The sequence below is a fragment of the Bacillus thuringiensis genome (assembly GCF_001182785.1).
Classification (GTDB): domain Bacteria; phylum Bacillota; class Bacilli; order Bacillales; family Bacillaceae_G; genus Bacillus_A; species Bacillus_A thuringiensis_S.
In genome coordinates, this window is record NZ_CP012099.1 from 4,777,309 (window position 1) to 4,834,979 (window position 57,671).

Below are 57,671 nucleotides of genomic sequence, written 5' to 3' on the forward strand. Positions count from 1 at the left end.
ATTTCATGCTTCGAAAAATTTCTCTTTTGCTTTCTATTTGTTTTCTTCTCCACCAAAACATCGCTTACGGTGAAGATAATCAGCAAAGCATATATGAAAAGCGCATGGCACTATATAAAGAAACCGAGCAGTCTTCAGGCATTCCATGGTATTACTTAGCTGCAATGGATCAATATGAAAGAAATATACGGAGCGTAAGAAAAGATATTCCAAAAAAACCAGATGCCATCATTTCCCTTTATTTCAAACCAGAAATATGGGCTGGACCTATTAATAGCAACGATACTCTCCCCCATACAATTTCTCTATTTGGCGGAATAGGTTTAGATGGTGACAAAGATGGATTTGCAAATGCAAATAGCGACCGTGATCTTCTGCATACCGCAGCGACTATTTTAAGGAAACAAGGAACTTCAGAAGACCGTATTAAAATTATGCTCTGGGAATATTATAGACGTGCAAAAACAGTTGATTTAATTAGCGAATACGCCCAAATTTATAAACATTATGGACGTATTAATTTAGAAGGAAATGCTTTTCCTCTTCCGATCCGTAGTGACCATAGCTACCGTAGTACTTTCGGTGCTGGAAGAAGTTTTGGCGGCAGACGAGTTCATGAAGGAACCGATATTTTCGCCGGATATGGCGTGCCAGTAAGATCGACTTGCTATGGCATTATTGAAACAAAAGGCTGGAACCGCCTTGGTGGATGGCGCATCGGTATTCGAGACCTTCATAACAATTACCATTATTACGCTCATTTAGGCGGGTTCTCAAAAGAAATACAGCTTGGACAAATTGTCGAGCCCGGAAAAGTAATCGGATTTGTTGGTAGCACCGGTTACGGCCCTCCTGGTACAGCCGGAAAATTCCCACCCCACTTACATTTTGGCATATATAAAGACAATGGCTATACAGAATGGGCCTTCGATCCATACATGCATTTAAGCCTTTGGGAACGCAAAGAACGAGCAAATACAAAAAGATAACCGTAGCTGCATTGCTACGGTTATTTTTTATCCAGTAAAAGCCAGGCTGAGCTGAGTTTCACTTTATATGCAACTAACTATCTGTTTTCTTTTTATCAGGTACAGCAACACTTCCGCTTCCATAATACGTAGGCACTTCCCCTTGAACGATGCGCGTCGCAATCGGAACATTTTGTTTCACCGTTATCTCTTTCGTATGAAATGGAATAATTACTTGCAGCGTTACTTCCATTTCCATAACAATTTGAATCGCTGTAGTATTAATCCCATGCGGCTCAATTTTTTGTTTAATATCTGTATTCACATGCCCAATTGGCGTGAAATGAATCGGAATATCTGGTCCTATATTACCAAGAAGCGCATTATCAGTTACACGCCCAAAAGGCACTGCCATAGTCGCCCCGTTTTTTTCTGAAATACCTAGCTCCTTCAAATTCCCTTGTTCTACTTGCTGCAAATATTTTTCTATGTACGTGGTCGTTGACGTTACGATTTCATTTACTTGCTTTGTATTTAAATTAATTGTGGATACTTTCCCGTTTTTATCATTCTGTACTTTCATTAATGAATCGACATCGAATCCTTCATTAATTCTATCCTTTACCGCCTTCGTCATAATTGCTGTCGCCATTTTATGTGTCTCTACTTCCCCATATTTAATTAAGGTCGGCTGAATACTATTATTCACAATCCACAACCCTTGCGTAAGTAATATAACAAAAAGAATAAACGACATAAGCAGTATATACCGAAAGGCAATAGGTCCCCTTCGAAACCGCGAATTTTTCGAGCGAAATATACTCATAAAAAAACCTCCTTCTTATATCATTTCTATGCAAGAAGGAGGGACGATATATGCTTATCTCATTTTTAATAATGCTTCTTTTCCAATCGTTCCTGCTGGAATGCCTAATGCTTCAGCTCCAGTCGTTACCGATTCTAGTGGCGCTTCAAGAAGTTGTTCAATCGTTCTTACACCAACCGCACGACCAGCAATAATTCCCCGATCACCTAACTTCTCATTTAAAAGACCTACATCTAATGCACCACACATAATATATCCTTTATCGCTCATTACAGCTAGCAAATTCGTCTTTGGAAGTTTGACGCTAACCGCAATAAACGTATAATTATCAATTATAATTGGCTCCACATTAACCATAGTTCACACTCCTCTCTTTCTTATCTGTATGACAAGAGAAAAATGAGTGTTACAAGTTAACTAGCCTATAGTTTAACGGAAGATGTATGAGTTATTAACATATCTGTTAACACATCTCTAAGTAGTTCTGGCATATAATATTGTTTGCCAGAAAGTGTGGATAGCTCTGGGTATAAGTATCCAAACGTAAACATATCAATTGTTCCTACTGTATATATACGATCTAACTCCAGCGATTCGCCGTTAATCAATACATCTTCTAATAAAATTTTATTGCCAGGAATCGTATCTGGAATGACTTCTACACCAGCGTAAATCATTTTCCCCATCACTTTTCCCCGAAATCCGAATCCTTTCACCTCAAGATTCTCCATATTCGGCTTACGTGCTTTCAAAATAACTTCTCTTAATATCTTTCCTGGAACTTTCAAAGCACACGGATTAATTGGATGTGGACAAATTCTGTGAATATCTCCGCGCGTTACAACACCCTCTTCTAATCCTTCAAGAAGTACACCGGCATTCACCATTCCAATTTCTGCACCGCACCATGTTTTCAGTGCACTTGCTAACATATGAGAAAACGGCGTCTCATGAAACCAATCAACCGGTAATGACTCTTTTAAATGAACGACAGGCTCTGCCATTATATGCTTACTTTCTTCCTGCAGTATTTCAATTGTGGATAACGGTTCGCTATAAGCACCTAACCGTTCCGTCTTAATCGCTCTACCGTCTTTTTTCAACAGCTTCTTCGTCTCTATATCCACATTAAGCTGCACGTGACCAACGTAGCGCCCCCACTTTTCACAACAACAAAGTAAAGTATTGTTCAGTAGAACACCACGCTCAAATAAATGATGCGTATGCGCACCTAAAATAACATCTATATCATAATGCTCCGCCATATACTCATCCATACTTTTCCCAAGGTGAGATAGGACAACTGTAATATGCGCCTCATCTTTCACTTCTTCTAAAATAGACTCTAAATGGATAAGCGGATCTTCAATATGCCAATCGAGCATATGATAAAACTCTGGATAAGCTACCGTTAATCCGATAAAGGCAATCGTAATCCCATCTGTCGTCGTATGTAATTTATAAGGCTTCGCCCACGCTGGACGTACCCCTTCTTTTTCAAATAAATTCGCAACGAGCACCTCAAATCCAGCATCATCATATAGACGATTCAAATGCTCCTTCGCTAACGTAATGCCTTCATTATTTCCGATTGTTACATAATCATATAACGCCTCATTTAAAAGCTTCGTATTCCCAAGCCCATTTGTCGCTTCCGAAATACTATGAAAACGATCCACATGATCGCCGATATCAACCGTCAAAACAGTCTCTCCCGCTTCCTGTCTTCGCTTTTTCTCCCCTAGAACAAACCGAGAAATTTGCGGCCAATTTTCAAAATGACTATGTATATCGTTTGTATGATAAAGGTGGATGATTGTTTCTTTATTTGTATTCAGAGAAAAAACCTCCTCTCAGTTCCTTACTGCCATTTACGCTATGCGCACACAATAATCCTGTAAATACTTTTCGTCTTTTCTTGCTATTTTACATTGTACTCGCATTGTGAGAAAAAGCAAAAGATTGTCCTTTTTTATATGAGAAAATTTTGCTAATGCAGGAAATAATTCCAGATAGTGGAGGGAGGGGGGATTTGTCAAAAAGTTTAATAGAGAATTCAGTGGGTGGTTGTTCAAGTGGATTTGTCAGTATCTTTGTCTTAAACCTAGTCGTTCTCTGTTCTTATAAAATGTTTGGGGTATGTGAGGATTTTCTTTTGTCTTATCTTGTCGACAAATCGATATTCCTTGTCGAAACGTTGATATATTGAAATAATCGTTGATATATTCCCGTTTATGATCGATATATTTGAAAAATCGTTGATATATTTAGCTGAACACCCACCCGGGTATCCTCTCCCAAGCCAAGACAAATCCGCAAAACAAAAAAGCGCCCTGCACAGCAGGGCGCTTCTACTTTATCTATTAACCAATAGAACCTTCCATCTCAAACTTGATTAGACGGTTCATTTCAACTGCGTATTCCATTGGAAGTTCGCGAGTGAATGGCTCGATGAAGCCCATTACGATCATTTCTGTAGCTTCTTGCTCAGAAATACCACGGCTCATTAAGTAGAATAATTGTTCTTCTGATACTTTCGATACTTTCGCTTCGTGCTCAAGTGAAACGTAATCGTTTTTGATTTCGTTGTAAGGAATTGTATCAGATGTAGATTGGTTATCCATGATTAACGTGTCACACTCGATGTTAGAGCGAGAGTTTTTCGCTTTTGGTCCGAAGTGTACGATACCACGGTAAGTTACTTTACCACCATGCTTCGCAATCGATTTAGAAACGATTGTTGAAGACGTGTTTGGTGCTAAGTGAATCATTTTCGCACCAGCATCTTGGTGTTGGCCTTTACCAGCAATCGCGATTGATAATGTTAAACCACGAGCGCCTTCGCCTTTTAAGATAACTGCTGGGTATTTCATCGTTAATTTAGATCCGATGTTACCGTCAATCCATTCCATCGTTGCGTTTTCTTCACAAACCGCACGTTTTGTAACTAGGTTGTATACGTTGTTCGCCCAGTTTTGGATTGTTGTATAACGGCAATACGCATCTTTTTTAATGATGATTTCTACTACCGCACTGTGAAGTGAGTTAGTAGTGTAAACAGGTGCTGTACAACCTTCTACGTAGTGTACGTGTGCGCCTTCGTCTACGATGATAAGCGTACGCTCGAATTGTCCCATATTTTCAGAGTTAATACGGAAATACGCTTGAAGTGGTGTATCAACTTTAATACCTTTTGGAACGTAGATGAATGATCCACCAGACCAAACTGCAGAGTTTAATGCAGAGAATTTGTTGTCTGTTGGTGGGATTACTTTTCCGAAATGCTCACGGAAAATATCTTCGTTCTCTTTTAATGCGCTATCTGTATCTTTGAAGACGATTCCTAGAGCTTCTAGGTCTTCTTTCATGTTGTGGTATACAACTTCAGATTCGTACTGTGCAGATACACCAGCTAAATATTTTTGCTCAGCTTCTGGAATACCTAATTTATCAAATGTTGCTTTAATTTCATCAGGTACTTCATCCCAAGACTTCTCAGATTTCTCAGATGGTTTTACGTAGTACGTAATTTCATCGAAATCTAAGTCGTTTAAGTCGCCGCCCCATTGTGGCATTGGCATTTCATAGAACTTATCCAGTGATTTTAAACGGAAGTCTAACATCCACTGTGGTTCTTCTTTCATACGTGAAATCTCTTCAACGATCTCTTTTGTTAAACCGCGTCCAGCACGGAAAATCGAAACGTCTTTGTCTTTGAAACCATATTTGTAATCGCCGATATCTGGCAGTTGCTTCGCCATGTTGGTGTGTCCCTCCTTAGATAACCTCATTTTTAGGAACCTTTAACATTACTTATCTTCGTTTAAGCCCTTTTCTAACGCTTTCCACGCTAATGTTGCACATTTAATACGTGCAGGGAACTTGCATACGCCTTGTAATGCTTCAATATCTCCTAAATCGATGCTGTCATCGTACTCTTTTCCTAGCATCATGTCAGAGAAAATTTTCGAAAGCTGAAGTGCTTCTTCAATTTTCTTACCTTTTACTGCTTGTGTCATCATTGAAGCTGAAGACATTGAGATTGAACATCCTTCGCCTTCAAACTTCGCCTCTTGCACAATACCTTCTTCTACTTTCATCGTAAGTTGAATACGATCGCCGCAAGTTGGATTGTTCAAGTTAACGGTAACACTATCTTCTAACACGCCATGGTTACGAGGATTTTTGTAATGATCCATAATAACTTGACGATATAACGTATCTAAATTATTAAATGACATTTGTGAAATACTCCTTTGTCTTGATTAGCGATTCAACAAATGTATCAATTTCTTCTTTTGTATTATATAAATAGAAGCTCGCACGTGCTGTTGAAGAAGCTTTTAGCCACTTCATAAGCGGTTGTGCACAATGATGTCCTGCGCGAACTGCAATGCCTTCTACATCTAATACAGTCGCTACATCGTGAGGATGTACGTCTTCAATATTAAATGTAACAAGACCAGCGCGATGCTTTGGACCATAAATTGTAACGCCATCTACTTCTGATAGTCTTTCTAAAGCGTATTGCGCTAATTCATGCTCATGCTTTTCAATATTTTCAAGACCGATTTCTTCTAGGAAATCAATTGCCGCACCAAGTCCGATTGCATTACCGATAATCGGTGTACCCGCTTCAAACTTCCACGGAAGCTCTTTCCAAGTAGATTCTTGTAAATCTACGAAATCAATCATTTCACCACCAAATTCAATTGGCTCCATATTGTTTAGCAATTCTTTCTTACCATATAATACGCCGATACCTGTAGGTCCGCACATCTTATGAGCAGATAATGCGTAGAAATCACAGTTTAAATCTTGTACATCCACTTTCATGTGAGGTGTACTTTGTGCACCATCAACGACCATAATTGCTCCGTTTTCGTGTGCGATTGCTCCGATTTCTTTTACAGGGTTAATCGTTCCAAGTACGTTTGATACTTGCATGATAGAAACGATTTTTGTATTCGGTGTAACAGTTTGACGAACATCTTCTAAAGAAATTGTACCGTCTGGTTGAAGCGGAAGGTATTTCAAAGTTGCGCCAGTTTTCTTCGCAACTTGTTGCCACGGAATGATGTTACTATGGTGTTCCATGTAAGAAATAACGATTTCATCGCCTTCTTTTACATTTTCAAGGCCATAGCTAGCCGCTACTGTATTTAATGCAGTTGTCGTTCCGCGCGTGAAAATAATCTCTTCCATTGATTTCGCGTTAATAAACTTGCGAACTTTCTCACGTGCACCTTCATACGCGTCGGTAGCTTTCGTACCGAGCGTATGAACACCGCGATGCACGTTAGAATTATATTCTTTATAGTAACGTTCTAACGTTTCAATGACTTGAATTGGTTTTTGAGAAGTTGCTGCACTATCGAAATAAACAAGTTGTTTGCCGTTCACTTTTTGATCAAGAATTGGAAACTGTTTGCGTATTTCATGAATATTCATTAGCGAACTTTCCTTTCAATTACCTCAACAAGCTGTGCTTTTACTCCTTCAATTGGAAGCTCATTAACTACAGGTGCTAAGAATCCATGGATGACTAAACGTTCTGCTTCGCGTTTTGGAATACCACGGCTCATCAAGTAGTATAATTGGTACGGATCTACGCGGCCTACTGAAGCTGCGTGACCTGCCATTACATCATCTTCGTCAATTAAAAGAATTGGGTTCGCATCACCGCGAGCTTTCTCGTCTAACATAAGAACGCGAGAAGATTGTTGTGCATTTGATTTAGATGCACCGTGTTCAATCTTACCAATTCCATTAAAGATAGATGTTGCACTATCTTTTTGTACACCGTGTTTTAAAATCCAACCTTCAGAGTGTTTACCGAAGTGAACAACTTTAGTTGTAAAGTTTTGTGTTTGGTTACCACGGCCAATTGTTACTGTTTTCGTATCAGCATATGAACCGTCGCCCATTAAGTTCGTAACGTTCTCTGAAATTGTGTTTCCGTCATTCATAAGGCCTAGAGCCCAATCAATACGGCCGTCGCGTCCAACAACACCGCGGCGGTTAACGTAAGTTGTTACGTCTTTTGCTAATAGATCAACCGCACCGAATTTCACTTGTGCGCCTTGTTCCACGATTACTTCTGCTACGATATTTGCAATACCTTTAGCATTTTCATTTGCAACATAGTTTTCTACATAAGTTGCAGTACTGTTCGCATCAGCTACGAATAATACGTGGTTATATACGTTAGCTTCTTCGCCGTCTACTAAGAATACAGCTTGAAGTGGAGTTTCAAGAACAACGTTTTTCGGAACATATACGAATGCACCGCCGTTGATTAATGCAGCATGAAGTGCAGTTAGACGATGCTCGTCTACTTTCACGCCGTCTTTCATTAAATACTTTTGTAGTAGTTCAGCATGCTCTGTTGCAGCTGTTACGATATCTGTGAAAATAACACCTTTGTCTTTTGCTTCGTCTGCTAAAGAAACGAACGCAGTTGTACCAGTACGTTGCACTAATACGCTGTTATTTTCATCGATTAAGTTTTTCACTGCTTCTGGAAGCTCTGTTAAAGAACTTACAGGCTCTTGCTTAGCAGCGTCGCCTTTTCCGATAAAGTCCCATTTTTCAATTTTCGTTTTATCAGGCGTTGGCATTGGAAGTTCTGTTGCTTGTGCAAGAGCTTGTAAGCGGAACTCAGTCAACCAAGCAGCTTCGTTTACTTCGCTTGCGCGTTGACGGATTGTTTCTTGATCGAAAGGTAATGTACCGATTGTCATGTTTATGCTCCTCTCTTACGCTTCTTGCTCTGTTGTTTCGTCTTCAATACCTAATTCTTTTTTAATCCAGTCGTAACCTTCAGCTTCTAGACGTTGTGCAAGCTCAGGGCCACCAGATTTAACGATACGACCGTTCATCATAACGTGAACGAAGTCTGGAGTGATGTAGTTTAATAAACGTTGGTAATGCGTAATCATTAGGCAACCGAACTCTTCGCCGCGCATTTGGTTAATACCTTTAGATACAACTTTTAATGCATCGATATCAAGACCTGAGTCGATTTCATCTAAGATTGCGATTTTTGGCTCAATCATCATTAATTGAAGAATTTCGTTACGTTTTTTCTCTCCACCAGAGAAACCTTCGTTTAAGTAACGTTGTGCCATTTCTGGATCCATTTCTAGGAATTCCATGTTTTTATCTAATGTACGGATAAATTTCATAAGAGAAATTTCATCGCCTTCTTCACGACGTGCGTTAATTGCAGAACGTAAGAAGTCAGCGTTTGTTACTCCGCTAATTTCACTTGGATATTGCATTGCTAGGAATAGACCTGCTTGTGCGCGCTCGTCTACTTCCATTTCTAATACATCTTCACCGTCGATGATGATGCTACCTTCTGTTACTTCATACTTTGGGTGACCCATAATCGCAGAAGATAAAGTTGATTTACCTGTTCCGTTAGGTCCCATAATTGCGTGGATTTCTCCACCTTTTACTTCAAGGTTTACACCTTTTAAAATTTCTTTGCCATCAATTGATACGTGTAAGTCTTTAACCGTTAATGTAGAACCAGCCATCTCAATACCTCCATTAATCCTATATATACATTTTAAAAATTCCTAAAACGTTCATATTCTCATTTTATTCTCATTCTAATCTTATATCAAATAAAATGATATCGCAAACGACGAAAAAAAGTAACAATTTTTTCACAAATGTATATAAGTATTTCCCTTGCATCCTTATATGATACACCTTTCTTCTTATTTATATAAAGAAAAAAGGACTGGTAATTTTCCAGTCCTTTCCTCATATTTATTCACTTACCGGAAGTACAGCACCTTTATATTCTTTATTAATAAAGTCTTGAATTTCTTTTGAATGCAGTACTTCTACTAATTCTTTAATTTCTTTTTTCTTCTCGTCACCTTTACGAACTGCAATAATATTTGCGTACGGAGAGTCTGATCCTTCAATCGCAATTGCATCCTTTGTTGGATTTAACTTCGCATCAATTGCATAGTTCGAATTAATGAATAAAGCATCTCCCTCATTATTTTCATACAACTTCGGTGAAAGTCCAGGTTCAACATCTGTTTTAAATTTTAAGTTTTTCGGATTTTCGACTACATCTTTTACTGTCGCCTTAACCACATCTACACCATCTTTAAGCTTAATCACGCCGCCTTTTTGTAACAATGCTAACATACGGCCACGCTCCGCTACGTTATTACTCATAATCACTGTCCCGCCATCTGGTAAGTCTTTTAAGCTTTTATATTTCTTAGAATAAATGCCCATTGGCTCTAAATGGATTTTTCCTGCGTTTACAATTTTATATCCTTTTTCTTGGATTTCTTTATCTAAGTAAGGAATGTGTTGGAAGTAGTTCGCATCAATTTCCTTATCCGCTAACGCTTTATTCGGCAACACATAATCTTGGAATTTTTTAATTTCTAATTTAATACCCTTTTTCTCTAATATCGGCTGTGCCTTTTCTAAAATAACAGCGTGCGGCACGTTAGAAGCTCCAACAACAAGCTTATTCTCCTCTTTCCCTCCGCAAGCAGCTAATGTAAATACAGACAGCGCTGTAACAACTGACAATAGAATCTTTTTCATATGATGTCCCCTTCTCCCCAATAGTTATGTAGTTATGAAAAAGAGCTGGCATCAGACCAGCCCTTTTCAGCAATTATTCTTTTACAGGAACAACTGCCCCTTTATATTCTTTATTAATGAAGTCTTCAATCTCTTTAGAATGTAATACTTCCACAAGAGCTTTAATCTCTTTCTTATCTTTATCGCCTTTACGAACAGCTACTATGTTTGCGTACGGTGAATCATTTCCTTCAATTGCAATTGCATCTTTTTCCGGATTTAACTTTGCATCAATTGCATAGTTAGAGTTAATTAAAACAGCATCGCCTTCTTTATTGTTATACACTTGTGGCAATAAACCAGGCTCGATATCCGTTTTGAATTTTAGATTTTTCGGATTATCTGCAATATCTTTTGGAGTTGCTTTAACTGGATCTACTCCGTCTTTAATTTTTAAAATGCCTTCTTTTTGTAAAATCGCTAAACCACGTCCATGGTCAGCAACTGAATTACTCATAATAATTGTTGCACCGTCTGGAAGCTCTTTTAAGCTCTTATATTTTTGAGAATATACACCAATCGGTTCTAAATGAATTTTTCCTGCTATTTCAAAATCATATTTTTTATCTTTAATTTCTTTTTCTAAATACGGAATGTGCTGGAAGTAGTTTGCATCTAAATCTTTATCCGCTAACGATTTATTTGGTAATACGTAGTCTTGGAATTTTTTAATTTCTAACTCGATTCCTTTTTTCTCAAGTAACGGTTTTGCCTTTTCTAAAATAACAGCGTGAGGTACGTTAGAAGCACCAACAACAAGTTTCTTTTCATCTTTATCTTTCCCGCCACAAGCAGCTAAACCAAAAATTGAAGTTGAAATAAGTGCCGTAAGTAATAATTTTTTCATTTGAAACATCCTCCCGTTTTTTATTATCGTTTATCTATTCGAGTCGTTAAACTATCACCAATCCACTGAATTAAAAATACAACTAGTAATACACAAATTGTCGCAACAATTGTTACATCGTTATTCCCTCTCTGGAATCCTTCTAAGTAAGCAAGTGTCCCAAGGCCACCAGCACCAACAACTCCCGCCATTGCTGTATAGCCTACTAAAGCAATTGTCGTAACCGTAATACCAGATACTAATGCTGGTAACGATTCTGGAATCAATACTTTTAAAATAATTGTGCTTGTTTTTGCTCCCATTGCTTTTGAAGCTTCAATTACACCTTTATCAATTTCGCGAAGTGCGATTTCAACCATTCTCGCGTAGAATGGTGCCGCTCCAATAATTAAAGCCGGCAGCGCTGCACTTGCTCCAAGAATTGTTCCAAGAAGAATCTTTGTGAATGGGATTAATAAAATAATTAAAATGATGAACGGTATAGAACGGAATATATTTACGAATGCTCCAATCACCGTATTAATTGATTTGTTTTCCCATAAATTATCTTTTGCTGTCATGAAAAGTAACAATCCTAAAATTAGTCCTAAAACAAATGTCGCAAGAGCTGCGATTGCCGTCATATATAACGTTTCACCAGTTGCTTCTAACATTTGATTCCAATCAACATTTGCGAGTAACTTATCCATGTGCAATCACCTCCAGCTCTACTTGATTTTGATGAATTCCTTCTATTGCTTGCTGGATCGCTGTTTCCTCACCATTTAAATGAACAACTAAACTACCGTAAGAACCGTTATTCGTTTGTGCGATATTTCCTTGCAAAATGCTAACTTCTATATCACTACGTTGCATTAATCGTTGAAGCACCGGTCTTTCTACAGCCTCACCGATAAACTGCAAACGAATCACTTTTCCATCTGGATATTTTTCAATTAAACTTTCAATCGTTTCATTTGTATCTTCAGAATCTGTTAACTGCTGTACAAATCGTTTCGTAATATCTTGCTTCGGATTACGGAATACATCAAGTACTGGACCCGTTTCTACAATCTTTCCTCTCTCCATTACCGCCACTCGATTACAAATCTTTCGAATTACGTGCATCTCATGTGTAATGAGTACAATTGTTAAACCAAGGCGCTTATTAATGTCTAATAGTAAATCCAAAATTTGATCTGTCGTTTCTGGATCAAGAGCCGACGTTGCTTCATCACATAAAAGTACTTGTGGGTTGTTAGCTAATGCTCTTGCAATCCCAACGCGTTGTTTTTGTCCCCCGCTCAGCTGAGATGGGTACGCGTCTCCTCTTCCTTCTAATCCAACAAGATGAATTAATTCATCAACACGTTTTCTTCTCTTCGTTTTATCAACACCTGCAATTTCAAGTGGAAACTCTATATTTTCACGTACAGTTCGTGACCAAAGTAAGTTAAAGTGCTGAAAAATCATTCCGATTTCTTGCCTTGCCTTACGAAGTTCACTTCCTGTAATTGCTGATATAACACGATTCGCAATTGTAATTTGGCCAGAAGTCGGTTTCTCTAACTGATTAAACAATCTGATTAAAGAACTTTTCCCAGCGCCGCTATATCCGATAACACCAAATATTTCGCCTTTTTCTATTTTTAAATTGGCGTTATCTACAGCAGTGACATCACCGCTTTTCGCCTTATATATTTTCCTTACATTCTCTAATAGAATCATGATGTTCACCCCTTTTTTGTTTAGATAGACTCCGCATTTTTTTATTTTTGATGCGTGTAGTCCACCGCTATCACTACTTTTATTATTTGAATGTCCTCCACATTCAAACAATAAAAAAACCTTTCCGCTTTAGAGAAGCAGAAAGGTTTATATGCGTATATAACAACATTATCCCTCTCTCTCATCTCTCAAAGCATTCGCTTTGCAGGAATTGGCACCATTTCAACATAAGTTGACGGTTGCCGGGCTTCACAGGGCACAGTCCCTCCACCTCTCTTGATAAGAGAAATCAGATTCAATTTTCGTCTGATTTGAAATTTATGAAATTGTCTATATTTTATGACTTGAATTGTATCAATATACACTTACCATGTCAACAGAAATTTTCGTAAAAAATGAAACTTCAGAATTTTAAGCACCTACTGACATCGGTTTACATATATGAAACATTGATTCAACTAATAACATCGTTCGGTACGTTCCCGAATATTGTACACGCCCATCGTTCATTAACATTTGCAATCGTACATTTCCATTCACCAATTGCTCTATATCTTTTTCATCTAAGCAAATGATTTGTTCCGTTCCTCTTTCCTCATGTAGCAGCTCTATATAATCTCTTGAAATTTGTAACGAACAACTTTCATCTCTAAAACGGAAATTAACAGTTTTTTCCTCTCGTCTTAAAAGCGGTTCTAAATGATATTGACCATTAGCGTAATTTACAAATGATTGAAGCAAAGAATATAATCTCACCCTAAATCACATCCTTCATATCACTTTCTATTACATACCATTCCCTCTCACTAAAGAGCAATCCTGTTATTTTCGCTCGACAAATACTGTATCCATCCTGCATCTCGACATATTTCCCAAGAAATATGTCGAGGCGGCAAAAATTTTGCCGCCTACTTTAATTCCGTATATAAATATTCAACCGAATGAAATGCATATATCTTCTTCATCAGTGTCCCATTTTCAAAAACAAGTAAACAAGGTACACTTTCAATCCCATACTCTTTCGCTAAATATGGAGCATAATTTAAATCTAACATCCCAATTTTGAAGCCTTCAATTGTCATCTCAACGACTGTTAACATCTTTTTTGCTAATTGGCATGTTCCACACATTGGAGTATATACATATAACACTGTTTTTTCTTCGTTCTCTATTAGGGCTGTAGCTTCGGCTCCTGTCCAATCAATCACTTCTATCATTCCTTACCGTAAATATTCTGTATAAACGTCAATGTCGGCTCCCCATAATACATTTGCTAAGTGTGTAGATGGCGCAGTTGCCACTTCTCGGTACGAGCGATCAATATAGATATGCTCGGCTTGCGGAAATTCTTTTCGAAATTGTTTCCTTAACTTTTCTCCAGCATCATCAGCATCCACTAGCACATACACTTCCTTATCAAAAAACTGATCAACGAGCTCATCCATTTTCGACAAACCAATTGTACCATTTGTACAAACAATTTCCACTGGTTCACGAATAATAGATTCAATCTTTCTTCTATCTGATGTACCTTCTACAATAATGACTTTTTCTACATAAATCATATGTCATCACCCGATCACCATATACTATATAACCTTGAACTTAGTATATAGTATATTCGTTATTTTCATGTTGTTTCCTGTTTATTTTTGCAAAAGAAAAGCGGAAGCGACTGTTTAGCCCTGTTGGCTAAGGTTCTTCCGTACAGAAGACGCTTTTTTTCTTCCCGTGCGGAAGGTTCTTAGACATGAAGGGCTAGGAGGTGGAGCTAGACAATGAAAAGCGGAAGCGGCTCGTTTAGAACAAGAATGTACCCGAACTCCTTCACTCAAGGCTCTTTTCGCCTCAAGTGAAGGAGTGAAATGCCCAACTTTTTATTCCTTTTGGCTAAAGTTCTTTCGCACAGAAAACGCTTTTTTGTCTTCTTGTGCAGAAGATTCTTAGACGTGAAAAGCTAGACAACGAAAAACAAAAGCGGCTAGACCTGCATAAAGATTAAACAAAAAAGTTTTTTCAAAAAACGTTCTCCTACACGATAATTAGTATATGATTCTACATTCATTATTTTACACAAAATAAAAAAGGACAGCACAAAGGCTGTCCTTTAGTCGACTATAATTAGTCTTGGTTTGTCATTTCTGCATATTTTTCTGCAGTTAATAACTTCTCAACTTGGCTTGCATCAGAAAGTTCAACTTTAACCATCCATGCACCCTCGTATGGAGATTCGTTAACAAGTTCTGGTTGGTCACTTAATTCTTCGTTTACTGCTACAACTTTACCGCTTACAGGTGCGTATAACTCAGAAACTGTTTTAACAGATTCTACGCTTCCGAATGGCTCGTCAGCTTCGATTGTTGCACCTACTTCAGGAAGTTCAACGAATACGATATCGCCTAGCTCACCTTGTGCAAAGTGAGTAATACCGATAACAACTTCATTACCTTCAGTTTTTACCCATTCGTGTTCTTCAGAGTAACGTAAATTATTTGGAATGCTCATGACTGTACCTCCAGTGAATGTATTAATTATGTAAAAATACCTTATTGGTACTTTTTCCACACACTTTCAAACTGCTCTTCGTTAAAACCAAGTGTTACATTCGTTCCATCTGTTACAATTGGACGTTTGATCAACATGCCATCAGATGCTAAAAGCTCATACATTTCGTCTTCGCTTGCATCTTTCAACTTATCTTTTAGACCAAGTTCACGGTAACGCATTCCACTTGTATTAAAGAATTTTTTTAATGGTAATTCACTTTTTTCATGTAAATTACGTAAATCTTCTTTTGATGGTGGATTTTCAACAATATGAATCATCTCATATGCTACATCGTTTGCCTCAAACCATTTCTTTGCCTTTTGACATGTGCCACACTTTGGATATGAATAAAATGTTACTGTCATAAATTCACCTACTTTTTTACTAACCTTTACCTTTATCATATAGAAAACGTTTTATTATTTCAAACCATTATTCGCTAAACTTTTACTTATTTCGTGATAATTTTTAATAATCCTGCGAATTTTTCTTATTTTTCCGCCATTTGTTAAGAAAAAAATAAATATATAAATTTTTTAAAATTCTGCACCAAACATATATCTTAAACAAGCGTTTGATTAATTTCTTATTTTTCTTTCTTAACCTTTGAACTACATGAGTTTCTTTCTACCGAACATACAGCTTAAACAAACGTTTGATTAATTCTCCATTTTTCTTTGTTAACCCTTGAGCTGCATCGGTTTCTTCCTACCGAGCATACAGCTTAAACAAACGTTTGATTAATTTCTTATTTTTCTTTCTTAACCTTTGAACTACATGAGTTTCTTTCTACCGAACATACAGCTTAAACAAACGTTTATTTTAAAAAAATAAGAAGCCTTTTTTACAGGCCCCTTCATCATCGACTTAAGTAATCCGAAATGGTTTGAAATACTACTATATACATATTATGAATATTTCGATCGGAAACAGTATCATTATATAATCCCATACCCCAATATTGACCTTCAGGGTTCCCCATATTTACAAACCCTTGCGTATACGTCATCGTTTTATCCTTTGGGGTATTATCATAATCTAAATCCTTGTTAGTAAAAATTAAATACGGTCTATCTTGCAAACCAATAAAAAATACCGGCTTCTTTAACGATAAAAATAAGTCCGTATACTGCTCCTTTGATGCCTCTTTAAAGTATTCTTTCATAACGAAAAAACCATCAACTTTTGCTGATTTCTCCTGCATTTCTTCTAACTTTATACTTTCAAACTTTACATTCCTAAACGTATCTTTCGGCTTTTCTCCAACAACTCCAATTACGAGTGCTCTTCCGTTATATTCTAATTTTTCTCCTTCGTTATTCTTTGCACACCCAGCACCTACTAGGCATAACAATATAAAAACTAAAAAATATGATAAACGCTTCATTTAGCACCCTCCCCCTTCTTTTTAGTCAAGTGACAAAAACGTAAGGTTAATTCAAGAAAATGTAAGTAAAATCGATAGCCCAATTCACGTTTCTATATTATAATCAATTGAATTTACTTACATTACTAAACATAGGAGATCAACATGAAGAAATTTAAACTTTCATCTTTTCTTCCGTTAAGTTATATACTTCTACTCGTACTCGTAAGTCCCCTTTACGATGTATTAAATAAAACAACTGTTCACGCAGTAGACGTTACAACTGTAGTAGATGATTGGATTCCATTTGTAAAAGCATTTATTATTCCTTATTTACTTTGGTTTCCATACTTATACGGCGCACTTATTTATTACTGCTTTGCTGACCGAAAGCAATATTATGTCACTTTAAGTAGTGTTATTTTTGGAAAGCTTGCTTGTTTTTCTATTTATTATTTTTGGCAAACAACTGTACCGCGTCCGACTGTCGTTGGAACAGATGTATTTTCTGAACTAGTTCGCTATATTTATAGTATCGACCAGCCAGTAAACTGTTTCCCTAGCATTCACGTTCTTACTACATTTGTAATTATGTTAGCTGCCTTTAAGCGTAGAGAACAACATGCTTTTGAATATTACATCCTTACTTTCTTCGGTACACTTATTATTTTATCAACGCTATTTACGAAGCAACATGCCTTTGTAGATGCCGTTTCTGGAATGACACTTGCAAGCATACTTTACTTCGGTGTTCAACTTTTATTAGCAAAAGAAACAGTACGTGTTCCAGTAAAACAAAATCATAAAATGTAACATAAAAAAGCAGACTGTGGCTTCTCAGTCTGCTTTTATCTATTATTAAGGAGATTTTCAATTTAAGATTGCGGTACAGTCATATCACCAGAATGAATACGACCTGCTTTTTTAAGAGCAATGTAAAGTATATAAGAAACAGCTACTGGAATGACGATATAAGTAATTACCATCGCCGGGACAACTTCCCATCCTTCGCTGGAAATTAAATTAATTGGTGCGATAAGAGAACTTAATCCAAGACCTGCAATTTCTTTTCCTGCTTCCAGTTGGAAAATTAATGCGGATACCGGACCGACTATAGCACTGGCGACGACAGTTGGGACGAGAATCATTGGATTTTTAGTGATATTTGGCAACTGTACTTTCGGAGTACAAAGAGCTTGAGCTAATATGCCACCTAAATTGTTTTCTTTCGCTGATATGACAGAGAATCCGATAAACTGAGCGACGCATCCGGCAAGAGCTGCACCACCTGCAACACCGTCTAAGCTAAGTGCGATCGCTAACGCAGCTGATGAAGCTGGAGAGATAAGTAATAGTCCCCAAACTACTGCAATGACGATAGAAGCGATGAATGGGCTACCAGCTGAGCTATCTTTAATGAACGCTCCAACTGCATTTAAAACAGGAGTAATATTATGAGATAACCAAATACCAACTAAACCAGAACCTAATATGGCCGCAAATGGAACGAGCATCATATCTAAAGCAGTTTTTCCGCTTAAACGTTTACCAATATATACAGCTAAAGTTGCTGTTAATAAAGCACCGATTGGCTCACCTGTTTTAATAATTAGACCAGCTTCAGTAATTGAAATGGATCCGGCACCAATTGCTCCAGCCACCATAGCCGAGAAGATTACAAGACCATTTGCACCGAGCATAAAAGCAATTCCTGCACCAATCGCTGGTGCCATTAGTGATTTTGCAACAACTCCAATTGTAATAAGCAACGGAATATCAACAATTCTTCCTATATTTTCGATTAGTAAACCAATTCCGAGGGATACGAAAATACCTTGTGCGATACCAGCAGATGCTTTAAATACACGAGACATTATATATTCCTTCATTTGTTTCACCTTCTCCTATAAGTTAGTAACCAATTGTTTTCATATAATCACGTAAAATATCGTTTGATTTTGCGAATCGAGATTCTTCATCCTCTGTTAAATTGAGTTCTACAATTTCTCTTATACCGTCTCTAGTAATAATAGCTGGTACTCCTGTACAAATATCATATTCACCGTACTCACCATCTAAAATAGCTGATACAGCAATGACACGGTGATCATCATTAAAGATTGAGCTTGCAATATATGCTAGAGAATTTCCGATTCCGTAATAAGTAGTTCCTTTACGTTTATAAATTTCCCATCCGGCTTTTGCAGTCTTCTCAACGATTTCATCTAAATCTATTTCACCAAATCGTTCTTTTTGTTCTTCTAAAATTTGCAGAATTGGCTTTCCACCAACAGTTACATGAGACCAAGCAACCATTTGAGAATCACCATGTTCTCCTAATGAATACCCATGAATACTACGAGGATCTACATGTAACATTTCAGATAAAATTGTTCTTAGGCGAGAAGAATCTAATGATGTTCCTGTACCGATTACGCGATTTCTAGGTAATCCAGATAATTTCCATACTTCATATGTGATAATATCAACTGGGTTCGATGCGAGTAAGAAAATACCATCAAATCCACTTGCCATTACGCCGCCAACAACACTTTCCATAATCTTCGCACTCGCTCCTAAAGTATCTAAGCGACTTTGTCCAGGTTTTGGTGCTGGTCCTGCAGTAATAATGACAATGTCCATATCTTTGCAGTCTTCATAGCTTCCTGCATATACTTTTGTTCTTGTATTTGTAAAGTTAATGCAATGTGATAAATCCATTGCTTCCCCAACTGCACGTTCATGATTTATATCAATTAATAATAGTTCTTCGCAAATTCCTTGATTTACAATGGAATACGCACAACTTGATCCAACTAATCCAGTACCGATAATTGCAATTTTTCTTGTATGTCTTTTCATAGCAATCTCTCCTAAGTGATCATATAATCTATTTCTTTTGTTCTTTACACTCTTAATTATAGAGGTTCTCACGATAGAAACCATGGATACTTTGTGAAATATTGAGCAAAGTATTTGTCCTTTTTGTGAATTGTTATATTACATTTTCGTCATATTTGTTACAACTGGAAAAATATTTATTATGTATTTATTGACATACAAAAAAATAAAACGAGCGAATCTATTTTCGCCCGTTTTTTCATCCTATTATTCTGCACTTAACTGACTTTTTAATTGCTGCACGATCATCGGATTCGCAGGTGCTGCCGGTTTGTAATAACTCTTTTGCTTTGCGTACTCATACATATTACGTTGACGCATTTCATCTTGATTACGAATTTGGATTAACGTTTGATGTAACTGTTCATTATCAGACTGAGAAATATAATTTGCATAACTTGTTAAACTTGCATTTAATCCTGCTAAATAATCATTTACCATATCTTTTTCATTCATCTTTCTCTTCCTCCTATCCTAGGAAAGTCATTAATTGCTGTTTCGTATTTCTTGCATCTTGCGCATCTTTTTGTAGCATTTGTTTCAGTTGTGGATCTGTACACGTCTGTGCATACTGCTCCAACTTGTTAATAATCGTTGCGTGTCCACCAATTAAATGACGTAAGTTTTCTACTTCAAGCTCTGTTAAATTTTGCATGGAATACTCCTACCTTTCTTCTTTCATTCTTCCTTAGTATTCTGTTCTTTTTAAATCGTATTCATTAAAAAGTCTGCTAAATAATCATTTAACTAAAAAGAGCCTCTAAACGATTAGAGGCTCTTTCTACTTAAATTCCTTTCCGCTTCTTCAATCGCCCGTTGCATTTGTATTAACGGATTTTCAATCATTTTCCCATGCCCTGTCGCCAATAAAGACGGCTTATACTCCAGCAATTTCTGAGCACTCGTTAATGAAACTTCTGCATCCCAAGTCCCAAACATAGGAAACGGGAAAAGCCACTTCAACTGTCCTGCTACCGCTAATCCTCCTCTCGTTTGAAATGCATCTCCAACAATGAGTGCATCATTTCTTGTGTCTAAAAATGCCATTGATCCTGGTGTATGACCTGGAGCTCCAATCGCTACAAGAGAACCAACTTTATCTCCCTCTTGAAGAAAAATATCTGGGATCGTATGTATCTGTTTTGACACTCCCACTTTTATTGGTGTATTTCGTTCTCCCTCTTGTAGTGCCTTATCTCCTTCAAGTAAACAAGCATCTCTTTTAGAAATATAGACTGGAACATCGGGCATCTCTTGCTTTATCGCATCAAGCGCTCCTACATGGTCATCATGCGCATGTGTAATAACGATATTCGTAATCGGTTTTCCTATTTTCCGAGCTGATTGTAAAATCTTCTTTGCACAAAACGGTAAGGCCGCATCAATTAAAGTTAATCCTGTTTCTTCTTCAACGAAGTAACAGTTAATTGGAAATAGACGCGGTAAAAATGCAATTTGATGCACTGTTTCTACGCTTATTACCTTCATCTTCTTTACCTCCATAAAAAAGAGCTGTTTACACATACATATGTAAAACAGCTTTATTCAAGAATTCAGCAATAAAAAAACCAGTAGCCAACTGGCTACTGGTTCTCTCTCATCTATTAAACTGTGTAACGCTCATCTTCTAAAATTTTCGCAGCGATTTCACGTTTCTTCGGAATTACATTAAGTGGTGTGTGGCGAGTTAATTTACGTAATGATGATAACATCATGCGCAGCATGTCGCCATTTTCAACTGCGATAAGTGTTTCTTTCGCATCTGCTTCGATTTCGTTAAATGCTTCTTGGCAGAATACTTCAGTGTATAACACTTTTTGTTTATTCTTTTCAAGACCAGTTGTTTTGATTGCTTTTTCTGTACGAAGAACAGCTGACTCCATTGCGTATAGGTTGCTTACGATGTCAGCGATATTCACAAGAATTTCTTGCTCTTTATCTAATGCTTTACCGTATTTTTGAGCAGCTAATCCAGCTACCATTAAGCCGATTTTCTTCGCATTAGTTACTAAATACTTTTGAAGTGCTAATGGCTCATCGCCTACTTCTTCTGGCATCATCATCATTAACTCTTCTTGTAATTTTTGTGCTTTTTGAAGAAGTGGTAATTCACCTTTCATCGCTTTACGTAAGAACGTACCTGGTACGATTAGGCGGTTAATTTCGTTCGTTCCTTCGAAAATACGGTTAATACGAGAATCGCGGTACATTCTTTCAATCTCGTATTCTGCCATAAATCCGTAACCACCGTGAATTTGAACACCTTCATCTACTGTATAGTCTAATACTTCAGAACCGAATACTTTGTTTAAAGAGCACTCGATTGCATATTCAGCGATAGAAGCTGCTACTGCTTTACCGTCTTTTACTTCTTCTTCAGATAATGTGCTCATGCGGCTTTCGAATAAACCTACTGTACGATATACAGAACTTTCAGCTGCATATGTTTTTGCTGCCATATTCGCAAGTTTCTCTTGAATTAATGGGAAGCGAGCGATTGGTTGCTTGAACTGTTGACGTTGGTTTGCATATTGTGCTGAAATTTCTACTGCACGTTTCGCAGATCCAACTGTACCAACACCTAATTTATAACGACCGATATTTAAAATGTTGAACGCGATAATATGACCTTTACCGATTTCACCAAGTAAGTTTTCTTTCGGCACTAACGCATCTTCTAAAATTAACGTACGAGTTGATGAACATTTAATCCCCATTTTCTTTTCTTCTGGGCTTGTAGATACACCAGCGTATTCTTTCTCTACGATAAATGCTGAGAAATGCTCTCCATCAATTTTTGCATATACAACGAATACGTCAGCGAATGCAGAGTTTGTAATCCACTGTTTCTCACCGTTTAATACATAATGTGTACCTTCTGCATTTAAACGTGCAGTTGTTTTTGCGCCTAATGCGTCAGATCCTGAACCTGGCTCAGTTAATGCGTATGCAGCTAATTTTTCACCAGTTGCAAGTAATGGTAAATACTTTTTCTTTTGCTCTTCGTTACCGAATAATACGATTGGTAAAGATCCGATACCTACGTGAGCACCGTGAGTGATTGCAAAACCACCAGCGCGAGAGAATTTCTCTGCGATTAACGCTGAACTTACTTTATCAAGACCAATTCCGCCGTACTCTTCTGGCACGTCAGCGCCTAATAAACCAAGCTCCCCAGCTTCTTTTAAAAGACGAACTGAACGATCAAATTCATGTTGCTCTAAATATTCAAGCTCTGGAAGAACTTCATTTACGATAAAGTCCTCTGTCGTTTTTGCAATCATTTTATGCTCAGATGAAAAATCTTCTGGCGTAAACACTTGATCAATCGTAATCTCATCAACTAAAAAGCTACCGCCTTTAACCGCATTTCCTACTGTTTTTTCCATGAAAATTTCCTCCTTCATATTTTCATGAGCAGCTTCTCTCTTTTTGAAAGAAGCTGGCTCTCCCGTTTATTTTTTATAAACCTTTGTTGCTTCCATTCTTTGCTTTAGCGTCGTCTCGTTCTGAGCAAGCCGCTTACACTTTTTTTATAATCCAGTTCCAGTGGCTAGAACAGTCGGTCGTTTCACCCCTTCCTGTGAGGCAAAAAGCGCCTCTTCGTCAGGGCTTCCAACGCCCTTCTGTTCTGAGCGAGCCACCTGCACTTTTTATCTAATCCAGTTCCAGCGGCTAGAATGTTCGGTGGCTTCGCTTCTTCCTGCGAGGCAAAAAGCGCCTCTACGTCTGAAGCTCCATCCCCCTCACATTCTGAACGAGCCGCTTCCACTTTTTATAGTAATTCAAATACTCCCGCTGCTCCCATTCCGCCGCCAATACACATTGTTACGATACCGAATTGTTCGTTGCGGCGTTTCATTTCGTGAATAAGAGATAGTGTTAGTTTTGCTCCTGTACAGCCAAGTGGATGTCCAAGTGCGATTGCACCACCGTTTACGTTTACTTTTTCTTCATCTAAACCAAGTTCACGAATAACTTGGATCGATTGAGAAGCGAATGCTTCATTTAGTTCGAATAAGCCAATATCAGATAGCTCTAAGCCAGCTAGTTTTAACGCTTTTGGAATTGCAGCGATTGGGCCGATTCCCATTACTTCTGGTGGTACGCCAGCTACTGCAAATGAACGGAATTTCGCAAGTGGCTTCATGCCATCGCTCACTGCTTTTTCACGATCCATTAATAGTACAGATGCTGCACCGTCACTCATTTGTGAAGAGTTACCAGCTGTTACAGAACCGCGAACGTTAAATGCTGGACGTAATTTACCTAAAATGTCTAGCGTCGTCTCTGCTCTTACACCTTCGTCTTGTGCGAAAATGATTGTTTCTTCTTGCAGTTTATTGTTTGAGCCAACCGAGCGTAATGTCACATCTACAGATACTGTTTCATCAGCAAAGTTTCCTGCCGCTAATGCTTTGGCAGCACGTTGATGACTTCTTACTGCAAATGCATCTTGCTCTTCACGAGAAATTCCATATTTCACAGCAACTTGCTCTGCTGTATGTCCCATACCCATATAATATTCTGGAGCCGCTTCTACAAGGCGACTGTTCGGACGAACAACGTGTCCCATCATTGGAACTAAACTCATTGATTCCGCTCCGCCTGATAATACAGCTTCAGAGTGACCAAGCATAATGCGCTCTGCTCCGTAAGCAATACTTTGTAAACCAGAAGAACAGTAACGGTTAATTGTAATAGCTGGAACATCGTAAGAAAGTCCTGCTAGTCCGCCGATATTACGAGCCATATTTAAACCTTGTTCTGCTTCTGGCATCGCACAACCGAAAATTAAATCATCGATTGGTCCTTCATAATTTGCACGCTTTAACGTTTCCTTTACTACTAACGCCCCTAGATCGTCAGGACGAACTGTTTTTAATGAACCCCTCTTTGCTTTTCCAATTGGTGTTCTTGCTCCCGCAACAATGACAGCTTCTCTCATGAACGATATCTCCCCTCGTTATTAGTTACGTAATGGCTTTCCTTTTACAAGCATGTGCTGCATTCTTGCTTGTGATTTCATCTCACTTACTAAGCTAATAAATGCTTCACGTTCTACATCTAATAAATACTGCTCATCAACTTCTGTTCCGTACGGCACTTTTCCGCCCGCAATGACATATGCAAGTTTCTTCGCAATGTGAAGATCATGTTCAGAAATGTAACCTGATAAATGCATTGCTTCTGCACCAAGTACAAGAGTTGCATATCCTGTTTCACCAACAACTGGTATCTTTTTACGAATCGGTGCTTTATAGCCAGCTTCATATAAAGCAAGTGCTTTCTGTTTCGCATCATATAGTAAGTGATCACCATTCACACTAATACCGTCTTTATCGCCTAAGAAGTTGTTCGATACAGCTTCTTGTGCTGATGTAGAAACTTTCGCCATCGCTACAGATTCGAACACTTTATTCGCAACTTTTTGCAGATCAAACTCTACACCGTTTGGCATTTTATTTAAGTGTTTAATGTATAACTCTTTATTACCGCCTCCGCCAGGGATTAAGCCAACACCAACTTCTACTAAGCCCATATACGTTTCACTAGAAGCTTGAATGCTAGCTGCTGGTAAGCAAACTTCTGTACCTCCGCCAAGCGTCATACCATATGGTGCTGCTACAACTGGCTTAGAAGAGTACTTAATTTTCGTCATTGCATCTTGGAAGTTTTTCACAACCCACTCAATTTCAAAGTAGTTGTCATCTTGCGCTTCCATTAAGATCATCGCTAGGTTCGCACCAACGCAGAAGTTCTTCGATTGGTTACCGATAACAAGACCTTTATAATTCTTTTCTACTTCATCAACAGCGTAGTTAATCATTTGCGTAATATCCATACCGATTGCATTGCTCTTCGAATGGAACTCTAAGCAAAGGATGCCGTCGCCTAAATCAATTAAGCTCGCTCCGCTATTTTTCTTTAATACACCATTTTTCGCTTTTAATTGCTTAAGAGAAATTGCTTTTTTATTACGCTCGATTAGCTTATATTCGCCATTATCGTAATAGTAGCTATCGCCGTTATCATGTTTATAGAAAGTAGTGAAACCTTTCTCTAACATTTCTTTCACCCAAGTAGGAACGACTACGCCGTTTTCTTCCATCTTTTGAGCAGATTTTTCAACGCCGATTGCATCCCAAACTTCAAACGGTCCTTGCTCCCAGCCGAAGCCCCACTTCATCGCTTGGTCAATTGCAACGATATCGTCAGCAATTTCTTTATGAAGTTTTGCAGAGTATAAAAGAGTTGGTGTAATGATGTTCCATAACAACTCTCCTGCACGGTCTTTCGCGTATACAAGCGCTTTCAATTTATTCGCTAATCCTTTTTCTTGTTTACTTAACTCTACGGATGCAGCTTTTAATTTTTTACGCGCTTCGTATTCCATCGTTTCAGGATTTAATTCTAAAATTTCTTTTCCTTGTTTTAAGAAGAAGCCTTGACCCGTTTTACTTCCAAGCCATTTTTTCTCAAGCATGTCATGCATGAAAGCTGGTACTTTAAATACATCACGCTCTTCTTCTTGTACGTTTTCATATACGTTATTTGCAACGTGTACGAATGTATCTAAACCGACAACATCTAATGTACGGAACGTTGCGCTCTTTGGACGACCAATAAGTGGGCCTGTTACAGAATCAACTTCCCCAATGCTGTAGCCGCGTTTTATCATCTCTTGAAGAGTTACTAATAAACCGTACGTACCGATGCGGTTTCCAATAAAGTTTGGTGTGTCTTTTGCGATAACAACGCCTTTTCCAAGAACGTCTTCGCCAAATAGTTTCATGAAGCTTAATACTTGTGGATCTGTTTCTTTCGTCGGTATTACTTCTAGAAGTTTTAAATATCGTGGTGGGTTAAAAAAGTGTGTGCCTAAGAAGTGTTTCTGGAAGTCGTCTGAACGACCTTCTGCCATTTTTTCAACTGAAATACCTGACGTATTCGAGCTTACAATAGAACCTGGTTTACGAACAGCGTCTACTTTTTCAAATAATTTCTTTTTAATATCTAAGTTTTCAACTACTACTTCAATAATCCAATCTACATCAGCAAGAAGCTCAAGATCATCTTCTAAGTTACCTGCTTCAATCAGTGCTAGATTTCCTTTCACTGTCAGAGGAGCTGGTTTTTGCTTCAATAGTTTCTGTACAGCCGTATTACTAAAACGATTTCTCACACTTTTATGTTCTAATGTAAGTCCCTTCGCTTCCTCTTCTTTCGTAAGCGCAGGTGGTACAATATCAAGCAATAATGTCGGAATACCAATATTAGCTAAGTGTGCCGCAATTCCCGAACCCATTACGCCTGAACCTAGAACAGCAGCCTTTTTAATTTGGAACATCCAATTCTCCCCCTATTCTTGAATGAATGCTCATTCAATTTTTCGACATAAGTCGCAATCAATGAGTGAGCCTCTACTAATAAATATATGATACTGTTTAAATTTTCGCAATATATTTATTGATAAAATTTTCTGAAATAAATATTTTTCTTTCATTTGGCTATGCTATACATGTGTATTTTCTTTGTTTAAATGCACTTTTCCTTTTTATAATCTGACGAAACTGGAGGAATATATATGGCAAAACTTAAGAAGAACCCTTCAAAGGCTGGAATTAGTGCGGCTAGTGTAACTGGAAACGCAGGTCCACATAATCACGGTGTTGAAAAAGGACGCCAAGGTAATAACCAACAATATAAGAAGCATAATATGGGCGAAAAATAACGCTATATTTTTGGGCAGAGAACGTGGCATAATGATTAATGGCTACTTTTTCTGCCCAATTTATTTGTACATATGGAAAACAAAAGAGGGAACGATGATGAAACGAACAATAGTTATGATTGTAATGATTGCTACACTATTTACAGGGATGATTTTCTTCTCTTATGCACAAAGGCAACAAGCTGTAAGAGCTGATCAACCTAACATTACTGGGCAATATGGGGTTACAATCGATGCAAACACAGGTGAAATTTTGTATGGGAAACGCGAAGACGAACGTTCTTATCCGGCTAGTATAGCCAAAATGATGACAACCCTTCTTTTACTAGAGAATGTAAAAGAAGATGAAGAAATTACGGTTACAGAAAATGCAATTAAAACAGAAAGTCAAAGCAAGAAAATTAAACTTCGTGCTGGAGAAAAATTAAAGCGTGATGAGGCATTAAAACTTATGCTTATCATTAGTGCAGATCCAATAGCTGAATCAATTGCAGAACATATTGCAGGATCAAAAAATGAATTTGTGAAAATGATGAATGCTAGAGCGAAGGAACTTGGTACAAAGCATGCGACTTTCAAGAACGCAAGTGGTGCTGATGCAATTGGGAATAAAGTATCACCATATGACATTGCTATTATTACGAAAGAAGCATTAAAGTATCCAGTTGTTTTAGAATATATGAATTCAACACGTACAACTCTACATACTTCAGAACGCTCTCCAAACATCGCAAACTATGGACGAGAAGAACTATATGACGATCCATATGCGATTGGAAGTAAAAGCGGTCTATCAGCACTCGGCAAATATACGGTCGTAACAGTGGATGAAAAAGACGGTAAACGCGTCATTAATGTTGTATTATCTTCTTCTCGCACGCAACTATACCCTGATACGAAAAAAATGGCACATTACGCATTTCAGCAATTAAAATAACCAAGGAGTATTTTCTCCTTGGTTATTTTTTAACCATACCTTTTAACACGAACGCAACGTTTGCTGGACGCTCTGCTAGACGACGCATAAAGTAGCCATACCAGTCATTTCCATAAGGTACGTAAACACGCATTTTGTAACCTTCTTTTACTAGCTCAAGTTGACGCTCATTACGAATACCATATAACATTTGGAATTCAAATTGATCCCTTGGAATGTTGTGTTCTTCGGCAAGTTTTTTCGTATATTCAATAATCGCTTCGTCATGTGAAGCAATTGCAGTATAATTCCCATTTAATAAGTGCATTTTAATAATTTTTTTATAATTGTCATCTACATCTTTCTTGTCCGGGAACGCCACTTCTTCAGGTTCTTTATAAGCCCCTTTTACAAGACGTAAATTCGGACTATAAGCATTTAATTCTTCCATATCTTTTTCTGTACGATATAGGTAAGCTTGAATAACTGTACCAATATTATCGTATTCAGATTTTAATTGTTTAAAGATCTCAATTGTTTTCCCGCAGCGCGTATAGTCTTCCATATCAATTGTAATAAACACACCATTTTCTTTTCCAGCTTCTAAAATACGGCGCATATTGTTCATTACGATTTCATCAGAGATATCTAATCCCATAGAAGTCATTTTTAAAGAAAGCTGCGAATTAAGACCTTCTCTTCCAATTGCACGAATCGCTTCAATCGATTCGCTAGCCATTTCATTTGCTTCCGCTTCGTTATCAACGAATTCACCTAAATAATCGATCGTTACACAAAGACCTTGCTTATTTAATGCTTTAATTGCAGCTGTCGCCAATTCAATCGTCTCCCCTGCGACGAAGCGACCTGCACCAAAGCGCAAACCGTACTTTTTAGCCAGTTTTGTTAGCGCTTTATTTTTTGACAAGAAAAGAAACGAATTTCGCATTAATTGTTCCATGTAATTCACCCCTATGACTGTAATTTATCTGTTTTTTACCCCTCTTCAAAATTATATCATTGTTTAAAATTATTGGATACAAATAATTATTTAGATAATTTATAAAATACTATAAAAACATTTAAAAACCTATATTCTCGCATGTAAATATGAAGGGAATATTTTTCGACATTTAGAAAAAACGGGTTTACTAGGCATAAAATAGGCATGTCGAAAATATTCGACATGCTTATAAAACCCTTAATATTCCATGTAAATTATACAAGGATATTAATAAAGAAAACTTGAGGTAACATTCGCCTCAAGTTTTCTCACTGCTCATTTCGCTTCTCTTCATTCAGCCTTTTAATATCCGTAATTAACTGCACCATCTCTTCTTTCGCATCTGGATATGTCTCATTCCAATGCTTCACTAATGCTGGCATCGTCTTCGCTATGTAAGAATACAGTGCCCACTTCTGTACCTGTTCTTTTCTCTCTTCGCTACTCTCTCCAAGTAACAGCTCAGTGTATTTCTCTAGTAACCCGTCAAACTGCTCGTTAAACTTTTCATTCATCTTATTTACCTCCTATATGAAAAAAGCAGCGAAAACCGCTGCTTTTTCTTATAATTTTGATCGAACAGAGTTTAATTTCTTCTCCATTGTGCTTACTTTATCACGACGATCATCAATACGAATTGTTGTTGCAACACGCTGTGCACCTTTCGTATAAGGCACTTCATGCATTTGTTGAATTACTTCTAGAATAACAGGAAGATCTCCTTCAATAACTGTATTCATCGGTGTTAGTTGATACTTCACGCGATTTGCATTTTTCTCTAGCACCTTTTGTACTTCTGCTACATATTCACTAACACTTGGATTACCTGTTCCTACCGGAATAATCGATACGTCAACAATTGCCATAGTAATTTGCCTCCTATAATCGCTTCTTATATATCCACTGTCTATTTTACCGAAATCCTCATCATTTTACTAATATGTTACTCTTCCACTTTAAACTGCTCGACTAATCTTTCTAAATCCCTCATATGCTCTGTCAAACTTTCCATCGTGTGAGCTACCTTTTCTAAATGATTAACCTGTGATTCCGTTGCAGCATGTACCTCTTCGGAAACAGCTGCACTTTCTTGACTCGTACCAGCAATTGTATGCATTACCGCTGTAATTTCTCCTTGCTCGTAACCTATGTTATGTACCTCTTCTACAATTTTTTCAACTGAAGTACTAATCGTATTTACAACTGACATAATTGTGCGGAACTCCATTTCCGCCTCTGTCGTCACTTTATTTTGCACATCTGCAATGTCTTTCAATTTACTTACAACTTCTACAACCCTTTTTACTTCTACTTGCACATCACCAATCATCGTTGTAATTTCTCCTGTTGCCTCTTTTGATTGTTCCGCTAATTTCCGAACCTCTTCAGCAACAACCGCAAATCCCTTACCTTGCTCACCTGCACGGGCAGCTTCAATTGAAGCATTTAAAGCAAGTAAATTTGTTTGATCCGAAATACCTTTTATTAACTCAACAACATTTTGAATCGATCCAACTCTTTGTTCTAACTTACCGGATGCTTCTTCTGTATGAACAACAATCGAAGATGATTGTCCCCTCGTACGAACTAAGTTCCTCATTGTATTTAATCCTTGCTTAGATGCCTCTTCCGCTTTGCCAGCCACTCCTTTTATTTCATCAACAGAGCTATTCATTTGTTCCACTGACTCCGCCATATTTTCGAGCTGAGCAGAAACTTCATCCACACTATTCGCAAGAGTAGAAGCTCCTCCGCTCACATCATCCATTGCTCCTGAAACTTCTCTACTAGCCGCTACTGTTTCATTCGTTAAATAATGTAAACTATTCGTTGATTGTTGCACCGTTGATACGCTGTTTTTAATTTTACTTACCATTTCATTCATTTGTTCAACCATATCATTAAAGTGTTTCGTCAACTCTCCAACTTCATCTTTACTTGTCACTTTCATTCGCAGCGTTAAATCGCCTTCTGCTACTTTTTGCACGTGATTCTTTAATAGTTGCAGTGGTCTTGCTAATCTTCTTGAGAACAAGTAGGAAGCTACGATTCCAACTAATAAACTAATACATGCCATTATAATAACTGTATTTCTCGTACTATTTAATAGCCCATCGATCGTTTCTTTCGGATAAAAGATTCCTATCGTCCATTTCATCGTATCAAATGATTGACTATAAACAACTACATCTTCACCTTTTATTGTAGTGACCGCATATTTTGTTACTTCTTTATTTAAGCTCTTTATAAGTGGCTCTTTTGAAACATCTTTCCCTATCTTTTCTGGATAAACAAGAGCCATATTTTTATCATTTATAATAAACATTTCTCCGTCATTATTGTATTGAATATTGTGAAGCAACTTCTGAATCGTCCCAAGCGATACATCCATCGCAACAACGCCTAATACAGATCCATCTTGAGCTGTAATTGCTTTAGAAACACCTACACTTAACTTTCCTGTTGCAATTTCATAAGAAGGTTGTCCCCAATGGACCTTTTTTACATCAGCCTCTGAATCTTTATACCATGGTCTTGTCGTTGGATCATATCCTTCTGGCACTTGCCCACCTTCAGCAAGATTGGCACTTAATGTTTTTTTATCTTTCGTACCAATATATAAATCTAAAATACCAGGATGATTCTTTTTATACTCCGCAAACTCTTTTGTTAAAAATGCTTCCTCTTCTGGAGTAACCCCACCTTGAAGCATGTTACGAATCATCTCACTGTTCGCGTAATACCCCATATCTTCATCCGTTCTTTGAACAAATGTCGTAAGTTGCTCTGTCACAAGATCCATCGCATTTTGAGAATACTCGTCTAAAGAACGCACTTCCTTTTCTTTCTGTAATTGATACACAGCTGTACCCAATATTACGAACATCATAGAAATAAGTACTGAAAACACTACCGCAATTTTTAAACGTAAACTTCTTAACATCTTCCCCCAAGCATCCCCTTCGCATTAAATTAAAATCTTATTAATCATTATATTAAGTATAATAGATAAAATTAAAAAATTGAAATTAATTCTCATCTAAATTGAATTAAAAAAACTACCACCTCTTGTGTAAAAACAAATAGTTCATTATCCTTAAAATATAATCTCATTCGTTCGGAGGGAACTATGTTACAAAAATTCGGTTTCTCACAATATGAAAGCCAAGCTTATGAAGTTGTCGTATCAAGCAATGAACCATTAGATGCTACAACAATTGTGAAGCATTCAGGTGTTCCAAAAGCAAAAATATATGAAGTGCTAGCACGCCTAATCGATAAAGGAATGGTAATGGATTCTGTTTCAGAAAAGAAGAAGCTGTATACAGCATTACCACTAAAACTAGCAATTGAAAAATTAACGTCAGAATTCCAATCAAATATTAAAGAACTGGAAACAAATATATCAAAAAAATCATTTACAGATGACCGTGTGTGGAGCTTAAAGATGCAATCTTCTATTCGAGTTCAAAGTAAAGAACTCATTGAAAGTGCAAAAGAATCAATCCGTATTTCAGCTTGGAATGATACTCTTTTAGAATATCTCCCTTTACTAGAACAAAAAGCAAAACAAGGTGTTCAAATTGAATCCCTTATTGTTGGAGAAGTAGAAACAGACTTAGAAAACATGCATTTTCTAATCCCAGCTGAAGAGCCTAATGCATTAGAGCGCTACTTGCTACTCATCGTTGACGATCGTGAAATTTTATTTGCTGGCGTAGAACAAGAGTCATGGCAAGCGATGAAAACAATGTCACAACCTTTCGTAAAGTTCTTTACAGAATTTTTCTATCACGACGTTGCACTTGCAAAGATTACCCAGAAACACCATGACCTCTTTATGGAAGATGAGGAAATTAAGAGTTTGTTGATGAAGTTAAGATACTAATTAAATAATAAAAAGGAGTCTAGTTTTTCACCTAGACTCCTTTTCGTTTTGTTCCTTTATGTCCATCAACAGCTCAATGATTTTCTCATTTTGCTCTACCTGTTTCTCAGAATTTTTATAGATGAAACGAACCCATCTAAGTGCAAGAATAATAAGAAACAACGGGATCATTGAAATTAGAAAACCAATAATTGAAAAATTCGTATACATATACATCACCTCGCTATATACCCTTTTCTCCATTTACCTACTAAAACCTGCAATTTTTCACAAATAAAAAAGAACCTATCAAACGATAGATTCTTCTTTCACGAACTGAGTAGAGCGTCCTCTCGTAATCGAGAAAATCGCGCAAAGCAGTGCTAATATAATAAAGCTACCACCTACCCAAGCATTATATATAACAGATGATTTTTCAATAACAACTCCACCTACTGTTGAACCAAGTGCAATTCCTAAATGAAGCGCAGAGTTATTTAAACCTTGCTGAATACCAGCTGATTCTGGCGCAATTTCAATTAAATAATTTTGCTGTGCTGGTGAAATAGCCCAGCTCAGCATACTCCAAAGTCCCATCATAATGATGAAGAGAGGGAATGAGAATGTCATTAATGGCAATATGAAGATTGCACATGCAAATACGATAATAATCGAGATAATACTTTTCTTCGATCCCCATTTATCAGCAAGCCATCCACCGAATCCACCGCCGATTACTGCTGCGATTCCGAAAATGAAGTAAAACACACTAATCCAATTTGCTTCAACATGCATAACATCTTTTAAAAACGGTGTTAAATATGCATACAATGTTAAATGCCCCGTTAAAAACAAAAATGATGTTAACTGTGCACTTACAATTTTTTTATCTTTTAAAGTAGCAAGTTGTTCTTTTATTGATAATACCGATGTCGGTGGTACTTTCGTTAAGAACAATGAAATACAAGCAATTGCCATAACTGTTAATACCGAAATTAACACAAATGGTGCACGCCATCCGTATGCATTTCCGAGTACAAGACCAAGCGGTACTCCAAGTACAAGTGATCCACTAATTCCCATAAAAATGATTCCAATTGCACGCGCACGAAAATGCGGTTCTACTACACTAGACGCAAGTGTTACAGATAGTGCAATAATTAATGAACCACTCGCCGCACAAATAACCCTTGAGAACATTAGCATTCCGTAATTCACACTAAATGCCGAAATAATATTTCCGATTAAGAAAATCGATAATGCTCCAACATACAATGTTTTTCTTTCAAACTTCCCTGTCAAAGCTAATAAAACTGGACCTGACAAAGCAAATACTACCGAAAATATTGTTATAAGCTGACCAGCTGCGCTAATAGATACTCCTAAATCATTGGCAACTAAATCGAGCGTTCCTCCTATAATTAGCTCAACCGTTCCGACTACGAAAGCCGCGATAGCTAAAATATACACACGAAAATTCAAGTCTTTCCCCACGCTTTCTATTTTGGTTACTACGACTATAGTAACCAAAATAGAAAGTGGAAGCAAGTACAATTTTTTTACAGTAAAAAAGGTAGACGTATTATACGCCTACCCTTCCATCATTCTGTTTCTTTCTTCTTATTCAAGTACCAATACACCGGCAGTCCAGTAAAGACAATTCCAATTGATAAGAAACAACTTACTGGATCGTTAATAATCGCACTACCGATTACAAAGAACGAACCTAAAATCGCTACGATTGGTACGATTGGGAATAACGGTACACTATATGCACGCTCTTTATTCTTATTACGTTTTCTTAAGATGAAGACACCAATAAACGTCATTACGTAGAAAATATAAATAATGAATACGGAAATCTCAGATAGCTTATTCGGATCACTAATAATCATTAAAATAATTCCTAAAATGATTTCAACAGTAATCGCATTTGCTGGTGTTTTAAATCTCGGACTTTCCTTTGCAATAAACTTAGAAAATGGAAGTTGTCCACGCTCTGCCATAGACATTGGAATACGTGGGAACGTTAAAATTTTTCCATTTAAACAGCCGAAAATAGAAACGATAATACCGATACTAATAATTTTCCCGCCATATTCTCCAAGTAACATGCCCGCAGCTGTCGCTGTTGCATTTTCTCCAAGGTCTACAATTTTCGCTGCTGGTAATACATTTAATAACGCCAAGTTAATTAATACGTAAGCAGCTGTTACGATTAAAATCCCAACTGTCATTGCTTTCGGTAATAACTTTGTTGGATTCTTCATTTCTCCACCAATCGAAGCAAGTAAAATCCAGCCGTCATAAGCAAATAACGTTGCTAAAATTGCCATACCGATACTTTGATTTTCTGATATCGGCACTACTACGTTAAAAATATCACTGTTTCCTTTCCAAAAACCTAACACGACAATTAATACAATCGGAATCATTTTCCCAATTGTCGTGATTGTTTGAACGATACCTCCGTATTTTGTTCCCATACTATTTACAAAGCCAAGGAACACAACTGTTCCGATTGCGATTGGTAAATTCCACACTTTATCTAAATAGAAAAAATTAATCATTAAAGAACTAAAGTATAAACCTAATGTTCCGATAATAGCTGGTCCATAAACAATTGTTTGCATCCAGCCTGATAAATATCCCCAAAAACTTCCGTAAATCTCCTCTAAATACGTATACAACCCACCATTTTTCGGGATTTGCGCTCCAATTTCAGCTACTGTTAAACCACTCGCTAACGTCAACAGACCACCAATTACCCAAGCAAGAATGGCCATATTAGAACTCCCTGAGTAATCTAATACGCTTCCTGGTTTCATAAATACACCAGACCCGATAATCGTTCCTACTACGATAGAAAGTGCTACTGTTAAACCAATTTTGTTCTTCTCATCATGATGCATGCTGCGTATCCTCCTTCCAATTCTAGTGTGATGCAAAAATGAAATAAAAAAACACTCCTCCCTAAAAAAGGGACGAGTGTTGTATTCGTGGTTCCACCCTTGTTTCAATTCGCAAAGTAACACACTTCACCAATTTCTCAAGTCTAAATAACGGTTTTTGCCGGCAAGCAATTACTAGATGTTCGTTCACTGCTGCAGTTCAGAGGTGGTAATCCATTTTTCCGTATTAGGAAGCTCACAGCCAAAGGCTTCCCTCTCTGAGAATCGTAAAAAATTGATCGTGTCCTCATCATCACTTCTTGATGTCGAATTTTGTAGTTATTGTTCATTATATTGAATTGTTAGAAAAAATCAATATATTTTTTTATATAACATAGGAAATATTTCTCTTCTTATATTATAACAGAAGATACAAAACTTCTCTAATTCCCTAAAAATGGTATAATCCATTTAGGAGGTGTACCAATAATGATTGCTGTCTTTTGTATCATCGCTACGTTTCTCTCTGTTCTATTCGCTATCATGCATCGGCACAAGTATCCTAGTTATAGCATTTTAGCGGTAGCTATTATACCAGCTGTTTCCTTCTACGTATTGGGTAAATATCAATATACGGAAGTGTTTATCGGTTTTGCAATCTTCTACTGCGTCTTCGGATACATACTAACAATGAAAAGAATTTCAATGCCTCATTAAAAGGGACCGATTTCTACTTATAGAAATCGGCCCTTGCACGTACCTTCCGGTTGCCCACACGAAAGATACGACTTCATTCAATTATTTCTCATCTTTTTTCATAAAAAACTTATGGTGCGGTAAATCAACATTCAACGCCTCTAATTGTTTCTTTTCATTCTCTAAAATCGCTTTTGCTTTTGTTTTTGTTGCTTCATCTAATCCCGCAAAGATGTCTTCACGCTTCTCTTTCTCTGGAAGTTTCACACCTAATTTTGTTAATTCTTCTTTTGCTTGCTCATGCGTTAATTTTCCAGATTTCTTTTGCTCTAAAATTGACTTCGCTTTCTCTTTTGCCTGTTCATCTAATCCTGCAAACATGTCTCCATGCTTACCTTTCTCCGGCATTTTCACGCCTAACTTTGTTAATTCCTCTTTTGCTTGTTCATGCGTTAATTTTCCAGATTTCTTTTGCTCTAAAATTGACTTCGCTTTCTCTTTCGCCTGTTCATCTAAGTTAGCAAACATGTCTCCACGCTTACCTTTCTCCGGCATTTTTACGCCTAACTTTGTTAATTCCTCTTTTGCTTGTTCACGTGTTAGTTTGCCGGATTTCTCTTGCTCTAAAATTGACTTCGCTTTTGCTTTCGCCTGTTCATCTAATCCTACAAACATGTCTTTACGCTTCTCTTTCTCCGGAAGCTTTACACCTATTTCCTCTAACTGTTTCTTTGTATCGTCCATAATTGTTTTTACTTTTTGTTTTGTAGCGTCATCTAAATCCTTTTTCGCCGTTTTTGCAGGCTGATCCACTGCTGGAGTATTCGTTGCCGCGAATGCCGGAATACCGACTCCTCCAATGATTCCGAATGATAAAGCACCTGCAATTGCTAAATACCCAACTGTTTTCTTCTTCATAGGAAATTTCCTCCTTCATATTTCTAAAGCATGTACACTTTCGTATACAATGCCAATAGTAATGTTGGTTTCTTAAAATTTCCTTAACGATGCAAATAAAAAACACCGCTCGTAATGAGCGGTGTTTCTCTATGCTTTTTGTAATTGTAACTCTTCACGTTCCATTATTTTTCTTAATACAATTGTTTGTGTCATTGTAAATAAGTTACCTGTTATCCAGTACAACACAAGTCCTGATGGCGCCGCAAACCCCATAAATAGAATCATTGCCGGCATCATAATTTGCTGCATCTTTAACATCTGTACTTGTTCTCCAGGTGTAATATTCGATTGGAAAACTTTCATTTGAATAAATGTCGTTAACGCTGCAATAATCGGTAATATATGATATGGATCTGCATGTCCTAGGTTCACCCATAAAAACGAAGATGTGCGAATCTCTTCCGTTCTGCTAATCGCATAATACAAAGCAGAGAAAATCGGCATTTGTATAAAAATTGGCCAGCAACCAGCAAGTGGATTCCAACCGCCTGATTTCATTAGTTCTGACATTTCTTTTTGATACTGCTTTTGTTTTTCAAGGTCTTTGCTTACATCACCGTATTTTTTCTTTAGCTTCTGCAATTCAGGTTGCATTTTCTTCATTTTCGCTTGGCTGCGATATTGCGAAACAGCTAATGGAATCGTTGCTGAACGAATAACGAGCGTCATAATAATGATAGCAATCCCAAAGCTAGCTCCAGGTATATGATGAGCGACAAATTGAATCATATACGAGATTGGATATACAAAATAATGATCCCAAATCCCAGTACTATGTGCATCAATTGGGGCTGCATTACTGCAACCAGATAAAACAAAAACAAGTAATAATGATAAACTAACGAGCACAGCTCGGTATGATTTTAACATGTTCATTCCTCCAATGTTTCGTAATTATTTAGCGAAACATTGGTGTATACGGACCGACCTCGTCATTCTCTTCACTTGATTCTTGTCTGCGTACAGAACGAATCATTCCATATTTATAAAAAATAGAAAATAGCGGTACATTTCCCGCACTATCTTCACATGTATCAACTAGCGCAAAAGCTCTTTGTCTACCGCTTGATGCTTGTTGACGCACAAAGCGAGAAACATTAGCAAGGAAGAAAACTTCTAATAAACAAAGTGCCGTCGTTACAAACGATATATATAGAATTGCATCCTGCAATAAAAATTCCATCGCTTCACATCCTTAATAAGGTCATTTTAGCACATCGGGCAAACATTCTCTATTTCCTTTTATTTTCAAAAAAAGTATTTTGCATATTTTCTCAAGAAAACAATAATTAAGAAACGTTGTATTCGCTTTCTTTAGTATATTCACACACATCAATGAATAGGCTTGATTTATTAGAAATTTATAAAATTTTTGCATTATAATAAAACTATTGCCAGTTTTTGAAAAAACCTTTATTCTCTTCTTGTAATCAAAAATGAATATGGAGATGAAACATACTATGGGTCAACTAGGAGACGCCGATTACGTTCCCGACACCGCCTTTTTATCCTTCCCAGCAGCTAAAACATTTCACTTAGAATTTATGATACAGTTGGTTGTTATTTTTATAGCTTCTATTTTGTATGCAATTTCTATGAATATGTTTTTTATCCCGCATAACATGATTAGCGGTGGATTCGCTGGTGTAGGGATGATTATCGGTTATTTAATGCACTACAATATCGGTGCACTTATCTTTTTACTAAACATTCCTCTTCTTATTTTAAGTCACTTTTACTTAGGCAAGAAGACAACCTTTTTAACAGCTTACTTTGTAGCTGTATCATCGTTAGCGATGAACATTATCCCTGTACACCAGGTTTCAGACGATATTTTACTATCTTCTGTATTCGGTGGTGTAATCTGCGGAGCAGCTTCCGGAATCATATTCCGATTTGCTTCTTCAACAGGTGGCTTTGATGTTGTTGGATTGATTGTAGCGAAACATCGAGATATTTCAATTGGAGCAATCATCTTTGTATTCAACTTAATCTTACTTGTTGCAGCAGGTTTTATTTTCGGATGGGATATTACACTTTATACGTTAATTAGCCGGTTTGTAGTCAGCAAAGTTATCGATGCTGTGCACACGAAACATATTAAATTAACGATAATGACAGTTACAGAAAAAGGTGAGGAAATAAAAAGCGCACTACTACATCACGGCATACGCGGGGTGACAATGGTAGACGCTGTCGGCGGCTATACAAACCATAAGAAAAAAATGATTTACACTGTCGTGACTCGCTATGAGTTAGGCGAAATGAAACGTATTATCCGCCAAGTGGATAACAAAGCATTTATGAACATTACTGAAACAGTTGAAATTGTCGGCCGTTTCAAACGCATATAAAAAGGCGCAAGGAGCTAGTGTTCCTTGCGCTTTTTATTTTTTACACTTATTACAAAATCAGATAATTCTATTATTATGTCCCTAAATGTGTTATAATGAAAGCAGACTCACAAAAAAAGAGTATATAGACTTGGAAGTTTCTCTTATTTTACAAGCAAAAAGAAACGAGCAGTCGGGTATATTTCAGACACCATACACGTAACGGTTTAAACAACCGATCATCTTAGTTACTCTTCAATGATCTTTTTATAAAAAGATACGTACAATTAAAACTCACTTCAATATACTATACCTACCTTTTTGACTTCCAAATCATCTTATTACATAAGGAGATGAACATATGAATCAATATATACGATATACAATAGCTGTCCTGTTTGCTATTATCGGCGGAACAATCTGCTTCTGGACAAACACACAGCTTGGAGAGAATATCATTTTTAATGGAATCGAAACACTTGTAAGCGCTTCAATTTTAGGCGGATACATTTACTTCCTCTTCAATCCAGAAGAAAATGCTCAAAAAACAATGTTATTAACAATGATCGGAATCGTTGGTGGATGTATTTCCTACTCAATGACAAACTATACATTACCACTTCAATTAAGCTCAGCTTTCTTCCACGGTCTATGGACTTGGTTCATTGCATTCTGCTTAGCAGACGTATTCAACCTATTACAAGACAATGAAGAAGATAACGGTCGCCAAATTGAAAGTAACTCTTAAGCTGGAAGATACTCTTCCAGCTTTTTTATGTTGGTTTGCATACCCCGCATCACGATAAAAAGAAGTTACCCTCACGGCAACTTCTTTTCCACATACCCCACTTCGTATTCACTAAAATATATCAACGATTTTTCAAATATATCGATCGTTTCTCCACTTATATCAACGATTTTTTCATTATATCGACGCTTCGACACAAGATATCGATTTACCGACAACCTTCGACACTCAAAACGCACAACATACCCTAGCCCCCAAGCAACTTACTGCCGAACTCTACGATTAAAAAGATAATTAATAGGATCGCGAGTATCTTTAATGCTACATATGCTACTTTAAAAACAACATAAATGAGCAAGACTATCAAAATAATTGATAAAATTTCCATATTTACTTCCTCCAAACTTTGCTCTTCTTATCTCATTTTACTCGCCCTAGGCTGTTTATGGAACGGCATAAGATGACATATAAAAAAGAGGATACCTCACCCATCGTAAGATACCCTCTCTTTCAGCTGCTTAAACCATTCTCTTTCTAATTGTAAATATCCCATCTCACTCTTCTCGGCGCTCTTTAATTCTTGATCAGCTTTCTTCATATAAGTACGGGACGCTTCCATATTGCCCTCTACATATTTAATAATTCCTTGTGTACGGTAATATCCACTTAGGTCCATTTTTGTAATAGCCTTTGCATGTTCCTTTGCTTCTTGCAAAGAAAGACTATCCATCTGATAAAGGGCTTTATATAAAAGATACCAACTATGAAAACTACTAACGAAAAACTTATTTTCTTTCGTTACAGGTAGTTGAACAATTCGTTCTATATACGGTATCGCTCTTTCCATTCCCTCTTGATCTGCACGAGCAAAAAAGACGAGCATAAGTCTACTCATTATCTCTCTTATCCCTTTATTCTCTTTTATTTTCTCCTCACTCAATTCTACTAATCTTTCATCCCAATCTTTCGGTCTTTTATAACTAAATAACTCACTCGATATTTGAATCTCATATAAGTGATTTCTAGCTCTTTCATCATCTTTAATTAAAATAAGAAATTGCATCCCATCACTCATAAGCATTCCTTTTATCGGCACAATTGTAACCGCAAAGATTGCAAAATGGAAAAAGGAAAAATATAAAAGATATTGATAATAACTCACCATGTATATGTAACCGGAAGTAATACCAAATAGTAAACTCGTAATCGGTCCACCTAAAGTGAGCCACGCCCACTTTTTCGAAAGATTCGGTGTCTCTATAGAAGGTGGTACTAGTGTTGCAACGCCTCCAAAGTACGCCCATAATTTATTTTCTCGAATGCGTAATTTCCCCTTTTCTTTTTGAATAGTAATAGGTCCTACTGTCATAAATTTAAATGTCAAACCACCTATTACACCAAATACTACATGTCCTAGCTCATGAATGGCTAACACTAACAATGAAATTCCAACTATTGCCCATAGGTTCAAAATTACTTCTAATTTCTCAGTTCGAATTACTACGTATAAAATGGACAAAACTAACGCCGCCGTCATGGAACCAGCTGGCCTTCTTAAAATATCCACCTTTTTCTCCCCTTAATAAATCATTTTTCTCTGCATTTCGTACATGAATTTTCCGAGATGCAATATCCAAATAAATGAGATTAAACCAATTAACACAAAATCGATATCACTAGCCGCTGTATATATAACGGCCGCCCACCATACATATGCCAATATTGTATTCGTAAATTCATACGCTTTATATCCAGCCTCATGCACAATGTGCTTTAATCCTTCATCTGCGTTTTTCGTCCACATTTTCATAGATTCCATATACGTTACACCTTGTTCAGGATATAGCTTGTTATAACGATTTTTTGTTATGAGTCCGATAATTACTACAGTAGTTAAACAAAGAATAGAAACTACTAAATTCCACACCGCAAATGAAACATTTGTATCCTGCAACAATGCACGTCTACATGTAATAACTGCATATACAAACCATGCCTGCGTAACTATATCACCTACACGTAAATATATACTTATAATGCCTAATTTCCTACCTTGTACGCTCTCTTCTTCATCGCGTGCCTCTGCTAACATACGTGTATTCTTCCAAGTATAGTACATCATTAAGATTCCAAAAATAGTACATATACCTATAAATGTATTAGATGATAATTTTCTCGGTTCATCCGAGAGTAAATTTAAAGCTATATAAGACGTTAAAAAGCCACCCATCATACTTACTGCTATTTTCCCCACAGAATCAAATTGTTTTTTTCGCTTACTCTTCATCGTCCTCTTCCCCCTCTACTAACGTAAATATTTCCTCCACTGGTACATTGAAAATTTGTGCGATTTTTAACGACAATACAATAGATGGTGCATAATCCCCACGCTCAATTAAACTAATCGTTTGCCGTGATGATCCAATCACTTTTCCTAAATCCCCTTGTGATAAACGATGCTTTGCTCGCAATTCCCTCACTCGATTTTGAAGCTTCATGTCTTCCCTCTTTTTCATTTATTTAATTAAAATTGTAAATAATATCCTTATACTTGTCAATTATAATTGTCATTTTGACGTTAATAATTGACAATTATAAAGATGTATTATGTTGGAAATAACCTATATAATGAATGTGAAATATTAAACAAAGGAAGTGACATATGAATAAAATATCTACTTTTCCCTATATTCTTACTAAGCTTACAGCGACTTTCTTGTTATTATTACTTATTAGTATGCTTCTCTTAACAACTAATCAACAGACATTATATAGTTTCTTAGCTGGATTACGAGAACTACTATATGTTCCCTTCGTTCCTATTCTTGCGGCATATGCAATTTTTTGTTCTATTTGCATCGATAAATTGAAATTAAAAACACATACAAGACTGAAGACATTATGCCTTTATATTTTTTGCGGCTATTTATTTTCTCTTCCATTCCTAATATTTAAAGAAGCTAGTCTAATACAGTTCTTGTTTCTCGGATCAATTGGCGCATTGTGTTCTCTTTTTTTCTACCTATGTACAGTTATAGCAACAAAATTTAAGTGGATACAATATGTCGTGCCAGGCATTATGCTTATTATATTTATCACAATCAACTTTATCGATTTAGAAAAGGTTGGAACATCAAAAGAACAATGGATCGAAACAAAAACAGAAAACTCTTTCGAAGCATCTTTTCAACATTTTAGCGGTGAACATAGAGTCCCCATTGAGCTAAGACGAGGTGACATATTAGAATTTACCATTGAATCACGAGCTGAAAATCCGGATGGCTACATGGAAGAAGTAAAAATGGCCAGTGAGTTTCAAGAGGAAGAAAATTATTTAGCCCCAACTGGCCCTAATACATATCATTTCGCAGCAATTAAGACAGGAACTTATTACATTATAGTTAGCGGAAATCAGCTAAAAGGAAAGTTAAAAATAAATTGGAACATAAAATAAAAAAGGCAGTGCTTTTGCACTGCCTTCCTAAATTCTGACATAGAATGGATTTCATATTAGCTTGCGTTTTGTAGTAATACTCGTTTTAACTGCTTACGGAAACGAATACCTAACGTAACCGCTACAATCACAATAACTCCAAAAATGATTTTACCGATATGACCTTCTAGCACTCCAAAGATATCATGTAAGTTTCCACCTAACCAGTAACCACCGATTAAGAAGAATGATACCCAAAATAGAGCGCCTGAATAAATTGTAATGGCAAAACGACGGAATGGTAAATTAATAATTCCTGCAAAGTATCCTGTGAAATGACGTACACCAGGAATAAAGAAACCAATAAAAATTAAGAAGTACCCATACTTATCAAACCACATTCTCGTTAAGTCAATTTTTCTTTGTGTTAAAAATACGTATTTCCCATACTTTTGAATGAAAGGCATACCTAATTTATTTCCTAAAAAGTATTGAATCGTCATTCCTACACTTGTCCCAATAAAGGATAGAATAATTAAAATCGGTAAACTTAAATCACCCTTATGTGCTAAAAATCCCGCATATGCTAACGTTGGCTCTCCCGGAAACGGAAGTGCAATATATTCTAACAGCAAACCTACAAGTACAACATAGTACCCGTATTGCTGAAATAATTCATGAATCCATTCCATGTCATCTCTCCTTTCAATCACGTACAACTTCTTACTATTATTGTATAAAAAAATTGTCGAAATAACTATCACAATAGCTTACATTTTTATTACATTTTTGTAAGGGTCACACTAATGATTTCCGTTCTTTATTAAGTAGCTAAAAGCATTTTTTAAGTCGAAATAACAAAAAGACGCAATAATAATATGCAAATTTTATCCATTTTTTAACACTGAAAAACCTTTCTTATTTTGTTCTCAATAAAAAACCACCACAAACTCATGCTAACTTCATATTAGCTTCATATACGTATTGTAAGATTATATCGGAATTTGTTGAAAAATTTAACTAATATATGACTAAGCATTAATTTGAATAAATATAAGTCGTTTTTCGAAATTGAAAAAAGGGTGAATACGAAATGGAAGCATATAAAATGCACGATTTTATTAATACAAATGTTGAATCTCATCAAAATGAAACCGTTTTTAATTTACACATATGTGAAACAAGTGAATTTGACGTAAGTTTAACAAAATCTACAACACTATCTTTTATCGTTTCAAAAAAGAATATTAAAATTGTCACGAAAAAATGGACTAACTCAAACCAAGAAAGCATGATTGGCAAAAGCTACATCATTCCAACGAAAGCTTTTCACTATTTCTTACCAATTATTTCTGAAAATGAAGATGAGCTAAATATTCAAGTTCAAAGTTTTGGACTACGTGGTGAGCTTTTATTAAACGAAAGATTACTTATTGATAAAAACAACAAACACAACAGCAAAATCACTACATTCTTTGAAACATTAGATGAAAATGTAAATAAAGCATTACGAGGATTACAACTTCATTGTATGTAAGACTATTACGATAGTAAAAGGAGAATAACAATGAAAAAATTATTATTAAGCGCACTATTATCATTAGGATTTTTAACTCTTCCATTCGCTAGCGCAGAGGCTGCTACAACGAAAGATCAATTAATCGTAGACACTCAGTTAAATAAAATGGATTATTATCAAGATGGAAAATTTATAAAAAGTTTTACTGTCGCTACTGGAAAAGCTGCAACGCCTACACCTAAAGGCACTTTTCAAATCGTAAATAAAATTAAAAACCGCCCTTATTATACAGGCAAAATTAAAGGCGGCGATCCACGTAATCCACTTGGTGACCGTTGGCTTGGATTAAATATGGCAGGAACTTACGGAACAACTTATGCGATTCACGGAACTAACAATAATCAAGCAATCGGCAAATGGACAACACTTGGTTGTATTCGTATGTATAATAATGATATACACTGGTTATTTGAGCGCGTTCAGCAGCAAGCTACTGTCACTGTAAAATAGCCTAAAAACAAGATTTATGTGTAGCCAAGAATTTTATGTCTTGGCTTATTTTATTTATTCATTTACAGTAGCAAAACAACTGTATTTACATATATAATAGGAATAGATTTGATTAGCTAATATCTAAACATTGATAAACGTAGATATTAAAATTATACAGTTATAATATTTTATAATTTTTATAATACATACTATAATAGAACTACTGTAATTCTGAACTATTCAGTAACACTAAACTATTCCCCTTGCTACCTTCATGATTATTTTATAGCGGGGGCTTATTATATGTATAAACAATCTGAGTCACTCGAAAAATGATGAATTCGAATATTGCAGTAAAAAGCGTTATTTAGGAGGTGTTACTATGACGCATATACTGGTGATTGAAGACAACCCAGATATACAAGAACTTATTCGTGAATTTCTAATGGCACAAAACTTTACCGTTGATGTAGTTGGTGCTGGAACAGAAGGTATTCTTCTTTTCCAAAAAAATTCATATGATCTTGTCCTCCTCGATGTAATGTTACCAGATATAGATGGCTATAGTATTTGTAAAATTATGCGAGGACAATCTGATGTACCAATCATTATGTTAACAGGCTTACATAATGAAGAAAGTGAAATTAAAGGATTTGAGTTAGGTATTGATGACTATATTACGAAACCGTTCCATTACACTGTATTTATTAAGCGTGTAGAGGCTGTATTAAGAAGAGCAGCAACGAAGGAAGCAGAAGCTGCAACTATACTACAATTCCATGAATTGATGTTAAACTCTACAGCATATGCAGCTTATGTTCATGGTAATCAAATTGAATTGACAACAAAAGAATTTGAAATTATTTATACTTTACTGCAAAATCGAGGAAAAGTATTATCAAGAAGTGATTTGTTGAATAAGGTATGGGGCTATGAACATTATGGTGATGTAAGAGTTATAGATACACATATTAAAAACTTAAGAAAAAAATTAGGAATTACTTATATTAAAACGGTGAAAGGTATTGGCTACAAAATCGAATCGTAGTAAAGACAACATCACCAAAAATATTTTCATCAAAACCTTATTATTTTGTATTCTTTTATCACTTTGTCTTTATCAAATTATTTACTTTCTAGCTTCAAACTACGATAAAGAACGTTTTGCGAAAGAAAATGGAACGCCGACTACAGAACAGGCGGATTCAGATAAGCAAAACGATCAAAGTAAAACGAATCAAGATAAAGCTGTGTCAGAAGGGAACATTTCTAATTTCCAATCTTCTATTGTAGATTATAAATCTCTTTCTACAGCTATCAATCACCTTTTGCAGCCTAGCCAAACTGCAAAAGCAAAAGAACATACACAAAACCTTTCGGGGAAAAATAGCACTTCTAATCAGCTTACAGAAGCAGAAAAGAAAGCCGCTAATAATGATGCCTTACATACACAAAATGCAGCAAGTAAAACAAATGATACAAATGATAATCCAAAGTTAGCAGATGCGTTGCAGCAGTTAGCTCCACAGGTTGGCGCGACAATGCTTGCATTATCTCTACTCGGATCTTTAATGTACGCAAAACTAATTGCTAAACCTTTTCAATATATGAGCGATGCTTTAAAAGATATTATGAATCTTGATTTCTCAGATAAAAAGCTCCTTAACAAAAATTCAGATCAAACAGATTTTAATTTGTCAGTAGCCGCTTCACAAGTACCAAATATTGTGAAGAATTTACATGAAAGCAATCAAGATTTAAGAAATGAGCTCAAGAAGGAACAACAATTAGAACAATCTCGTAAAGAATTTATGTCTATGGTATCCCATGAATTAAAAACACCAATCGCAGCCGTTATGGGACAACTAGATGGCATGATTCACGGAATTGGAGCTTATAAAGATAGAGATAAGTATTTGAAACGTTCCTACGAGATGATGCAAGACATTAACATATTAACGGAAAAAATGTCGGAATTATCCAAAATACAAAACCCTCAATTTAAACCGAATTTAGAAGTCATTTCTTTATCTAATATTATTGAGGATGTTATGAAGAAAGTAGATTACTTTGTATCTGTAAAACAATTAAATGTACAATCTAATATTAAACACGACGTACAAATTTTAGCTGATCCTAAATTTATTCAAACTGCTATCTTTAACATTATTTCAAATGCAATTCATTATACAATTGACCATCAGCACGTATATATAAAGCTTTATGAAAAACCAAACGGTTACGCATTAGAAGTATTAAATACAGGTTCACAAATTGATGAAGATAAACTTGCTCATTTATTTGAGCCTTTCTATCGCGCAAACCCTGATAAACACGGTTTAGTACAAGGTAGTGGTCTTGGATTATATATCGTGAAACAAATATTAGATAAACATCAGTTTCCTTACGGGATACAAAACACAGCTCAAGGTGTAAAATGCTCTATTGTATTCCCAAAAGCAATGTAACATTCGCTATAATTACATACCCCAAACTCATACTTCATGTGTGAGTGGCGGAATTTTGTAGAGTGTCTTACTCTGTTTCGTTCGCCCGTTATCCTTATTTGGATAGCGGGCGTTTTTTATTACTTAAAAGGAGGATTTTTCATGGATAAGTTTAAATATTCATTGCTCGTTTTATTCGGTGCTTGCAGCTACGGCATACTTTCAACTATTTTCAAACTCGGATTCCTAAGTGGATTTTCAGCACATCAACTACTAGGAGGACAATATGTCTTCGGATGGATTGGACTATTTCTACTCGTTCTTTTCTTTTCACGTCATAAAGTAACAAAAAAACAATTCTTTTCATTACTAACCGTCGGAACAACAATGAGTATGACTGGGATTTTCTACGCTATTTCTGTAGAAGAACTACCCGCATCTATCGCTGTCGTCCTACTCTTTCAGTTCACTTGGATTGGTGTCATTATCGAAGCAATTGCAAATCGAACATTTCCAAGCCGCGATAAGATCATATCTATCCTTATTTTATTTGCTGGTACATTGTTTGCAGGTGGTGTATTTGAAGGCCTCGGACAAAGTTTTTCTACGAAAGGGATTACCTTTGGACTATTAGCTGCTGTCTCTTTTTCATTCTATGTTTTTGCAAGCGGACGCGTTGCTACAGATGTTCCCCCTTATACGAAAAGCTTTCTTATGACAACAAGTGCGACTCTTATCGTATGCCTATTCTTCCCGCCGACCTTTTTAACAGATGGTGCCCTGCAAGCCGGTTTATGGAAATATGCTTTCTTCCTCGGATTATTCGGCGTTGTTGTACCTGTCATTTGTTTTTCAATCGGTGTACCAAAGGTTGGAACAGGACTCGGTACAATATTAGGTGCAGCTGAATTACCAACTGCTATTATCGCTTCTATTACACTTGTACATGAAGTCGTAACATTCATGCAGTGGATTGGGATTGTTTTTATATTGATTGGGATTTTCACTCCTCAGCTGCTTACAGCTAGAAAAGAAAGGAAACATAATCGCGTGCATAGCGCTTGAAAAAAATGCAGAATTTATCTGGAGGTATAAATGACTATTTTAAGCATCATATTTTTTGCTATTATGTGCATCTTCTTCCTAATAAGATATATGAAAGAAAAGAAATTTTACGATTTACTTCTCATTCCCGTTTGTATATATGCAGGAGCAGTGAAAACTCCTTTCGTAGAGTACTTAAACTTTAATACTACATTTAAAATAACGTATGATATTGCAGCTATTATTCTTGTAATCCTTGCTGTACTTTTCTTTTTGAAAGATAAGAAAGAGAATCATACTGCATAACAAAAGACCTTTCATTTACTTGAAAGGTCTTTTGTTATCTCTCATTTTACCGCTCCATATAACTTCTCTATCTCATGCTCAATTTGTTTTACATCAATTCGTTCAAATAATGGCTGTACGCTATCAATTCTATTCGGCAACGTATTTTGAGGTTCCCAATTTCGTTTAACAATCGACAATGTATTTCGAACTCTTTCACTTGAAAATGGTAAAAATGGTTCAAGGAGATTTGCAAAATTAGCAATAAGATAAACACAGTTATAAATCGTTTCTTCACATGAAACTGGATCATCTTCTCTTTGTTTCCACGGCTGCTTTTCATCAAAATATTTATTTGCAAAACGTACTGCATCAAATATTGTCTCTAACGCCACCTTAAATTTAGTTTGCTCAATCGCCTCTCCTACATTTTTATATAATCCTTCTACTTTATCTTTCAGCTCTATATTAATAGTCACCTTTGGTACAGTGCCATCATAATATTTTTCAATAAACTTTAATGTGCGGTTCACGAAGTTTCCATATGCTCCTAACAATTCACTATTATGACTGTAAATAAATTCACGCCATGAAAAATCAGTGTCACGATTTTCTGGTGCATTTACTGTTAAAAAGTAACGGATAGAATCTGGATTGTAACGTTCTAATATGTCAGGTACCCATACTGCCCAATTTTTACTTGTAGATAACTTTCTTTTCTCTACTGTTAAATACTCATTCGAAACGATATGACGCGGGATTGCTTCCTCTCCTATTCCAAGTAAAACCGCTGGCCAAATGATGGAGTGAAATGGAATATTATCCTTGCCGTGTACATAATATGTTTGCGCATCACTATTCCAAAACTCATGATCATCTTTTCCTGTTTCTTCAGCCCAATGTTTACTCGCTGAATAATATCCTGCCACTGCTTCTATCCATACGTAAATTTTCTTATCTTCATACCCTTTCACTGGAGTTGGTACCCCGATTGGTAAATCTCTTGATACAGCCCTATCTTGTAACCCTTCCTTTACATATCTTTCCGTTAATTGAATTGCATTATCACGCCATGTTCCTTTTTCTTTTGCGATTTCTACAGCTTGTTTAATTTGCTCCTGAAATGTATGCAATGCAAAATAGAAATGCTCTGTTTCCTCTACAGATGGCGTACTACCACATAACTTACATTTCTTTTCTAACAAATCAAGAGGATCTAAAATAGCAGAACAAGCATCGCATTGATCTCCTCTTGCTGCTTCATGGCAATGTGGACATATTCCTTCTACATAACGATCCGGTAAAAACTGCGTACACGTTTCACAATACGCTTGTTCCACTGTTTTTTTATAAATATAGCCCTCTTCTAATAAACGTAAAAAAACTTTTTGAACAGTTTCATGATGATGCTCGCTATCGGTACGTGTATAGCAATCATACGTAAAACCGAGATCACGAAAACATCGCTGAAATTCTTCATGATACTTATTAGCAATTTCTTTCGCTGTCACACCTTCTTGTTTTGCTCTAATTGCAATAGGTGTTCCATTGCAGTCACTCCCTGAAACATACAGCACATTCTCACCTTTTGCCCTGTAATAACGCGCTAAAATATCTCCAGGTAATAAACTCGCAATATGGCCAAGGTGTAACGAACCATTTGCATACGGCCAAGCGCCTCCAATAAAAATACTCATCTTACATTCCTCCTTTAAAATATAAAAAGCCCCACCCCTATCTTAAAAAAGATAAGGGCGGGGCTGTATAAACAGTCGCGGTACCACCTTATTTCGCCAATTACTCACATAATTAGCCTTAACAAGTACGGAGCTCTATGCTCTTATACTGTGGTTTTGATAACGAGTACCAACTCTCGTCGCCGCCTACTATTATCATTTGATAAGTTCAGGACGAAGCTCAAAGGCCATTGTTCAAATGAATATTCTTGCTTCTTTTCAGCTACCGAAGCTCTCTGGAAAGAATATTTTCATTCTACTTTTCCTTTTCAACGCTTTTACGTATAACACGTATTTTACGACTAACTAACAGAAAAATCAAACTTTAAATCAAAAAAAACAGGAAATCCCATCCTCCCGCCGAATACCTATACGTTCACAAAAGGAGTGATAACATTGAACCAAAAACAACTAAGCACTATAAATGAAAAAAGCTGGAATACAGCTGCTTATGAAGCTTGGACGAATCGCCATGGGGCACCGGAGGATTATGCGAAAAAAATCATGGAAGATCCCACACGCGAAGTAGCACATTATTTACCTTACATACAATCTCCAAAAGGAAAATGTATTATTAATTTACTCGGCTCAAAAGGAAATAAAGCTGTTGCTCTCGCCATTTTAGGCTCTGACGTAACAGTTGTTGATATTTCAGCGAGTAATGCAAAATATGCAAATGAACTTGCAGATGCCGCAGGCGTTTCTATTCATTACATCGTTTCTGATGTACTAAATGTAAATCTCTCAAAATCATTTGATATCGTATTGCTGGAGCTTGGTGTACTTCATTACTTTCTAGATTTAAAACCACTTTTCACAAAAATCTCTCAACTACTAAAGCCTGGTGGTATACTTATCCTTCGCGATTACCATCCAATATACACAAAGCTATTAGGAGTAGATCACCCATCATTTCGAGCAAGCGGAAATTATTTCGATGAAGAATTGATTGAAGATGATGTTGCTTACAGTATTCTTCTTACAGAAGCGCAGAAAGAGTCTTTACCGAAAACAACCATCCGTCGCTGGACGTTAGGAGAAATTATTACAACGCTCGCGGAAGAACATTTTAAAATTGAAAAACTAGTTGAAGAACATGGATCTCATCAAAGATGGGTCTTCCCTTCTACTGCACCAGAAGGAATCGAAGAACGTATCCCTGGTCTATATACAATAATTGCGACAGCATGCAAAAAAGGATCCCTTCACGGATAGGATCCTTTTTGCATGCTCACGCATATAAGTTGAGGTTGGAGATTACCATAATTCTGTAGAATAGGACACAAGATATTTCAACATTTCGTCTCTGACTTACGTCGTCAAAAAGGGGTATGACCAACATAACGAAGAGTAATGTTTTAGTTGATATTGATAATCGTTATCAACTAATTAGAAGTATACATGATGTTATTTCAAATTTCAATAGCATTTCTAATATTTATTTATGAATTTTATGATATGCAAATGTATACATTTTAAGAACTTTTTCTAATACCAATCTGACCCCTTCCATTATCTGCTATAATTTTCATTGAACAGATTAATAACTTCATAATAATGTTTTTATTAATTTTGTTTTTAATATCTATAAATCATAATAAATAGTTTAAATGAGGGTAGGGGTAACGATGAAATATGTTAGTATTCGAAAAAAACTACTGTTCACACTCTTAAGCATTTCTTCTTTATTTAGCATTGCTCTTATTGTTATTCTTTCATTCGCCATGAATCAAGCAAGTGAAATCGAAACGTTAAAAAATGATGTATCGAAAAGAGCGACGATTTTAAAAGAACGTGGCGATTGGTTCCAAGCACAAGTTGCTGGTTTACAAGAATATTTGCTATCACATGATCAAAAAGGATTAGATAAGTTCAACCGAGAAGGGAAAAAATTAGCTGATACTAGAGAGAAAGTAACAAGTGACAAAAAGCTCCCAGAAGGAATGAAAGAAGCCATTTTAATGGGAGGAAAATGGCGTAGCATCATAGATAATGAGGTACTACCTCTTGCGCGTGAAGGAAAATGGGACGAAGCATCTAAAATTGCGTTAGCACAAACAGATTATGTAAATGATCTTTTAGGTCGTTTTAATAAATATACAAATGAAGAAAATGAGAAACGTGACGCATTAATTGCTGATGTCGAGTCTTCTTCATCACTTATTCAATATATTATTTTCTTCTCACTCATTACATGTACATTAACGTCTATTTTATTAGCATGGTGGTTCTCTGGTAAACTCGTTAAACCAATTCGACAAATTGATGAGAAGTTAAAAGAATTAGCTTCTCAAGATGGAGATTTAACGGCTAGATTACACGTAACGAGTAAAGATGAAATTGGTGACATTGCAAATTCCTTTAATCAAATGCTCACTAACTTACAGCATATAATAAAACAAGTTCAACAAACATCAACAAGTGTAAAAGAAGCTTCCGAAAATGTATTTATCGAAACAACCGCTTCTATGGAAAATACCGCAAGGACCCAAGAGACTATGAATGCTCTTGAACACAATATTCGTTCACAAGTGTCTAGCATTGAAGAAAGTTCAACCGCAATGGATGACATGGCAACGAGTGTTCAGCGTATCGCTGAGTCCGCCTCTTCTGTTACTAGTTTAGCTGTCACAACTTCAGAAAAAGCAGATGATGGGAATAAAGTCATTGAGAAATCTATTACACAAATGCATACAATTAACGAAGCCGTTAACGCTACATCACAAGTAGTTGAGCGACTCATTACACATACAAATCATATCGATACTGCACTTCAATCTATTTCGAATATCGCCGAGCAAACAAATTTACTCGCTTTAAATGCTTCTATTGAAGCAGCTCGTGCTGGTGAACACGGCAAAGGATTCGCTGTTGTTGCCGATGAAGTTAGAAAACTTGCTGAACAATCTCAACTAGCCGCAACTGACATTAACCATTTACTTCATCAAATTCAAGCCGATACAAAAATAGCAAATGACATGATGACACAAGGTCAAGCAGAGGCTTCTGAAGGAATTACGGTTATTCGTACCGCCGGATCTTCATTCTCAGAAATTGTTAACCACATTAACAAAGTCTCTACGCAAATGCAAGAAATGTCTGCAACTGCTGAAGAGATGGCTGCAAGCTCTGAAGAAATGAACGCAGCTTTAAATAATATCGCTTCTATTTCAAACGAAGTTGCTGCAGAAACATCACAAACAGCACATTCGGCTGGTGATCAAGTAAACAAAATGAGTATCGTGGCTAACAAATCATCTGAAATGAAAACAATCGTACAAGAACTTGAAGTTCTCGTTTCTCATTTCAAAACAAACGCTTAAAGTGAAAATGACACGAGCTCAAAGGTATAGGAAAGCAAGTTTTACAGTCTCTCTTTTTTCACTTTAAAATATCTCTTTCTATCTCTCATTCCGTCTGCTATAATTCCTAAAGGAAATAAGAAAGCTTTATTCCAACTGGAGTAAAGCTTTCTTTCAATTTTTTACATTTATTAATTCTAATACTAAGATTTCACAAAGGAGGCTTTTTATTATATGAATTTTGTAAGTATCAGAAAAAAACTTATGTTCATGATGGGAACGATTTGCGCTTTATTCGGTATCGCCTTAGCATTTATTTTATTTTTTGCTATTGACCAATCTCGTAAAGCTGAAACATTACAAAAAGAAATTTCTCCACTGGCAACAGAATTAAAAGAGCGTGGAGACGCCTATCAAGTACAGCTCTCTGCTTTAAGAGGTTATTTACTACAACATGATCAAGTCGAATTAGACAAGTTTAATGAGATGAGTAAACGTCTTGAGGATTCAAAAGATAAACTTCTTTCTAATCCAAATGCTTCTTCGTCCGTAAAAAGCACAATGGAATTAGGGTCTACTTGGAGAAAGTTCATTGAAGAAAAAGTATTCACTCTTGCAAAAGAGCAAAAATGGGAAGAAGCTTTACAAGTAGCTTCTTCAGAAAATGGCTCTGTTTATAAAGTAATTGGTGATTTCACAAATTACAGTAATGAGCAAGCTAAATTGCGTGATCAATCTATTGAAAAAATTGATCAATCTTCACTAGGAATTGAATATGCAGTCTTTCTATCACTTGTTATTTGTATCGTCGTTGCAATTATTCTTGCATGGTGGTTCTCTGGTAAACTTGTGAAACCAATTCAACAAATTGACACGAAACTAAAAGAATTAGCCTCTCAAGAAGGTGACTTAACGGCACGTCTACAAGTAAATAGCAACGATGAAATCGGTGCTATCGCAGCATCATTTAATAAAATGTTAGAAAACCTACAACATATCATTAATCGTGTTCAAAAAACATCAGTGGAAGTACAAACCGCTTCTGAAAATATGCTAGAAAAAACGAATACATCACGCGAGGCGACAATAAGAGTCCAAAGCTCGATGTCCAACTTAAATGCAAGTATTCAATCACAAACTTCTAGTATGGAAGAAAGTTCAACTGCAATGGATGATATGGCAGTAAGTGTTCAGCGTATTGCTGAATCTGCTTCATCTGTAGCGGAACTTGCTGTTGCCACATCTGAACATGCTAGCGATGGAAGTACCGTTATCCAAAAATCTGTTTCACAAATGACAACAATACACGAAGCTGTAAATGCTACGTCAGAAGTGGTTGAACGTCTAATCACTCATACGAAATATATTGATACTGCTGTACAATCTATTTCTAATATCGCTGAGCAAACAAACTTACTTGCTTTAAATGCTTCTATTGAGGCAGCTCGTGCTGGCGAGCAAGGAAAAGGTTTTGCTGTCGTAGCTGACGAAGTTCGAAAACTTGCTGAACAATCTAAAACAGCTGCAACAGACATTAATCAATTACTACATCAAATTCAAAATGATACAGAAACTGCTAGCTCTATGATGTCTCAAGGCCGTTCTGAAGCATTTGAAGGCATTAATGTTATTCGTGAAGCTGGTACTTCTTTCTCAACAATTGTAGAACAAGTAAATAAAGTATCTACTCAAATGCAAGATATATCAGCAACTGCTGAAGAGATGGCTGCAAGTGCTGAAGAAATGAACGCTTCACTTAATAACATCGCTTCTATCTCAACTGAAGTATCCAGCGAAACCGCCGCAACAGCACAATCTGCTGAACAGAAAGTTATCGTTATGAATGAAATGACAGTAACTGCTGGAAAAATGAAACAAACAGTTGCAGAGTTAGATCAACTCGTATCTCATTTTAAAACAGAATAGCTTTTCAAAAAATATCCCCCTTTCAAAGAGGGATATTTTTTTGAGCTCATTTCCTGCACATTATGCTCATTTCCGTTATAATGAGAATCGATATCATTAAATTGTAGGAGGGGCTGCTTATGTCACAAGAAGCATTTGAAAATAAATTATTTACCAATTTAGAAGCTGTTATTGACCCTGAACTAGGTGTTGATATCGTTAATCTTGGATTAGTGTATGATGTTACAGCAGATGAAAATAATAATGCTGTCATTACGATGACTATGACTTCTATCGGTTGTCCAATGGCTGGGCAAATCGTATCAGACGTTAAAAAAGTATTATCAACGAACGTACCTGAAGTTAATGAAATAGAAGTAAATGTCGTTTGGAACCCACCGTGGTCGAAAGAACGTATGTCACGTATGGCGAAAATCGCATTAGGTATTCGCGACTAGCGGGATAAAGAAAAAAAACCTGACACTTTAGTCAGGTTTTTTTTCTTATTATTTTACGCCTACTGCATCATAAGCTTTCGTTACAGCTTGTACAGCTTTAGAGTTTTTAC

62 protein-coding genes, 1 riboswitch and 2 other annotated features (1 of these 65 running past the window's edge) are annotated in these 57,671 nt (G+C 36.5%); of the genes, 19 read left to right on the forward strand and 43 right to left on the reverse strand.

Annotated features, from left to right (window positions below):
* Positions 1–5: 5 nt before the first annotated feature.
* Positions 6–989: a M23 family metallopeptidase gene (locus AC241_RS24780; RefSeq protein WP_016079836.1), complete on the forward strand. Its 984-nt coding sequence runs from the start codon at positions 6–8 to the stop codon at positions 987–989.
* Positions 990–1,062: 73 nt separating this feature from the next.
* On the opposite strand, the gene yunB is transcribed toward AC241_RS24780, so the two are convergent.
* The 18 genes from yunB to AC241_RS24870 form a co-directional block, all read right to left on the reverse strand.
* Positions 1,063–1,794 carry a sporulation protein YunB gene (yunB, locus tag AC241_RS24785; protein WP_050844668.1) on the reverse strand — a complete coding sequence of 244 codons (732 nt, stop codon included), beginning with the start codon at positions 1,792–1,794 and terminating at the stop codon, positions 1,063–1,065.
* A 54-nt stretch (positions 1,795–1,848) separates the two neighbouring features.
* Entirely contained in the window at positions 1,849–2,151 is a 303-nt protein-coding gene (locus AC241_RS24790; RefSeq protein ID WP_000248466.1) for a YunC family protein, read from the reverse strand.
* A 65-nt stretch (positions 2,152–2,216) separates the two neighbouring features.
* On the reverse strand, positions 2,217–3,632 hold the full coding sequence (locus tag AC241_RS24795; protein WP_263480556.1) for a bifunctional metallophosphatase/5'-nucleotidase: 1,416 nt from the start codon (positions 3,630–3,632) through the stop codon (positions 2,217–2,219).
* Positions 3,633–4,157: 525 nt separating this feature from the next.
* Positions 4,158–5,555, reverse strand: coding sequence for a Fe-S cluster assembly protein SufB (sufB, locus tag AC241_RS24800; protein ID WP_001118824.1), 1,398 nt, complete (start codon positions 5,553–5,555; stop codon positions 4,158–4,160).
* Positions 5,556–5,603: 48 nt separating this feature from the next.
* Entirely contained in the window at positions 5,604–6,035 is a 432-nt protein-coding gene (gene sufU, locus AC241_RS24805; RefSeq protein WP_000009523.1) for a Fe-S cluster assembly sulfur transfer protein SufU, read from the reverse strand.
* Complete coding sequence (sufS, locus tag AC241_RS24810) at positions 6,025–7,245, reverse strand: cysteine desulfurase SufS (RefSeq protein WP_050844670.1); 1,221 nt, start codon at positions 7,243–7,245, stop codon at positions 6,025–6,027. The genes sufU and sufS overlap by 11 nt, the downstream gene beginning before the upstream one ends.
* Entirely contained in the window at positions 7,245–8,537 is a 1,293-nt protein-coding gene (sufD, locus tag AC241_RS24815; protein WP_000152173.1) for a Fe-S cluster assembly protein SufD, read from the reverse strand. The genes sufS and sufD overlap by 1 nt, the downstream gene beginning before the upstream one ends.
* 15 nt (positions 8,538–8,552) lie before the next feature.
* Positions 8,553–9,338 (reverse strand): Fe-S cluster assembly ATPase SufC, encoded by a 786-nt coding sequence (sufC, locus tag AC241_RS24820; RefSeq protein WP_000929163.1) that lies wholly within the window; start codon positions 9,336–9,338, stop codon positions 8,553–8,555.
* Positions 9,339–9,576: 238 nt separating this feature from the next.
* A complete protein-coding gene (metQ, locus tag AC241_RS24825; RefSeq protein ID WP_000722401.1) occupies positions 9,577–10,383 on the reverse strand; it encodes a methionine ABC transporter substrate-binding lipoprotein MetQ in 807 nt (268 codons plus the stop codon).
* Positions 10,384–10,456: 73 nt separating this feature from the next.
* Positions 10,457–11,269, reverse strand: a complete 813-nt coding sequence (gene metQ / locus AC241_RS24830; RefSeq protein WP_043935771.1) for a methionine ABC transporter substrate-binding lipoprotein MetQ — start codon at positions 11,267–11,269, stop codon at positions 10,457–10,459.
* 23 nt (positions 11,270–11,292) lie between these two features.
* Positions 11,293–11,958: a methionine ABC transporter permease gene (locus tag AC241_RS24835; RefSeq protein WP_000359401.1), complete on the reverse strand. Its 666-nt coding sequence runs from the start codon at positions 11,956–11,958 to the stop codon at positions 11,293–11,295.
* On the reverse strand, positions 11,951–12,976 hold the full coding sequence (locus tag AC241_RS24840) for a methionine ABC transporter ATP-binding protein (protein WP_050844671.1): 1,026 nt from the start codon (positions 12,974–12,976) through the stop codon (positions 11,951–11,953). The genes AC241_RS24835 and AC241_RS24840 overlap by 8 nt, the downstream gene beginning before the upstream one ends.
* Positions 12,977–13,154: 178 nt before the next feature.
* A riboswitch (SAM riboswitch) is annotated at positions 13,155–13,262 on the reverse strand.
* Positions 13,263–13,387: 125 nt separating this feature from the next.
* The gene (locus AC241_RS24845; protein ID WP_029443533.1) at positions 13,388–13,732 is read right to left on the reverse strand and encodes a hypothetical protein; all 345 of its coding nucleotides are present in this window, start codon (positions 13,730–13,732) and stop codon (positions 13,388–13,390) included.
* Between the two features lie 152 nt (positions 13,733–13,884).
* Positions 13,885–14,193 (reverse strand): thioredoxin family protein, encoded by a 309-nt coding sequence (locus AC241_RS24850; protein WP_080990855.1) that lies wholly within the window; start codon positions 14,191–14,193, stop codon positions 13,885–13,887.
* A 3-nt stretch (positions 14,194–14,196) separates the two neighbouring features.
* Positions 14,197–14,541 (reverse strand): toprim domain-containing protein, encoded by a 345-nt coding sequence (locus tag AC241_RS24855; protein WP_000640870.1) that lies wholly within the window; start codon positions 14,539–14,541, stop codon positions 14,197–14,199.
* 556 nt (positions 14,542–15,097) lie between these two features.
* Complete coding sequence (gene gcvH / locus AC241_RS24860; protein ID WP_000026896.1) at positions 15,098–15,481, reverse strand: glycine cleavage system protein GcvH; 384 nt, start codon at positions 15,479–15,481, stop codon at positions 15,098–15,100.
* A gap of 41 nt (positions 15,482–15,522) precedes the next feature.
* Entirely contained in the window at positions 15,523–15,888 is a 366-nt protein-coding gene (locus tag AC241_RS24865; protein ID WP_000218968.1) for an arsenate reductase family protein, read from the reverse strand.
* A 494-nt stretch (positions 15,889–16,382) separates the two neighbouring features.
* The gene (locus AC241_RS24870; protein ID WP_000826910.1) at positions 16,383–16,910 is read right to left on the reverse strand and encodes a hypothetical protein; all 528 of its coding nucleotides are present in this window, start codon (positions 16,908–16,910) and stop codon (positions 16,383–16,385) included.
* A 144-nt stretch (positions 16,911–17,054) separates the two neighbouring features.
* Here AC241_RS24870 and AC241_RS24875 point away from each other — a divergent pair, with 144 nt between their 5' ends.
* Positions 17,055–17,702, forward strand: a complete 648-nt coding sequence (locus tag AC241_RS24875; protein WP_016079828.1) for a phosphatase PAP2 family protein — start codon at positions 17,055–17,057, stop codon at positions 17,700–17,702.
* 62 nt (positions 17,703–17,764) lie between these two features.
* Here AC241_RS24875 and AC241_RS24880 read toward each other — a convergent pair whose 3' ends face one another.
* The 8 genes from AC241_RS24880 to AC241_RS24920 form a co-directional block, all read right to left on the reverse strand.
* Complete coding sequence (locus AC241_RS24880; protein WP_000666170.1) at positions 17,765–18,778, reverse strand: PTS sugar transporter subunit IIC; 1,014 nt, start codon at positions 18,776–18,778, stop codon at positions 17,765–17,767.
* A gap of 22 nt (positions 18,779–18,800) precedes the next feature.
* The gene (locus AC241_RS24885) at positions 18,801–19,751 is read right to left on the reverse strand and encodes an L-lactate dehydrogenase (RefSeq protein ID WP_016079827.1); all 951 of its coding nucleotides are present in this window, start codon (positions 19,749–19,751) and stop codon (positions 18,801–18,803) included.
* 246 nt (positions 19,752–19,997) lie between these two features.
* On the reverse strand, positions 19,998–20,246 hold the full coding sequence (locus AC241_RS24890) for a spore coat protein (RefSeq protein ID WP_001002992.1): 249 nt from the start codon (positions 20,244–20,246) through the stop codon (positions 19,998–20,000).
* Positions 20,247–20,259: 13 nt separating this feature from the next.
* Positions 20,260–20,445: a hypothetical protein gene (locus tag AC241_RS24895; RefSeq protein ID WP_001180555.1), complete on the reverse strand. Its 186-nt coding sequence runs from the start codon at positions 20,443–20,445 to the stop codon at positions 20,260–20,262.
* A gap of 113 nt (positions 20,446–20,558) precedes the next feature.
* Entirely contained in the window at positions 20,559–21,278 is a 720-nt protein-coding gene (locus AC241_RS24900; protein WP_043935773.1) for an MBL fold metallo-hydrolase, read from the reverse strand.
* A gap of 116 nt (positions 21,279–21,394) precedes the next feature.
* Positions 21,395–23,179: an acyl-CoA dehydrogenase family protein gene (locus tag AC241_RS24905; protein WP_000416293.1), complete on the reverse strand. Its 1,785-nt coding sequence runs from the start codon at positions 23,177–23,179 to the stop codon at positions 21,395–21,397.
* 386 nt (positions 23,180–23,565) lie between these two features.
* Positions 23,566–24,738 carry an acetyl-CoA C-acetyltransferase gene (locus AC241_RS24915; RefSeq protein ID WP_001206331.1) on the reverse strand — a complete coding sequence of 391 codons (1,173 nt, stop codon included), beginning with the start codon at positions 24,736–24,738 and terminating at the stop codon, positions 23,566–23,568.
* Between the two features lie 21 nt (positions 24,739–24,759).
* On the reverse strand, positions 24,760–27,141 hold the full coding sequence (locus AC241_RS24920; RefSeq protein WP_048563729.1) for a 3-hydroxyacyl-CoA dehydrogenase/enoyl-CoA hydratase family protein: 2,382 nt from the start codon (positions 27,139–27,141) through the stop codon (positions 24,760–24,762).
* Positions 27,142–27,378: 237 nt separating this feature from the next.
* Here AC241_RS24920 and AC241_RS24925 point away from each other — a divergent pair, with 237 nt between their 5' ends.
* Positions 27,379–27,525, forward strand: a complete 147-nt coding sequence (locus AC241_RS24925; protein WP_001096344.1) for a YuzL family protein — start codon at positions 27,379–27,381, stop codon at positions 27,523–27,525.
* Positions 27,526–27,622: 97 nt separating this feature from the next.
* Positions 27,623–28,462 carry a D-alanyl-D-alanine carboxypeptidase family protein gene (locus AC241_RS24930; RefSeq protein ID WP_043935775.1) on the forward strand — a complete coding sequence of 280 codons (840 nt, stop codon included), beginning with the start codon at positions 27,623–27,625 and terminating at the stop codon, positions 28,460–28,462.
* A 22-nt stretch (positions 28,463–28,484) separates the two neighbouring features.
* On the opposite strand, the gene AC241_RS24935 is transcribed toward AC241_RS24930, so the two are convergent.
* The 4 genes from AC241_RS24935 to AC241_RS24950 form a co-directional block, all read right to left on the reverse strand.
* Positions 28,485–29,402, reverse strand: a complete 918-nt coding sequence (locus tag AC241_RS24935) for a proline dehydrogenase family protein (RefSeq protein WP_000436767.1) — start codon at positions 29,400–29,402, stop codon at positions 28,485–28,487.
* A 311-nt stretch (positions 29,403–29,713) separates the two neighbouring features.
* The gene (locus tag AC241_RS24940) at positions 29,714–29,959 is read right to left on the reverse strand and encodes a YusU family protein (RefSeq protein ID WP_016079823.1); all 246 of its coding nucleotides are present in this window, start codon (positions 29,957–29,959) and stop codon (positions 29,714–29,716) included.
* Between the two features lie 48 nt (positions 29,960–30,007).
* Positions 30,008–30,310, reverse strand: a complete 303-nt coding sequence (locus tag AC241_RS24945; RefSeq protein WP_001018865.1) for an MTH1187 family thiamine-binding protein — start codon at positions 30,308–30,310, stop codon at positions 30,008–30,010.
* A 77-nt stretch (positions 30,311–30,387) separates the two neighbouring features.
* Positions 30,388–32,388: a methyl-accepting chemotaxis protein gene (locus AC241_RS24950; protein WP_016079822.1), complete on the reverse strand. Its 2,001-nt coding sequence runs from the start codon at positions 32,386–32,388 to the stop codon at positions 30,388–30,390.
* Between the two features lie 186 nt (positions 32,389–32,574).
* Here AC241_RS24950 and AC241_RS24955 point away from each other — a divergent pair, with 186 nt between their 5' ends.
* Complete coding sequence (locus tag AC241_RS24955) at positions 32,575–33,333, forward strand: TrmB family transcriptional regulator (protein ID WP_016079821.1); 759 nt, start codon at positions 32,575–32,577, stop codon at positions 33,331–33,333.
* A 27-nt stretch (positions 33,334–33,360) separates the two neighbouring features.
* Here the strand turns inward: AC241_RS24955 and AC241_RS24960 are convergent, their stop codons facing one another.
* The 3 genes from AC241_RS24960 to AC241_RS24970 form a co-directional block, all read right to left on the reverse strand.
* A complete protein-coding gene (locus tag AC241_RS24960) occupies positions 33,361–33,543 on the reverse strand; it encodes a hypothetical protein (protein WP_050844673.1) in 183 nt (60 codons plus the stop codon).
* 78 nt (positions 33,544–33,621) lie between these two features.
* Positions 33,622–34,806 (reverse strand): MFS transporter, encoded by a 1,185-nt coding sequence (locus AC241_RS24965; protein WP_140163738.1) that lies wholly within the window; start codon positions 34,804–34,806, stop codon positions 33,622–33,624.
* A gap of 107 nt (positions 34,807–34,913) precedes the next feature.
* The gene (locus tag AC241_RS24970) at positions 34,914–36,224 is read right to left on the reverse strand and encodes an APC family permease (protein ID WP_000546308.1); all 1,311 of its coding nucleotides are present in this window, start codon (positions 36,222–36,224) and stop codon (positions 34,914–34,916) included.
* A gap of 65 nt (positions 36,225–36,289) precedes the next feature.
* Positions 36,290–36,526, reverse strand: a binding site (T-box leader).
* 166 nt (positions 36,527–36,692) lie between these two features.
* Here AC241_RS24970 and AC241_RS24975 point away from each other — a divergent pair.
* Complete coding sequence (locus AC241_RS24975) at positions 36,693–36,920, forward strand: hypothetical protein (RefSeq protein ID WP_016079817.1); 228 nt, start codon at positions 36,693–36,695, stop codon at positions 36,918–36,920.
* Positions 36,921–37,001: 81 nt separating this feature from the next.
* On the opposite strand, the gene AC241_RS24980 is transcribed toward AC241_RS24975, so the two are convergent.
* From AC241_RS24980 to AC241_RS24990, 3 genes are all read right to left on the reverse strand, one after another.
* Positions 37,002–37,817: a hypothetical protein gene (locus tag AC241_RS24980; RefSeq protein WP_029443542.1), complete on the reverse strand. Its 816-nt coding sequence runs from the start codon at positions 37,815–37,817 to the stop codon at positions 37,002–37,004.
* A 129-nt stretch (positions 37,818–37,946) separates the two neighbouring features.
* Positions 37,947–38,729 carry a membrane protein insertase YidC gene (gene yidC, locus AC241_RS24985; RefSeq protein ID WP_050844674.1) on the reverse strand — a complete coding sequence of 261 codons (783 nt, stop codon included), beginning with the start codon at positions 38,727–38,729 and terminating at the stop codon, positions 37,947–37,949.
* 28 nt (positions 38,730–38,757) lie between these two features.
* Positions 38,758–39,042 (reverse strand): hypothetical protein, encoded by a 285-nt coding sequence (locus AC241_RS24990; RefSeq protein ID WP_000394930.1) that lies wholly within the window; start codon positions 39,040–39,042, stop codon positions 38,758–38,760.
* Positions 39,043–39,319: 277 nt separating this feature from the next.
* On the opposite strand from AC241_RS24990, the gene AC241_RS24995 reads away from it, so the two are divergent.
* Together AC241_RS24995 and AC241_RS25000 are read left to right on the forward strand one after the other, a co-directional pair.
* Positions 39,320–40,213, forward strand: coding sequence for a YitT family protein (locus AC241_RS24995; RefSeq protein WP_016079813.1), 894 nt, complete (start codon positions 39,320–39,322; stop codon positions 40,211–40,213).
* A 340-nt stretch (positions 40,214–40,553) separates the two neighbouring features.
* The gene (locus AC241_RS25000; RefSeq protein ID WP_050844675.1) at positions 40,554–40,940 is read left to right on the forward strand and encodes a DUF3938 domain-containing protein; all 387 of its coding nucleotides are present in this window, start codon (positions 40,554–40,556) and stop codon (positions 40,938–40,940) included.
* Positions 40,941–41,187: 247 nt separating this feature from the next.
* On the opposite strand, the gene AC241_RS25005 is transcribed toward AC241_RS25000, so the two are convergent.
* From AC241_RS25005 to AC241_RS25020, 4 genes are all read right to left on the reverse strand, one after another.
* Entirely contained in the window at positions 41,188–41,328 is a 141-nt protein-coding gene (locus AC241_RS25005) for a DUF3985 family protein (protein WP_000404758.1), read from the reverse strand.
* Between the two features lie 96 nt (positions 41,329–41,424).
* Complete coding sequence (locus AC241_RS25010) at positions 41,425–42,477, reverse strand: zinc metalloprotease (protein WP_042969178.1); 1,053 nt, start codon at positions 42,475–42,477, stop codon at positions 41,425–41,427.
* A gap of 42 nt (positions 42,478–42,519) precedes the next feature.
* The gene (locus tag AC241_RS25015) at positions 42,520–43,227 is read right to left on the reverse strand and encodes a DUF3169 family protein (RefSeq protein ID WP_000837722.1); all 708 of its coding nucleotides are present in this window, start codon (positions 43,225–43,227) and stop codon (positions 42,520–42,522) included.
* On the reverse strand, positions 43,217–43,438 hold the full coding sequence (locus AC241_RS25020) for a helix-turn-helix transcriptional regulator (protein WP_000776173.1): 222 nt from the start codon (positions 43,436–43,438) through the stop codon (positions 43,217–43,219). Before AC241_RS25020 ends, AC241_RS25015 begins: the two co-directional genes overlap by 11 nt.
* 164 nt (positions 43,439–43,602) lie before the next feature.
* On the opposite strand from AC241_RS25020, the gene AC241_RS25025 reads away from it, so the two are divergent.
* Positions 43,603–44,394 (forward strand): hypothetical protein, encoded by a 792-nt coding sequence (locus AC241_RS25025; protein ID WP_050844676.1) that lies wholly within the window; start codon positions 43,603–43,605, stop codon positions 44,392–44,394.
* Between the two features lie 56 nt (positions 44,395–44,450).
* Here AC241_RS25025 and AC241_RS25030 read toward each other — a convergent pair whose 3' ends face one another.
* Positions 44,451–45,065, reverse strand: a complete 615-nt coding sequence (locus AC241_RS25030) for a DedA family protein (protein WP_000454754.1) — start codon at positions 45,063–45,065, stop codon at positions 44,451–44,453.
* 401 nt (positions 45,066–45,466) lie between these two features.
* Here AC241_RS25030 and AC241_RS25035 point away from each other — a divergent pair, with 401 nt between their 5' ends.
* From AC241_RS25035 to AC241_RS25060, 6 genes are all read left to right on the forward strand, one after another.
* The gene (locus tag AC241_RS25035; protein WP_000388762.1) at positions 45,467–45,910 is read left to right on the forward strand and encodes a DUF3978 family protein; all 444 of its coding nucleotides are present in this window, start codon (positions 45,467–45,469) and stop codon (positions 45,908–45,910) included.
* Between the two features lie 30 nt (positions 45,911–45,940).
* Positions 45,941–46,402 carry a L,D-transpeptidase gene (locus AC241_RS25040; RefSeq protein WP_000735058.1) on the forward strand — a complete coding sequence of 154 codons (462 nt, stop codon included), beginning with the start codon at positions 45,941–45,943 and terminating at the stop codon, positions 46,400–46,402.
* A 364-nt stretch (positions 46,403–46,766) separates the two neighbouring features.
* Positions 46,767–47,432 carry a response regulator transcription factor gene (locus AC241_RS25045; RefSeq protein ID WP_000148834.1) on the forward strand — a complete coding sequence of 222 codons (666 nt, stop codon included), beginning with the start codon at positions 46,767–46,769 and terminating at the stop codon, positions 47,430–47,432.
* Complete coding sequence (locus AC241_RS25050; RefSeq protein WP_029443545.1) at positions 47,410–48,852, forward strand: sensor histidine kinase; 1,443 nt, start codon at positions 47,410–47,412, stop codon at positions 48,850–48,852. Before AC241_RS25045 ends, AC241_RS25050 begins: the two co-directional genes overlap by 23 nt.
* 141 nt (positions 48,853–48,993) lie before the next feature.
* Positions 48,994–49,896: an EamA family transporter gene (locus AC241_RS25055; protein WP_016079809.1), complete on the forward strand. Its 903-nt coding sequence runs from the start codon at positions 48,994–48,996 to the stop codon at positions 49,894–49,896.
* A 30-nt stretch (positions 49,897–49,926) separates the two neighbouring features.
* Positions 49,927–50,181 (forward strand): hypothetical protein, encoded by a 255-nt coding sequence (locus AC241_RS25060; RefSeq protein ID WP_000154123.1) that lies wholly within the window; start codon positions 49,927–49,929, stop codon positions 50,179–50,181.
* A gap of 41 nt (positions 50,182–50,222) precedes the next feature.
* On the opposite strand, the gene metG is transcribed toward AC241_RS25060, so the two are convergent.
* Positions 50,223–51,857 (reverse strand): methionine--tRNA ligase, encoded by a 1,635-nt coding sequence (gene metG, locus AC241_RS25065; protein WP_050844677.1) that lies wholly within the window; start codon positions 51,855–51,857, stop codon positions 50,223–50,225.
* Positions 51,858–51,907: 50 nt separating this feature from the next.
* Positions 51,908–52,178: a binding site (T-box leader), on the reverse strand.
* Between the two features lie 114 nt (positions 52,179–52,292).
* Here metG and AC241_RS25070 point away from each other — a divergent pair.
* The 4 genes from AC241_RS25070 to AC241_RS25085 all read left to right on the forward strand — a co-directional run bounded on the left by AC241_RS25070 (position 52,293) and on the right by AC241_RS25085 (position 57,561).
* Positions 52,293–53,111, forward strand: a complete 819-nt coding sequence (locus AC241_RS25070) for a class I SAM-dependent methyltransferase (RefSeq protein ID WP_029443547.1) — start codon at positions 52,293–52,295, stop codon at positions 53,109–53,111.
* A 413-nt stretch (positions 53,112–53,524) separates the two neighbouring features.
* Positions 53,525–55,219, forward strand: coding sequence for a methyl-accepting chemotaxis protein (locus AC241_RS25075; protein WP_016079806.1), 1,695 nt, complete (start codon positions 53,525–53,527; stop codon positions 55,217–55,219).
* A 213-nt stretch (positions 55,220–55,432) separates the two neighbouring features.
* A complete protein-coding gene (locus tag AC241_RS25080; protein WP_016079805.1) occupies positions 55,433–57,124 on the forward strand; it encodes a methyl-accepting chemotaxis protein in 1,692 nt (563 codons plus the stop codon).
* 119 nt (positions 57,125–57,243) lie between these two features.
* The gene (locus AC241_RS25085; RefSeq protein WP_000076420.1) at positions 57,244–57,561 is read left to right on the forward strand and encodes a metal-sulfur cluster assembly factor; all 318 of its coding nucleotides are present in this window, start codon (positions 57,244–57,246) and stop codon (positions 57,559–57,561) included.
* A gap of 48 nt (positions 57,562–57,609) precedes the next feature.
* Here AC241_RS25085 and nprB read toward each other — a convergent pair whose 3' ends face one another.
* Positions 57,610–57,671: the 3' end of a neutral protease NprB gene (nprB, locus tag AC241_RS25090; protein ID WP_042969179.1), read on the reverse strand. 1,588 nt of this gene lie beyond the right edge of the window; the window shows 62 of its 1,650 coding nt (coding positions 1,589–1,650); its start codon lies off the right edge, out of view; its stop codon occupies positions 57,610–57,612.

Bases quoted from the DNA above. Each gene is read 5' to 3' on its own strand.
- AC241_RS24900 (WP_043935773.1), bottom strand. From the start codon at position 21,278: ATGAAGGTAATAAGCGTAGAAACAGTGCATCAAATTGCATTTTTACCG.
- AC241_RS24950 (WP_016079822.1), bottom strand. From the start codon at position 32,388: ATGTTAAGAAGTTTACGTTTAAAAATTGCGGTAGTGTTTTCAGTACTT.
- AC241_RS24915 (WP_001206331.1), bottom strand. From the start codon at position 24,738: ATGAGAGAAGCTGTCATTGTTGCGGGAGCAAGAACACCAATTGGAAAA.
- sufS (WP_050844670.1), bottom strand. From the start codon at position 7,245: ATGAATATTCATGAAATACGCAAACAGTTTCCAATTCTTGATCAAAAA.
- AC241_RS25085 (WP_000076420.1), top strand. From the start codon at position 57,244: ATGTCACAAGAAGCATTTGAAAATAAATTATTTACCAATTTAGAAGCT.
- AC241_RS24870 (WP_000826910.1), bottom strand. From the start codon at position 16,910: ATGAAGCGTTTATCATATTTTTTAGTTTTTATATTGTTATGCCTAGTA.
- AC241_RS24790 (WP_000248466.1), bottom strand. From the start codon at position 2,151: ATGGTTAATGTGGAGCCAATTATAATTGATAATTATACGTTTATTGCG.
- AC241_RS24840 (WP_050844671.1), bottom strand. From the start codon at position 12,976: ATGATTCTATTAGAGAATGTAAGGAAAATATATAAGGCGAAAAGCGGT.
- AC241_RS24850 (WP_080990855.1), bottom strand. From the start codon at position 14,193: ATGATAGAAGTGATTGATTGGACAGGAGCCGAAGCTACAGCCCTAATA.
- metQ (WP_043935771.1), bottom strand. From the start codon at position 11,269: ATGAAAAAATTATTACTTACGGCACTTATTTCAACTTCAATTTTTGGT.
- AC241_RS24940 (WP_016079823.1), bottom strand. From the start codon at position 29,959: ATGAATGAAAAGTTTAACGAGCAGTTTGACGGGTTACTAGAGAAATAC.
- sufU (WP_000009523.1), bottom strand. From the start codon at position 6,035: ATGTCATTTAATAATTTAGATACGTTATATCGTCAAGTTATTATGGAT.
- AC241_RS24975 (WP_016079817.1), top strand. From the start codon at position 36,693: ATGATTGCTGTCTTTTGTATCATCGCTACGTTTCTCTCTGTTCTATTC.
- gcvH (WP_000026896.1), bottom strand. From the start codon at position 15,481: ATGAGCATTCCAAATAATTTACGTTACTCTGAAGAACACGAATGGGTA.
- sufC (WP_000929163.1), bottom strand. From the start codon at position 9,338: ATGGCTGGTTCTACATTAACGGTTAAAGACTTACACGTATCAATTGAT.
- AC241_RS25055 (WP_016079809.1), top strand. From the start codon at position 48,994: ATGGATAAGTTTAAATATTCATTGCTCGTTTTATTCGGTGCTTGCAGC.
- AC241_RS24855 (WP_000640870.1), bottom strand. From the start codon at position 14,541: ATGATTTATGTAGAAAAAGTCATTATTGTAGAAGGTACATCAGATAGA.
- AC241_RS25010 (WP_042969178.1), bottom strand. From the start codon at position 42,477: ATGACGGCGGCGTTAGTTTTGTCCATTTTATACGTAGTAATTCGAACT.
- AC241_RS24875 (WP_016079828.1), top strand. From the start codon at position 17,055: ATGAAGAAATTTAAACTTTCATCTTTTCTTCCGTTAAGTTATATACTT.
- AC241_RS25080 (WP_016079805.1), top strand. From the start codon at position 55,433: ATGAATTTTGTAAGTATCAGAAAAAAACTTATGTTCATGATGGGAACG.
- AC241_RS25020 (WP_000776173.1), bottom strand. From the start codon at position 43,438: ATGAAGCTTCAAAATCGAGTGAGGGAATTGCGAGCAAAGCATCGTTTA.
- AC241_RS25075 (WP_016079806.1), top strand. From the start codon at position 53,525: ATGAAATATGTTAGTATTCGAAAAAAACTACTGTTCACACTCTTAAGC.
- AC241_RS24895 (WP_001180555.1), bottom strand. From the start codon at position 20,445: ATGCAAAATTTAACAGAGCTTGAAGTAGAAAACTTACGTCATTTAATT.
- AC241_RS25025 (WP_050844676.1), top strand. From the start codon at position 43,603: ATGAATAAAATATCTACTTTTCCCTATATTCTTACTAAGCTTACAGCG.
- AC241_RS24960 (WP_050844673.1), bottom strand. From the start codon at position 33,543: ATGTATACGAATTTTTCAATTATTGGTTTTCTAATTTCAATGATCCCG.
- AC241_RS24925 (WP_001096344.1), top strand. From the start codon at position 27,379: ATGGCAAAACTTAAGAAGAACCCTTCAAAGGCTGGAATTAGTGCGGCT.
- AC241_RS24780 (WP_016079836.1), top strand. From the start codon at position 6: ATGCTTCGAAAAATTTCTCTTTTGCTTTCTATTTGTTTTCTTCTCCAC.
- AC241_RS24980 (WP_029443542.1), bottom strand. From the start codon at position 37,817: ATGAAGAAGAAAACAGTTGGGTATTTAGCAATTGCAGGTGCTTTATCA.
- AC241_RS25045 (WP_000148834.1), top strand. From the start codon at position 46,767: ATGACGCATATACTGGTGATTGAAGACAACCCAGATATACAAGAACTT.
- AC241_RS24905 (WP_000416293.1), bottom strand. From the start codon at position 23,179: ATGGAAAAAACAGTAGGAAATGCGGTTAAAGGCGGTAGCTTTTTAGTT.
- AC241_RS24935 (WP_000436767.1), bottom strand. From the start codon at position 29,402: ATGGAACAATTAATGCGAAATTCGTTTCTTTTCTTGTCAAAAAATAAA.
- AC241_RS25035 (WP_000388762.1), top strand. From the start codon at position 45,467: ATGGAAGCATATAAAATGCACGATTTTATTAATACAAATGTTGAATCT.
- AC241_RS25030 (WP_000454754.1), bottom strand. From the start codon at position 45,065: ATGGAATGGATTCATGAATTATTTCAGCAATACGGGTACTATGTTGTA.
- AC241_RS25040 (WP_000735058.1), top strand. From the start codon at position 45,941: ATGAAAAAATTATTATTAAGCGCACTATTATCATTAGGATTTTTAACT.
- metG (WP_050844677.1), bottom strand. From the start codon at position 51,857: ATGAGTATTTTTATTGGAGGCGCTTGGCCGTATGCAAATGGTTCGTTA.
- AC241_RS24970 (WP_000546308.1), bottom strand. From the start codon at position 36,224: ATGCATCATGATGAGAAGAACAAAATTGGTTTAACAGTAGCACTTTCT.
- yidC (WP_050844674.1), bottom strand. From the start codon at position 38,729: ATGTTAAAATCATACCGAGCTGTGCTCGTTAGTTTATCATTATTACTT.
- metQ (WP_000722401.1), bottom strand. From the start codon at position 10,383: ATGAAAAAGATTCTATTGTCAGTTGTTACAGCGCTGTCTGTATTTACA.
- AC241_RS24835 (WP_000359401.1), bottom strand. From the start codon at position 11,958: ATGGATAAGTTACTCGCAAATGTTGATTGGAATCAAATGTTAGAAGCA.
- AC241_RS25005 (WP_000404758.1), bottom strand. From the start codon at position 41,328: ATGGAAATTTTATCAATTATTTTGATAGTCTTGCTCATTTATGTTGTT.
- AC241_RS24955 (WP_016079821.1), top strand. From the start codon at position 32,575: ATGTTACAAAAATTCGGTTTCTCACAATATGAAAGCCAAGCTTATGAA.
- AC241_RS24945 (WP_001018865.1), bottom strand. From the start codon at position 30,310: ATGGCAATTGTTGACGTATCGATTATTCCGGTAGGAACAGGTAATCCA.
- AC241_RS25060 (WP_000154123.1), top strand. From the start codon at position 49,927: ATGACTATTTTAAGCATCATATTTTTTGCTATTATGTGCATCTTCTTC.
- AC241_RS24880 (WP_000666170.1), bottom strand. From the start codon at position 18,778: ATGAAGGAATATATAATGTCTCGTGTATTTAAAGCATCTGCTGGTATC.
- yunB (WP_050844668.1), bottom strand. From the start codon at position 1,794: ATGAGTATATTTCGCTCGAAAAATTCGCGGTTTCGAAGGGGACCTATT.
- AC241_RS24890 (WP_001002992.1), bottom strand. From the start codon at position 20,246: ATGAATGAAAAAGATATGGTAAATGATTATTTAGCAGGATTAAATGCA.
- AC241_RS24995 (WP_016079813.1), top strand. From the start codon at position 39,320: ATGGGTCAACTAGGAGACGCCGATTACGTTCCCGACACCGCCTTTTTA.
- sufB (WP_001118824.1), bottom strand. From the start codon at position 5,555: ATGGCGAAGCAACTGCCAGATATCGGCGATTACAAATATGGTTTCAAA.
- AC241_RS24885 (WP_016079827.1), bottom strand. From the start codon at position 19,751: ATGAAAAGACATACAAGAAAAATTGCAATTATCGGTACTGGATTAGTT.
- AC241_RS24865 (WP_000218968.1), bottom strand. From the start codon at position 15,888: ATGACAGTAACATTTTATTCATATCCAAAGTGTGGCACATGTCAAAAG.
- AC241_RS24920 (WP_048563729.1), bottom strand. From the start codon at position 27,141: ATGTTCCAAATTAAAAAGGCTGCTGTTCTAGGTTCAGGCGTAATGGGT.
- AC241_RS24930 (WP_043935775.1), top strand. From the start codon at position 27,623: ATGAAACGAACAATAGTTATGATTGTAATGATTGCTACACTATTTACA.
- sufD (WP_000152173.1), bottom strand. From the start codon at position 8,537: ATGACAATCGGTACATTACCTTTCGATCAAGAAACAATCCGTCAACGC.
- AC241_RS25000 (WP_050844675.1), top strand. From the start codon at position 40,554: ATGAATCAATATATACGATATACAATAGCTGTCCTGTTTGCTATTATC.
- AC241_RS24990 (WP_000394930.1), bottom strand. From the start codon at position 39,042: ATGGAATTTTTATTGCAGGATGCAATTCTATATATATCGTTTGTAACG.
- AC241_RS25015 (WP_000837722.1), bottom strand. From the start codon at position 43,227: ATGAAGAGTAAGCGAAAAAAACAATTTGATTCTGTGGGGAAAATAGCA.